The organism is Trichococcus sp. TS_SC_9 (assembly GCF_056156325.1).
The window spans coordinates 1,714,812-1,772,482 of the sequence record NZ_CM149591.1; the positions used below are offsets into that span (position 1 = coordinate 1,714,812).

The window sequence follows — 57,671 nt, forward strand, 5'->3', positions numbered from 1 at the left end:
AAAAACAAAGACAGCAATTAAAGGAATCCAAAGAAATCAAAATCAGCCAAGGTTCTTCAGAGAGCGTCTGGGAATCGTCGGCTGAACTGCGGGCTTTCGAGCAGGAGCTGATGATCCGCAACAATGAATTGCAGAACAGCAACGAGCGTGTCGCTGTATTGGAAAAAATGCAGGATGAGCCTTACTTCGGCCGTATCGATTATCACGATGATTTCGGCAATGAAACAATCTACATCGGAATCGGATCCTTGTTCGAGAAAGATGAGAACCTGATCGTCGACTGGCGTTCGCCGATCGCATCGCTTTATTATGAAGGCAGCAAAGGCGAAAAAGTGAAGCTGATGATAGCCGATCAACCGATGTCCTACGGGGTTGACCTGAAAAGGCAATTTTTGATCAGACAGGCGGAAATCATCCGCATGATGGACACGGACAATGTCATGGGCGATCCGTATTTGCTGGAAGTGTTGGAAGGACCTTCATCCTATCAGATGGGCACGGTCGTTTCCACCTTGCAGAAAGAACAGAACCAGATCGTCAGGGAAACGAAAGCTGCTGTCACGCTGATAGAAGGGGTTGCCGGATCAGGAAAAACGGTTGTCCTGATGCAGAAAATCGCCTATCTGTTGTATGCTTTCCGAGACCAATTGAAGTCGGAAGAAGTCGTCCTGTTTTCCCCAAACAAAATATTCCAGGAATACGTCTCCCAAGTGTTGCCTGCATTGGGCGAACTGAACGTTGGCAACACGACCTTCAGCGAGTTCATGGAGCGGAAAGTGACCGGATTTACTTTGCGCGCCGATCAAGAGGACAGCTTAGCCAAGGTTACGGTGCTGAAGGGCAGCTTGGCATTTTATGAAGCGTTACAGAAATACGGAATGATCCTGAAGAAACGCTATCTGAAATTCTCTGATATCCGTTTCCGTGATGATATCATCCTTTCGGAGAAGGAAATCGAGTCAGCCTTCTACAGCATCGACAGCCAAGGGTCATTGGCCAGCAAGTTGGATATTCTCAAAAGACACTTGTTGCAGCGCGTCGAGCGAATCCAACAGTCGCAAAAAGGCAAGCCTTGGGTCGAAAAAGAAATGATCGCCATGTCTGACCTGGACCTTTACCGTTACGAGAAAGAGACCCACAACCAAAAAGCGATGGAAGAGGCCATGACGGCGGATATCCTGGAGGACGCTTTCGAACCGATCGTCGCGAGGATTGAAGCGTTGGCCTTTATCCGCTATAAGAATCAATACATCCATTTCCTGCGGGCCGTTCCTAAATTGCTTTCATTGGATGCTTTCGGCTTGGATGAGGATGAATGGCGCACCCACATCGCAGTGGTTGCGGAACATATGGCAGAGAAGAGTGTGTTGCTGGAAGATCTGGATGCCTACTACAGTCTGCGTTTGTTGCTGAAGGGGCCATCCAGCGACATGAAATACCAATACATCTGTCTGGATGAGGTGCAGGATTTTTCACCATTCCAACTGCAGATGCTGCAGCATGCCTTCCCTAGCGCACGCTTCATTCTGAGCGGGGACTTGAATCAGAATATCCTGAACAGACGTCTTTCCTTTGATGATCTCCGGACCATCTTTTCCGAAAGTACATTCCGTTCATACCGTCTGCTGACCAGTTACCGATCGACGAATGAAATCGTCCGCTTCTCGGAAAGCTTCATCGAAGGCGAAAAACCGGAAGGGACCTATATCCGTTCCGGCAAGAAACCAGAAGTGCTGCTGACCGACGATGGCGGGCTCGATATGGGCTACATCAAACAGAAGGTGGATGCGAGCGTCGCTGCCGGCATGCGCGTGGCTTTCATCAGCCGCAATGCGGAAGACGCGGAACGCATCAGCCAAGAACTGTCGGCTGCCGGTATTGACTTCAAACTCGTGCAGCAGGATACCGACAACAGCCATCATCCGGTATTGATCATGCCGGCCCGTTTGGCTAAAGGTCTGGAATTCGATGTCGTTTTTGCGATTTGCCACTATCCGGCAAAAGCTGCCCAGAATGAAATGCAGATCCTCTACACAATCTGCACCCGGGCGATGCACGAGCTTTATCTGACTGTTTCCGATAAGGAAGCCGGACTGATGGAACGCGTTGATCCGGATTATTATGACGTAAGAAAAATGTGAAACCTGAATGTGAACAGCCCCGGCGGAATCTGCATGTAAACTGCAGACTCGACCGGGGCTGTTTTTTTGTTGTCATTGTGGTGGCAAATCAAACTATCTGATAGGTTCCGCGCAGTTCCTTTTCGTAAGGACCCATCTCGGCCAGATAATCCATCATCGCTTCAACCGCGTGCTTCTCCAGATTTTTGTGTTCTTTTCCGAATTTCTTCGGAACGCCCTGGTTGGTCACATAACTGACTGTGTATTCTTTATCCGGGATGACTTCTTCGCCGGCGATGAAAAGTTTTTGGACTCGGGTTCCTTTCGGATTCTCCAGTTTCAGATAAGCATGCAAGCCCATCGCGCGCTTTAGGTAGCCGCCCATCTGATCAAAGGGGTCTGCTGCGTAGGTGCTCTCGAGATTTTCTTCCAGCAGAGCCACTATTTCCGAACCGGTCAGGATAGCGGTGGAAATCGGCGGATTCATCGGGATGATCTGATACAACTCCCTCAGCGTCACCGGGCCTTTCAGAATCGGAACACCATAGCGCCAGCCGTTGGAGAAGGCCAGATCCGTTTTCGTGTGGAACAGGATTGCATCCAGGAGGAAGTTGTCCATCGTCGTTTCGACGCTCCAACCGCGGTGCAGCAATTTTTTGGTTTCGCCGACTTGGCGACCCATTTTTTCGCGGTAAGGGGCTAAAGCCTCATCGATCAAAGCTTTCATGGCGGCATCTTCCGGGATGTTCTCCGTGACCGGAATGAGTTGATGTTCGATTTTTTGGATCACGCCGTCCTCAACGGTCAATTCGAGCGCGCCAAGGAAAGAGCCATGCGAGCCAGACTGGATGACTGCCGTTTCACCTACTGTGACGATGTGTTCCTGACGGTTATGAGTGTGGCCGCTCAGACAGATCGCCACGCCTTCGACTTCGCTCATCAATTTCAGGTCCTGCGGGAAACCGAGATGGGACAGAACGATGATCAGGTCGACTGCTTTTTCCTTCAGTTCCGCCACGTAGCCGGGCAACTCCTCGCGCCCCAAAGTGAAAGAGAGGCCTTCGCTGAAATGGGGTGGCATCGTTTTGTCGATGATGTTGCAGGCGATACCGATCACACCAATCGAAATTTCCCCTACGGACAGGATTTTGTAAGGCTCGAATGCCAACTTACCGCTTTCTTTTTCGTAGGCATTGATTGCGAGAATCGGATAATCCAACTGCTGGCCTATTTTTTTCAGATTGGCCGGCCCGAAGCCAGTGTCCCAGTGGAATGTCATGGCATCAAAACCGACTTCGTTCAGCACCGGCAGCATGTGCCAGCCCTTCGAATCAATCGCTTCGTATGTTCCGTGGATCGTGTCGCCGTTATCGAAAACGAGTGTTGGATTTTTGCTGCGGAAATCTTTGATAAGGCTTTGGAGACGGGCGTAGCCGCCAGCTTTACGGAACGCCAATTTTTCCTTTTCATAGAACAGTTCGTTGTGCAACTCCAAGTAGCTGTGGGTGTCGTTGATCTGAAGGATCGTCAATTTTTCCTGCATAGGGATCCACCTTTCTGGATGAAATGTGACAGTAGCATTCGTTATATTGTTGTTTCCATTCTAACACTCTGTGCGGAGGATACCGATTGATATGCCCTGGGACGAAGCGGTCGAATCGTGAAACTGAATCGAAAACGCAATTTCAGCGCAGAACTGTGTTAGACTTTGGATATATAAATGGATGGGATAGGGGAGGCGTTCGGGTTTTGGATGTAAGGGTTGTATTTGGTAGGATGATCATGCTGGTGTTGATCATGTTTGTGGGCTATCTCGCGACAGTCATGAAGGTTTTCGACAAGCACGCAAACGCCAATTTTGCGGCATTGATCACCTATGTTACGGTGCCGGCGCTTGTCATCGCATCGGTGGAAGGTGCAGGTGAGGTGGGTACGAAATCGGACACGCTCTTCGTCTTGTTGACGGCGACGCTGATGTATCTTTTCACGGTCGGATTGGCCAAGTTCAGTCCGAAACTCTTCCGCGCGGATAAAGAAACGGAAGGAATCATCGAGTTCCTGACCATCTTCACGAACAACGGCTTCATGGGGCTGCCGGTCGTTCAGGCCATTTTCGGCACAGGCGCGCTTTTTTATGCCTCGCTGTACGGCATTCCCAACAACCTGTTGATCTATTCTTTGGGTGTCTTCCTGATTGCCAAAGGCTCGAAAAAATCACGGGCGAGCTGGAAAGCGATCCTGCTGAATCCCGGCAACCTCGCTTCGCTGTTTGCGGTTTTCGTTTTCCTGTTCGACATCAAATTGCCGGCGTTGGTGATGGACACTGCCACCAGCATCGGTAATATCACGTCCCCATTGGCGATGATCATCATCGGCGCGTCATTGGCCGACATCGATATCCTTGGCGCCTTTAAAGAATGGAAAATCTATCTGTTTGCGTTCTATCGTATGATCGTGATTCCGTTGTTCCTTTGGTGGGCCACGAAGGGTATCCTGACGAACCCGACTATGCTGGGGATCCTCGTCATCATCTCGGCCATGCCCGGCCCGGCGATGGCTGTGGCGCTGTCGATGCAGTACGGAGGCAATACGGCCTTCTCAACGCGCTACGTCTTCATATCGACGCTGCTATCGGTATTCACGATCCCGCTGTTGGCTGCACTGCTTTTTTGAGCGGCATACATGCAAGAAAGAACGCCCACTCCGCACGGTTCGCGGAATGGGCGTTCTTTCTGGTTTTGGATAATCGTTGCGCGCAGTCGTTATTTGAATTTCTTCGTGATGTAAGGGTTCAACCAGCGGTACAAGAGGGTGGACAAGAAGGCTCCGACGAGACCTTGCGCGATGTTCAACGGGAATGAAGCGATCGCGGCACCGAAGCCGAAAAGGATTGTGTCCCCGATGGCGTATCCGATCGCCATCCACACACCGGCAATCCCCGTGGCAAGCCATGGCTTTTTGTGATCCATTTTCTGGAACAACCAGCCGGCAAAGAATCCTTCCAAACCTTTTACGACAAAAGTGATCGGCGCATAGAAGGCATAACCGGCGAACAGGTCTGCCAACATGCTGCCGAGTGAGCCGACGAAGAAGCCTGCGCTGCCTCCGAAGGATAGACCGGCCAACAGGAGCACCATGTCTCCCAAATTAACGTAACCGTAAGGTATCGGGATGCGGAACAATAAGGTCATGACGACAGTAAGCGCCATAAATAAGGCCAAAACAACCAATCTGTAGGTACTGTTTTTTTCAGTTTTCATGCAATTCGCCTCCAAGCATTATTTTTAATTATAGTCCTTATGCAGAAGTTTGCACTCTTTTTCTCATCGTTTTCACAATTATTTCCAAAATGATGGAAAATTGAGAAAATCCAATGAAAAGATGATAGAATGGGAATAATTGAGTTTCTAAAGTAAAGGGGTGCAAGCATTTGAGTCAACCGAGAGTACTGCTTATCCAAGATATTTCCGCCAGTTGCCGTATTTCTATGAACGTGGCGGTTCCTGTAGTGAGCTGCCTGGACAATTGGGTGAGTATCCTGCCGACTGCACTGTTGTCCACCCATACGGGTAAAGAATTTGAAGGCTATACCTTTTTGGATCTGACCCAGGAAATGGGCGGTATCCTGCAGCATTGGCAATCATTGGGCATCAAATTCGACGGCATCCTGATCGGCTATCTGGGTTCGCACCAGCAGATCGACATCGTGCGGGGGATCATCCATACGTTTGCGGCCGAAGATGCCCACATCGTTCTCGATCCGGCGATGGGCGATCAAGGCGTGCTCTATCCGGGTTTCACGTTGGAATATGTGGATGAAATGGCGGCGCTCTGCAATGAAGCGACGGTAATCACGCCGAACGTGACGGAAGCCTGCTTTTTGACCAAACGCTCCATGTTGAAGAAGCCTTACAAGGAAGCCGAGGTTGCGGAATTATTGGCTGATTTGCGGGTGTTGAATCCGAAGAGCGTCGTGCTGACGGGCGTTTCCTTGGAACCGGAAAAGATTGGTACTGTCTGCGTCAGCCAAGACGAACCTGAAGCGCAGTATGCCTTCGCGAAATATTTTCCCGGCCATTATGACGGCGCGGGAGACTTGTTCACAAGTGTCGTTGGCGGTTTGCTTTTCCAGAACCTGTCGCTGACCGTGGCCACCGAAACTGCCGTTCGATACAACAGCATGGTGATTGAGCGTACGCTGAAAAGCGGACGCGAACTGCACTATGGCGTCCAATTCGAGACAGATCTGCCATATCTGATCGAACAGCTGCGCAAATACAAACCGGCTGAATAGAAGAAATTATGCAAGAATCTTTCGGAAAGAGGCGTGAACAAATGAAGATAGAAACTGTAGCCATCATCGGATTGGGTGCCCTGGGGATCCTTTACGGGCACCATTTCACAAAGGCCGTCGGAAAGGACCGCGTGCGCATCGTCGTCAACAAAGAACGGATGGCGCGCTACCAGGAACAAGGCTTTACTTTCAACGGCGAGGCCTGCGATTTCCAATATGTCGACGAAACGGATGCCAGCGTGGCGCCGGCGGATCTGGTCATTTTGGCCGTAAAAGGAACCCAGTTGGATGAAGCAATCGAAACCGCCCGTCACCAGGTCGGACCGGATACGACAATCATTTCGGTCCTGAACGGCATCTCCAGCGAGGAAGTCATCGGCGCGGCTTTCGGGGGTGAGAAGATCGTCCACTGCGTAGCCCAAGGGATGGACGCTCTCCGCACCGGCAATGATGTGAAGTCTGTCCATATCGGCGAACTGCGGATTGGCCTCGACGCCCCGGAAAAACAGGCGCGTTTGGATGCGGTGGCGGCTTTCTTCGAAGAAACGGCCTTGCCGCACGTGGTCGAAGCGGATATCCTGCATCGCATGTGGGCGAAATTTATGCTGAATGTCGGCGTGAACCAAGTGCTTATGGTGAAGGAAGGCACTTTCCGCGACATCCACGAAGCAGGACCAACCCGCGATCTGATGATCGCCGCCATGCGCGAAGTTTTGCCGATCGCCCAGAAGGAAGGCGTCAACCTGACCGAAACCGATCTGGAAAATGATTTGGCGATCATTGACGGACTTACGCCGTTGGGGATGCCATCGATGCGCCAGGACGGCATTGCGAAACGGCCTTCAGAAGTAGAGTTGTTTTCCGGCACCATACTGAAGAAAGCGAAAAAATACGGACTGCCTGCCCCGACGAACCAGTACCTCTACGACCAGGTCCAAGCCATCGAAGCAACTTACTGAGAGAACAGATTACCGGCCTTCGCGGGCGAAGGCATCAAGCCCTCGCATGCGGGGGCTTTAGCGTTGTTGCTGAAGGTTCATGCAGCGCCGAATGATTTTTGGCGAGCCCAACTCCGGCGGGGCCCTCCTCGCCGGAGCTAAGGCGAGCGCAAAGCCTTCACCTCCGACGAACCATCGCTCGACGGAGGACAGCCTGCGATTTCGCGCCCAGCTCCGGCCAACATTCGCTCACAGGAGCAGAGCAGATTAGCGGAATCCCAACTCCGATGAGAAGGGCGCTCACCGGAGGAAAGCCGAGGCCAAGCTCGACACCCGACATCGGCAGCATTTTTTTGTTATAATGGAAGCATTCATTTAACATTCGTCAAACACCACGAATAAAAGGAGCCACAACAATGACACAAGAACAACTGAAAAATCGCGCGGACGTCCCTGCGGCATTGACTTGGGATGTGACCGCCCTCTATAAAACCCGAGCGGACTTCGAGGCCTCTTTAGCAGGACTGAAGCAGGCGACCGCAACCTTTAGCGTGACATACGAAGGCAAACTAACGGATGCCAAAATGATACTGACCGCAATGAAGGAATACGAAAAGCTCATCGAAACCGCGACATTGGCGGATCACTATGCGATGATGCCGGAAGCGACCGACCTGACCGATCCGGACAATGTCGAATTGTCCCGCCAAACAGCGAATGCGATGGCGGACATCAGCGCCCAACTGACCTTTTTTGAATCGGAACTGATCGGCTGCGACGCAGCTGTCCTTGATCAGGTCGTTTCGGAAGAAGCGCGGTTTGCTTCCTACATCCGCCACATCAAGAAAAACAAAAATATCCAGCTGGCGCCTGAAGTCGAAAAGGCATTGGCCCAGTTGGCTCCGACTCTGGATGCGCCGAGTGCCATCTATGAACAGGCCCGACTAGGCGATATGGACTTCGGTACCTTCACGGTCGACGGGAAGGAATATCCGCTGAGCTTCGTGCTCTACGAAGATTACTACATGTACCATGACGACACGGCAATCCGTCGGGCGGCTTTCGACAAATTCTCGGCTGTCCTCAGCGATTATGAAAACGTGGTCGCAACTGCCTACTATATCCAGCTGCAGAAGGAAAAGACGATGGCGACGATGCGCGGTTTCGATTCCGTGATCGACTATCTGCTTTACGGGCAGGAAGTGACGCGCGATCTGTATGACCGCCAGATTGACACGATCATGAACGACCTAGCGCCGGTCATGCAGAAATACATCACCCATCTGAAGCAAATCCGCGGACTGGACAAGATGACTTATGCCGACTTGAAGATTGCGCTCGATCCGGAATATTCGCCGGAAGTATCGATCGAAGAGTCGCAGGTGATGGTGCAGGACGCCATAGCGGTACTGGGCCAGGATTATACTGACCGGATTATGCAGGCCTATCCGGAACGCTGGATCGATTTCGCCCAGAACATCGGTAAATCAACAGGTGGATTCTGCACCAGTCCATACGGCACCCACCCTTACATCCTGATGTCATGGGCGAACCAACTTTCGGATGTCTATACGCTGATCCATGAATTGGGCCATGCTGGGCAGATGATTCTGTCGAACGAAAACAACAGCATCCTTGGTTCGGAGCCATCGTTGTACCTGATCGAAGGTCCATCCACCTTCAACGAACTGCTGTTGACGGAGTCGTTGGCGCGCAAGAGTACGGATGCGCGCATGCAGCGCTTCGCTTTGACGAAGATGCTTTCCGACACCTATTTCCACAATTTCGTCACGCACTTGTTGGAAGCAGCCTATCAAAGGGAAGTCTACAACTTGATCGACGCAGGCAAGAGTTTCGATGCCGGAAAATTGAGCGAAATCAAACGGAACGTGCTGGAGCGCTTCTGGGGGGACGCGGTGGAAATCAACGCCGGAGCGGAGCTGACATGGATGCGCCAGATCCATTACTACATGGGGCTGTATTCCTATACCTATTCGGCCGGCCTGACGATCGCGACGCAAGCCTTTCTTCGCGTCAAAACGGAGGGTGAAGCGGCTGTCGGAAAATGGTTGGAATTCCTGGCGCTAGGGGACCAATTGGAATCCGCAGAAGCCGCAGCATTGGCCGGAGTGGACATCAAAACGGATCAGGCGCTGCAGGATACGATCCATTATTTGGATGAAGCAGTCGATCAAATCATCACACTAAGCAAAGAGCTTGCTTGAGAAAGAGGAACTTATGGACGGAAAACTCAGGAAAAACATTAAAATCGGCGCTTTGGTCGATATCGTCTTGAAGAAAGATCAACGCACCGGGAAATTGACGAGAGGGCATGTAAAACGATTGTTGACGAACAGCCCCAATCATCCGCACGGCATCAAAGTGATGCTCGCTGAAGGCGACCAGGTCGGACGCGTGCAACTGATCGTGGACGAGGCATAAATTGGAACGGAAAATGTGAAAAAGATCGAGTGATCGCTACTTTTCTCAGAAAAAGGAATCATATGAAAATCCGATGATAGTTTTTTTGTTGACAGTTCTTTTCAAATCTTATATTATGATTTCATACCACAACTGAATAAAACAAAGTCAGTGATGAAGAGAGTAGATTTGAATATTTTCTCCAGCGAGCCGGGACAGAGTGGAAGCCCAGCAGTAAAATATCAGATTGAAGCGCACTTCGGATGACGAAAAGGTGAACGTTCAGTAGCCTTTTACGCAATTTATGCGTTAATTTAATCGAGGTGGATTTGTTGTTTCACAGCAGATCAACTAGAGTGGTACCGCGGAATCAAACATTGACCCGTCTCTTGTAGCAATACAAGGGGCGGTTTTTTAGTACCCAGAGCACCACCAGTAAAAACATAAAAAAGGGGATTATATACAAATGGATTCAACTTTCTTTGAGACCTATATGCCGATCTATTTCCAAGGCGCAGGTTACACGATAGGCCTTTCGATCAGCGCGATCGTACTGGGCGTCATCTTGGGGACGGGATTGGCATTGATGAAAATGTCGCCCAACAAGTTCCTCAGCATATTAGCGAAAGGGTATATCCAAATTGTGCGGGGTACACCATTGTTGGTGCAATTATTCATCATTTATTACGGGTTGTACGTCATCAATATCGAACTGCCCGATTTCCTGTCCGGCGTCATCGCTGTATCCTTGAACTCGGCAGCCTACATCGCCGAAATCATCCGTTCCGGTATACAAGCGGTCGACAAAGGCCAAATGGAAGCCGCCCGCTCGATCGGGATGAGCAAATCAATGGCAATGCAAAAAATCATTTATCCACAAGCCATCAAGAATATCCTTCCGGCTTTGGGTAACGAATTCGTTACACTGATTAAAGAAACATCCATCGTTTCAGTGTTGGGCTTGCGCGACTTGATGTTCGCTGCTAATACGGTCCGCGGTGCGACATTCTTGCCATTCGGCCCCCTAGTGGTCGCTGCTGTGATGTACTTCATCATGACATCAATCGTCTCTAAATTAGTGGACATTCTAGAAATGAGGTTGAAACAAAGTGATTAAAACAGAAAAACTTACGAAATCTTTCGGCGACAAACAAGTACTGAAAGGCATCGATGAACAAATCAACTCGGGCGAAGTGGTCGTTATCATCGGACCATCGGGATCGGGCAAAAGTACGTTTCTGCGCTGCATGAATCTGCTGGAGGAACCGACAACCGGCAAAGTGATCTTCGAAGGACAAGAGATCAACAAAAAAGGTGTCGATATTGATTCCATCCGCACAAAAATGGGTATGGTGTTCCAAAGCTTCAATCTTTTCCCGCATCTGACGGTATTGGATAACATCATGATCGGACCGCAGCAAGTCAAAAAAATACCGAAAGACAAAGCCGAAGCAATCGCCAGAAAACTGTTGACGCGTATGGGCATGACCGAGAAAGCCGATGTTTATCCACAATCCTTATCGGGCGGACAGAAACAACGGATCGCAATCGCGCGGGCCTTGGCGATGGAGCCGGATATGATGCTGTTCGATGAACCGACATCGGCGCTTGACCCGGAAATGGTCGGCGAAGTATTGCAAGTAATGAAAAATCTTGCGTTGGAAGGCATGACGATGGTAGTCGTGACCCACGAAATGGGCTTCGCGAAAGAAGTCGGCGACCGCATCCTTTTCATGGATGACGGCCAAGTGATGGAACAAGGAACACCGGATGAGATTTTCAATCATCCTAAAAGTGAGCGGACAAAGGATTTCTTATCGAAAGTCCTATAAAATAAAAAAGAAATTTGGAGGGGTTAAGATGAAAAAAGGATTATTGAAATTAGCTTTGGGTGCAATGAGCATTCTTGCTTTGGCGGCATGTGGTAATACAAGCGAGACAGCGGACAGCTCCGCAACAGATTCAGCAGCTACAACAACGGATAAATTGCAAGAAATCAAGGACAGCGGCAAATTGGTGATGGGTACATCAGCGGATTATCCTCCATACGAATGGCACCTTGTGAAAGACGGCAAAGATACAGTAGTCGGTTTCGACATCGATATCGCGCAAGCAATCGCTGATGAATTAGGCGTTGAGTTGGAAGTCAAAGACATGGACTTTGACGGCTTGATTCCGGCTTTATCCACAGGCAAAATCGATATGATCATCGCCGGCATGAACCCGACTGAAGAAAGAAAACAAAGCGTTGACTTCACTGACATCTACTACACACAAAAAGACGTATTGGTGATCAGAACTGAAGATGCTGCAACCATCACATCTGAAGATTCATTGAAAACAGCTGCATTAGCTACGCAAAAAGCGACAATCCAAGAAGACTACCTGTTGGAAAACTTCCCGGATGCTGAAATCCAATCCGTACCAAAATGGAACACAGCAATCATGTCTCTAACAACCGGAAAAGTGGATGCTATCTTGATGGTTGAAACGGTTGCGAAGCAGTTTGTTTCCCAAAATGATACTTTGATGATCGCTGAATTTGATGTACAAAGTGACCCGAATGAATCAGCAATCGCAGTCGCTAAAGACGGTGGGGAATTCTTGACTACAGTCAATGATATTTTGACAGAAATGAAAGACAGCGGCAAAATCGAAGAATTGATCCAAATCAATACACAATTGATGGAAGACAACACAGCAGAATAACAGCAATAAAAGTGCAAGGGGTGCTCTGAAAAGGGCATCCTTTTTTTGAGACAAGTAAAGAATGCGGAGGAATCACGATTGAAAAAAGGGTTTATGAAAATGATTTTGGGAACGATGAGCCTCTTGGGTTTGGCAGCATGCGGAAACACGAGCGGAACTGCGAACAGCGCTGCGACGGATGGAAGCAGCGCCTTGCAGGAAATCAAAGACAACGGCAAATTGGTCGTCGGAACTTGTGCGGATTATCCTCCGTATGAGTGGCATCTTGTGCAGGACGGAGAAGACAAAATCATCGGTTTCGACATCGATATTGCCCAAGCCATCGCGGATGAACTGGGGGTTGAGCTGGAAGTCATGGATATGGATTTCGACGGCCTGATTCCGGCATTGTCCACAGGCAAGGTTAATATGATCATCGCCGGCATGAACCCTACGGAAGAAAGAAAACAAAGCGTCGATTTCACGGATATCTACTATACTCAAAAGGATGCCCTGGTGATCAAGTCGGAGGATGCGAAGAATATCCAATCGGAAAACGACCTGAAGAAGTCCAGCCTGGCGACGCAAACGGCGACGATCCAAGAGGAGTACTTGCTGGAGAATTTCCCGGATGCTGAAATTCAGTCCGTCCCGAAATGGAACACGGCCATCCTGTACTTGGTGACCGGCAAAGCGGATGCCGTATTGATGGTGGAGACTGTTGCGAGGCGATACGTGGAAGAGAACGAAGGCCTTGAAATCGCCGACTTCGACGTCGCCAGCACGCCGAACGAATCAGCCATCGCCGTCGCGAAAGACAGCGAAGATTTTCTGGATGCGGTGAACGACATTTTGGATGAGATGGAAGACAGCGGGGAAATCGAAGAGCTGATCCGCACGAACATTGAGATCATGGATGAGAACACCGGGATTTAGCTGGATAGCAAAAAGAAGAGAAGGAACAGTCAGCCGCGGAGGCAAGTGTCCCTTCTCTTTTTGGTTTATTTTTGGAGGCTTTATCCTTCGCAAACTCACCGATCGACAGCAGTTTCTCTTACGTTTCGTCCTGGGTGCCGTAGAAGTAGGGTTAGTAATAGATATTTGAAATTATATGAATTATTCCGGTATATGATTACTTATTCAGCAAGAATTCAGGTACAATAATAAGGAGATAACTTAAAGGGGGGAATCAAATGGCAGCATATAAACGTTTGCCTAAGCATATTGGGATTATTCCAGATGGCAATAGACGATGGGCTCAAGAACATGGTCTTGAGAAACAAGAAGGTTACAAATTTGGTATAGAACCTGGATTGGAACTGTACCATCTTTGTTTAGAGTTAGGCATTGAGGAATTGACCTTTTATGGTTTCACAGTAGATAATACCAAACGTCCAGCGGAACAAACACAAGCATTTCAAAAAGCCTGCGTAGATGCAGTTAATAAATTGAAAGATAGAGATGCAGATTTACTTGTTATTGGAAATACTGATTCCCCGCTGTTTCCAAAAGAATTACTGCCTTACACTAAAAGAACTGCATTTGGTAAGGGTTTAATTAAGATTAACTTTTTAGTAAATTACGGTTGGAATTGGGATTTGAACTATGGGATAAAACAAGCAGATTTTAACCCTAAAGATGACAGTACCAAAAAAATTGCTTCTTCAGATATCTCACGAATGGATTTAATTATTCGCTGGGGCGGCAGAAGAAGGTTAAGCGGCTTTTTACCGATTCAATCGATTTATTCTGATTTTTATGTAGCCGAAGAAATGTGGCCAGATTACAATATCGATCAAGTACATGCAGCATTGCAATGGTACCAAGATCAAGATATTACATTAGGTGGTTAACAGATCGAGCGTGAAACTTAATTAGAGAAAAATAAAGTAAGTCTAATCCACCATTAGCTGGATAATAAAAAAAGAGAAGGGAATTGCCGGTAGGTCCGGGTTTCCTTCTCTTTTTTGTCCCACAGAATTACTTTTTCTTCTTCAAATCCGCGTAGCCGTTGTACACCGTTGCGAAGATGCCGAAGAGGATGCCCACAATCGGAAAGATGATCCAGGCGCTCCCCCAAGCGTAATAAACGAAGCCGGCAATCAAATAGATTGCGGCTGCCAGCGGGAAGACGACACCCGCGACGATTCCGACCACCTTGTTTTTCTCGGCCTTATCCTTCGCAAATTCGCCGATCGCCAGCAGTTTTTCATAGGTCTCGTCCTGAATGCCATAGAAGATAAACAGGAAAACGCCGATTGCGATGAAGCTTAATAGAAATACGAGCGACAGGCCATTATCCTCCCCGAGCAAAACTACGGAAAGGAGCATGGAGACGGGCGCCAGGATGCAGAGCGCAACCCCGATTGCGACAGCGACGGCCAACCGCGGCCGGAAGGCTTTGTGCTCAGCTTTCAGGCGAGAGTAGGTCGTGGAGTCGAGCTGGACCCGTTTCTCCTCGAGCTCAAATTGCTGTTCCTTCATGCCGTAAAGGATAAACAGCGCGACGCCGGCTGCGATAAAAATAAACAATGGCACTAGTGTCAGGATGTCCAGCAATTCACTCGTACGGCCTCCCTGGCCATCTCGGTATCCAGCAAGGTACTGGCCGAGAAACAGGCTTGCCGGGCCCATGATGCAGAGGAAAACACCTGTAGCCATCGCCCAGGCGAAATGATGGCGATGATCGATGTATTCGTCCACTTGTTCGGGAGTAAGGTAGACTTCATTTTGGAAATTTTCTGCAGGTGCAGTGGGTATGTCCGAAACTGTGTAGTCATCAACATTACCATGAGCCGCTATGGCAGCGCTGATCGCCTCGTGCTCGCTTTTGCCTTCTGATTTCAGTTGTTGGTACTTGTTTTGCATGCTATTTAACATGGCATTCTTTTGGTCCAATACTTCTGGCGTCTTTGGCAGATTTGCAAAGACAGAATCTACATAATTTCTGAGCGTGTCCATAAATTTCTCTCCATTCTGGATGATGAATCTGATTCGGTTGCTGTTATGAATGGCCCAGGTGAACCTTACATAATTAAGATTGATAAGTGCTTTTGTATCATCTAAAGTGTAGCACTTTTAGATGGGACGGGGAAATGATATGAGCAGAATCAAGAGATGCAAATGGTAGTAGATAGGGAATTAAATAAATAGTTTATAAAACAATAGAAAGGGCCATGAAAATAGAGTCCAGCAAGCTAGACTCTTAATTTTTCTTTCAAAGCTTCTGTTAATGTCGCGGAAAAATTGATGCCGGCTTCTTCAGCTTTTTCAGCCAAATCGACAGGAATCGTTGTATTTTTTCTGACAACAGGCATTTTTACTTTTTTAGCGGCTGCAATAAGATCAACCATAATATAGCTCACAATCGCTTTGGGATTATCGGCTTGGACATCTGGTAAGTGAGATGCTGTTGGTAGGTTTTTTTCATCATAAAGCATCAATTCCAATGCTTCAGCGCCGTTGGCCAGTGCATCTGGAATTCCGACTCCTTCGGAAATTGCGCCCGGGACATCCGGAAAGGTTACTGTGTATGTTCCTGAATCATTTTCGCTATCGTCGAGAACTGCTGGATAAGCAACATAGTGCGTGTGCGCCATAATAATTTCCTCCTATTTAAAATATGGTAAGGCGTTTATTTGAGCCCGGCTTGCTTTAGGATGTTGTTGTAAGTGCCAGGTGTTATTTCATCTTTTAGACTACTGTAGGGAACCGTTACTTTATGTCCGTTGCCATCTTCAAACCGATGATGCGAACCTCTAAGAATCCATGCTCCTTTAATAACTTCAAAACTTGTCTGGCTGTCTGAGACATTACTGCAACTCCTGTCCATATTTTCATTATATACGCATTATGCGTATGTTTCAACGTGGTGCTTCATCGAACCAAATGTATTATGAAGATTTTTCCCATCCATCAATCCTCTAAAATATACGGGAATATATTTTAAAACCTTTTAAATTTATTCCATTTGTAACTTATTTCGGACCATGTTTCGCCAATCTAACTCTAAGGCAATTGAACAGGGCTTTAATCCAAACTCCATAGAACACGCGTTCTTGAATATGCGCCCCAATAGACGTATACTTAGGTCGTATCTTTACAGGGGTTTGGAAGGGGGGACGTCCAACATGTTCGAATTCATAAATAAAATATTCAAGAATAAAAAACTAACCGAAGAAGAAAAGATATCAATCATTGAATTGGTGAATAATGAAGAGTCTTTCATCAAACCAAGAGATCTCATCGTGGAGCAGAGGCATCAGAAAAAAGCTAAAGAGAGAGCTGAGCAGAAGGCCGCGGAAAGAGCTTGGATCAGCTACGTTTCGTCGCCCGTAAGATTGAATGACAATTTCACAAGACAGACCGAGGAAGTGATTGGTGCATTGTTTGAAAGATTATGCGCCACCATCGATGTGGAACTGAAGAAGAAGCATAAAAACATCAAACATGTGAAATATGAGCGATACTATTATCATGTATCCGTCTTTGACGAAGTCTATCGGATATCCAAAGAGGTGGTCTTTTCGTTTTACAGACAGGATACCATTCATGTGGCTGATTTTTTTTCCTATGACTTGAAGGCCATGTTGTCCAGGGACATCCAAAAAATTATTACGCATCAGGTTGATGCGTACCGGGAAAATTTACCATTCCCGGACGAGGAGACCAGAAAACAATTCGGCTTGACGCCATTCGGCACCAAAATCGTTTGGTGGGATCCATCAGGAATGCTGCGCGACAAACAATTTTTTGATGGGATCGAAATGGCGTATTTTGATCAACTAAGGAAAAGGGCGACGAGGTTTACGGAAGTCCCGGCTGTCATGGCCCATTGTTTGGGGAAATACGTGGACCTAATGCAGATTGTGTTGCAAGATCTGGAGGATGGATCCATCAAATGGAAGATCAAGCCCAATAATTATTTCAGGAAATATTTCCACTTGCCACTGGATGATGAGCGTATCTGGGCAGAAACGGTCCGCTTGCCGGCAGATCTTTATCTCCTGGCTGAAAACATGATCCGCCAGGAGGTCGAGGGTCTCCGTGTGCTGCCAGCTGAGGAAAGCATGCAAAATCTGCAAAAATATTTGCCGGATGAAACTTTCCGGAAGATTCAAGCATATCTGAGCCACGAAGTTGAGCTAGAGCTGGATTATCAGACCATAACAGCCTTGCGGGACGTGAACAAGACCGTCTGGCATGAGGCTGCCAATCTTCTCGTCAGCCAATCGTTAGAGCAGATCAGTGTGCTGCTTGAGTATGTTGCAAAAGATCCGGATCTGAAAAAGATAGCCACTAAGGTGATCAAACAAAGCAAGGATGCGGATAAGCGCATCATTTTCATACTTTTGATGGAAAGGGCAGCTTTGCCGGTATCAAAAGCGCTGCAAAAAGAACGGGATGGCTTCGTTCATTCAACCAGACAGGCCGATTATCAGCAATTGCTGCTTGATGCGAATCTTCCTATCGGGAGTTTGTCGGAGCTTTTGCAGGAATGTACGCAACCTGTACGCAGGGAAATTAAGCTGGACACAGCCTTAATCACCGCATCACATTCTGCCCTGGATACCATTATTGATATGGTTGACTCTTACCTGAGTGAGGAGAAAACCAATGAAGGGCTGGACGTGGCTGTGAACCTGAATATTTTTGCCGAGATTGAGATGTCGCTGGCTGAAGAGCAGAATGAAGCAGAAAGTGCGGTCTCTACATCGGTAGCTATTTCAACAGCTGCTGTAGAAGAGCCAGAAAATCCGCATAGTGAGCAAGAATCTGAGCATATGCGGTTCCTGAAACAGTTGGTGGTAGGCAACGGGATATCTTTGGATGATTTTAAAGTACACGCAAAAAATAAAGGGAAACTCCATCAGGCGTACCTAACAGAATTGAATGAAGTGCTGTATGAAATATTTGATGATCAAGTACTGGTGATCAGTCACCAGCAAGTCATCATTGAAGAGGATTTTATGGAAGAAATGAGGGAATGGATCTATGGCTGAAATCAAGCTGAGAAAAAAGGATGCCCAAACGATTATTGCCTCACTTGAGGCAGGTGTTGTTCCGGTAAAAGGGGTACAGCATGTGTTGGTGGGCAGAAGCAATGAAGTCAAGGAAATCATTGACACCTTGCAAAAATTGGAAGAAGGCAACAGCGATTTACGTTTTTGGGTAGGCGATTTCGGCTCGGGCAAAAGTTTTGTGTTGCGGACAATCGAAGCGTTGGCGCTGCAAAAGAATTTCGTTGTCTCCACGATCGATTTGACCCCGACGCGTCGTTTTTATGATTCATCCGGGAAAGCCTTGGCATTGTACAATGAAGTCGTCAATAAAATCGTCATCAAAAATAACCGCGATGGGAATGCCATCGAGACGATCGTCCAGCAATGGATTCAGGTTCTGCTCGAGCAGATTTCCGCGGAAAACAGCCTCACCGTTCCCGTTTTGATGGAAAAGGCCCATTGGAAATTGGTGGAGAACGCCATCCTGAAGACCACGAATTCCTTCTATTCATCGGGGCTTTCCTATGAATTCGGGCAAGCGCTGATGAAATATTTCGAAGGGATTGCCGGCGACAATATGTCCCTTCAGATTGAAGCGATTCGTTGGATCCGCGGGGATATCACGACAAAAACGGAAGCCTCCAAAGAATTGGGCATCAAGAACGTCATCAACGATGCAAACTATCTCATCGCATTGAAAAATCTGGCGGAATTATTCTTGAAGATCGGCTACAAGGGATTTGTCATAAACTTTGATGAGTCAGTCAATCTGTATAAATTACCGCGTTCCTTGACCCGTGAAAAAAATTATGAAATGATCCTCAATCTGTATAACGAAACGAAAACCAATGAAGCTAAAGGCCTGTTCATCAATTTTGGCGCAACGAAGCACACGGTTTATGACGAACGAAGAGGATTGGCCAGCTACGGCGCTTTGAAAACACGCTTCGGGAACGAATTGATGAAAAATAAAGACTATGTCAATGTGAACAGTACTGTCATCGATCTGAAGCCGCTGACCCCGGAAGAGATTTTTATCCTTTTGACCAAGCTGTTGGAAATATACAACACGGCCTATCAAACGACGCTGATGGTGAAGGACATCGAAATACAGCAATACATGGAAGACCAGTTGAACCGTCCGGGAGCTGCGGCATTTTTGACGCCGCGGTCCGTCATCAAGGATTATATCGAAATACTGTCCTTACAGCGCCAGAACCCGGATCATTCTTTCAGCCATATCCTCGCCGATCGGTTCGGCAGGAGGACTTCCGTTGTGGCGAAGGATGCAGATGACCACGATGAAATAGAGGTTTACTGATGCAGGCATTTGATAGTCTCAGCAGAGACATCCAGCAGTACATCTATGATAAAGGGTGGCCAAGCCTGACGAACATTCAAAGTGCTGCCATCAAACAGGTCGCCAACACCGATCATAATCTCATTCTGTCCGCTCCGACTGCCTCAGGGAAAACGGAAGCAGCCTTCATCCCGGCGCTGAACAGTGTGGAGGATTGGGAAACGGGGCTGAAGGTGCTGTACATTTCGCCCTTGAAAGCCCTGATCAATGATCAATTTCAGCGCATAAGGGAACTCAGTGCGTATTTGGATATACCGATCACGCCTTGGCATGGTGAAGTTTCCCAGGCCCAGAAAAAGAAAGTTGTGAACCAACCGAAAGGAATTCTGTTGATCACACCGGAATCGATTGAGGGCATGTTGGTGAATCGTCCTGGCGAAGCGCAACACCTCTTTAAAGGGGTGGAATGGATCATCATCGATGAACTGCACAGTTTTCTGGGGACGGAACGGGGTATTCACTTGCAATCGTTGCTGCAACGGATCAGCCAATTCATGCAATCGCCACGTTTCATCGCGATGAGTGCAACCTTAAACATGAAGGATTTCGGTTATGCGAAAGCCTTCTTCGGTAGCCCCCGGGACACGGATATTCTCGTGGACCGTGATAAGAATGATCTGCTCATCACGATAGACTACACGAGTGGCGAGGCAGGCCCATTCGTCGCGCGGGAATCCTTGGATGCGATCTACCAGTATTCCAAAACGGAAACGATGCTGATTTTTCCGAATTCCCGCAACAGGGTGGAAGAGATCACCCATAAATTGGATAAGATGGCAAAAAAAGAGAACGCACCTATCAGCTATTTTGCCCATCATTCTTCGGTGGACAAACTGTTGCGTGAAGAAGTGGAATTTTTTGCCAAAAACAACGAGGATCAGCTGTTCACAATCACCTGTACCTCCACCTTGGAATTGGGAATAGACATCGGATCGGTGGACAGCGTGGTGCAGTATGGTTCCCCTCCGTCCACTTCTTCGCTCAGCCAAAGATTGGGGCGCAGCGGACGGAGAACCCATCAAAGCATCCTGCACATTGTGGAGGACGATTCCTGGGAAATGCTGCAGACCTATGCCGCACTGGATTTGCTGGAGCGGGGTGAAATGGATGCGACGGAAATGATCGAGACTCCCTACAATGCTTTGGCGCATCAAGTGATGGCGATCCTTTTCCAAAAGGTCAGTATACCGATGACGCAATTGCTACAGCTGAATAAAACCTTTCCGGTCTGGAGAGCGATTTCGGATGCAGATTTGACGCTGTTGATTGATTACATGGTGGAAAAAGATTTCATAGAAATAATGGATGAAGAGGCGATTGTCGGCTTGGAGGGGGAACGTCTGCTGCGTTCCAGAGATTTCTACGCACTGTTTTTCACGACCAGTGATTTTTCTGTCCATTACCAGCACGAGCGCATCGGCAGTCTGCCGTTCACACCCGATATCCAAATCGAAAGCAAAATCCTATTGGCGGGCAGGGTGTGGATCGTCAAAGATATCGATGTCAAGGCAAAGCGCATCCTGGTGGAAATGACAAAAGAAGGAAGGCCCCCGAAATTCATCAGCGACGAAGGCTTCGTCTCCAATGAAGTACGGGAAAATATGGAAAAGCTCTTGCGAACAGGAGAGTATCTGAACCTGAACAATGATAAAATCACGCGCGATTTTGATTTTCTGAAGAGTGCACTATACTACGATGACGGGAACTATTGGTATGAGGACAACCAGACGAATATAGGTGTCGTGACTTTCAGGGGGACTAAGTTCAATATCGCGTTGTTGCTGCTCATCAAGAGCATCGCCGCTGAGGGAGAAAAATACCAACTGCACGACAAGCACTCCTTGATTACGGGTCCCGACATAAAAAGAATGGTGGAACGACTCGCTGGAGCGGATGTTTCCCTGGATAATGTCGTGGCTTATCTGGAGAAAAACGAGAAGGCCATCGAAGAGTTGACGGCCCATCAAAAATTCATGCAATTGGTTCCCACAAATTTGAAAATCAAATGGATACTGAATAACTTCTTTTCGATTTGAATGTGAAAGACGACGAAAGAGGGCATACCATCATTTTTGGTGTTGTGCTCTTTTTCGTGTCTAGGGAGACGGACTTGAAAATGGCCGAATTGAGATCCGTCCACCCAACGTAAAAAGGTGGAAAACGCCTGTTGATTTCCGACAGTATTAAGAAGAAATGATTGTCTTCACGTCATATTTTGTGTATGCTAAAAATATAGACTTTTTAGAGGTGATCTACTTAATTTGATCTTGGAAAGCTAGACATTAACGAGAGGTGCAGTGCTAAAATATGCAAAAATATGTCGTCATATCCAATGATATTCGTAATAAAATCGTAAAAGGGGAGTACGTTGCCAATCAACAGATTCCTTTCGAAAAAGATATGTGCATCCATTACAATGCAAGCAAAATGACGGTCAAAAAAGCATTGGACATTCTGGTTGCAGAAGGCCTGGTTATCAAGAGGAGAGGCTCCGGTACTTTTGTGAAGGACCTGAACTTGGAAGAAATCGAGCGTGTGACGATGGCGAATCAATTCCGCGGAACGACTGCGCTCAATGCTGGGAAGAAGGTCCACAGCAAAATACTGAATTTTTCAATCATTAAGGTGCCAGAAGAAGCCGCAAAAAAGTTGAATATTCCCCTTGGCAGCTTTGTGTATGACATCTATCGGGTACGTTATGTGGAAGATGAACCGAGTGTTATGGAAAAAATCTACATGCCGATTGATTTGATTCCTAACATTAAAGAAAAAAATATCAACGGATCCATTTATGATTTCATCGAGAAGGATCTTCATTTGAAAATACAAAGCGCGCATAGGACGGTTTCCGTTCGCAAAGCTACTGACTTTGAAGCGGATGAGCTTGGACTGGAAAAGGGTGATCCAGTGGCGGTAGCCGAGCAGGTCGGCTATCTCGATACCGGCAATGCGTTTGAGTTCTCCACCTCTGTCCATCGCTACGACAAGTTTGCCGTAGAAATTATTTTGACGCGCAATTGAGCTGAATCGTTGGAAGAGCAGTTGCGATTTGGCAAATCGGTGGCTTGAACTCCGGCTAGATTGGTGTTGGACGGAGAAGGGGATCTGAACCGATCCCGTCCTCCGGTGGGCGCTACGCCACCGGAGGAGGATACCGAAAACATCAATAACTCCGGCGAGGCCGTCGTTCACCGGAGAAGAAGATGTTATTTTTTCAATTTTAAGCAAAGAAGGGCCGCCTCAAAAAAAAATGAGGCGGCCCTTCTTTGCTTTTATCAGTTTTTCATGCCTTCGATGAAATCGATGGCGGAGTGCAGGATGCTTTTGTCGTTGTCGTAGGTGATGGCCTGCAAAGCTTCATTGAACGGCATCCAGGCGAAGTCAGTGACCTCGGCATCCTGTTTTTCGATCGTTTCGGTATGCGCGAAGGCGATGAAGTAGACGACTTCTTTTATTACATCGGGAGCCGGGGAGTAGCTGACTGATTTCCGGAAGGTGGTGCTTAGATCGGTGCTCAAGCCGGTTTCTTCCTTGATTTCTCTCAATGCCGTTTCGACTTCTGTTTCGCCGTCCTCTACATGGCCTTTCGGGAATGCCCAATGGCCACCGTTTTCATGTTTGATCAACAATACTTTTCGGTTCGTGTTATCTGGCGAGAGCACGATGGCTCCGCATGATTTTTCTGATTTCATAGTTTATGCTCCATTCATCTGTTTCATTTTACTTTTCTAAAAACGCAGGGCGTCTATCATATCTTTCCGGCAATTGAGATAAGGCGAAGACACCGACACCACCGATACCGAGATGAACGCCCAGAACCGCGCTTACCCTTAATAAGACAAAGAAAGCTTCCGGCAAGGCCTCGCTCAGCATTGCTTTGAGTGTTTGTGCGATTTCTGGATCGCCCACATGGCTGATGACAACGAGCTGATCTTGATAGGGACCGATATGGTCGACCGTTTTTTTGATGATACGTTTGTAGACACGGTTATGTCCGCGCAGGAGTTGGTCCATCACGATTTTTCCGGCCTTAACGGTCAACAAAGGCTTGATGTTCAGATTGTCACCAATGACGCTTGTTACTTTATTGATGCGGCCACCTTTCTGGAGCCAGTCCAGATTGGCGATTGTGAAGGAATAGGAAGTATACGCAACGATTTCTTGGATGGTTTGTGCAACTTCAGCATGGGGATAGCCTTTATCCAACAAGTTCAGGGCTTGGATGGCAGCCAAGCTAGCACCTCCGCAACCGCCTTGCGAGTCGATCAAGGTTAGCTTCATTTCCGGGAATTCTTCCCGATACATCTCAAATACTTGGTGGGCTACCGCATGTGTTCCAGACATTGCGCTTGAGAAAGACAAATAAATCAGATCTTCGTTGGCTTTGCGATTGCGGTCCAATATTTCCAACAGGCTGGCGATGTCAATCTGTGAAGTCTGCGGCATCTCTCCTTTGCGCATCACTTCGTAGACGCGTTCCAAATCGATTTCGATGCCGTCCTTGTAGCTTTCGCCATCGATGATGATGTTTAACGGCAGGTACTCCAGTTTGGGATGCTTGCGCATCGCTTCGTTTAGGTCACATGTTGAATCTATTATTAATTTCGTCAAAATCTCACTCCTTATTTTCAGCAATAACTACCTGATCTGATTTGAGGCGCAACCGATATGCGTTGCGCTTAGATGAACAGCGGGGCCGCCGGTTTCATGCTTGATCAGGAGAACGTTTCGGTTGCCGTTATTTCTGGAAAGAACAATAGCTCCGAATGATTTTTCTGATTTCATTGCTTATGCTCCATTCATATGTTTCGTTTAATACAGTATAACAAAAAATCAGACTACATCGCACCCATATCTGACAATGATCTATAAACCATAATTCGTCATTTTCAATACAAATACCTAGAAAATATCCAGAATGTTCGCTTTTAACGCCGATAAAGCCCGAATATGTGAAGATTCTCATAATGAAAGCCCTTATAATTCGGCATTTACACTTTACAATTGTATGTGATATCGATATAATTTTATTTATCGTTAATAAACGAATTATATTTTGTTTTGCAATCATTAATGTTCGTCATCAGGAGGAGAAGCATGGAAGAGAAAGTACATACAGGCCTGACTTACGGTGTGGAAGACAAACCGGATTTAGGCACGACAATCGTTTTAGGATTTCAGAACGTCATCACCGCTTTCGGTGGTTTAGTGGCAGTACCGCTTATCATTGCCGGAATCGCAGGTTTCGGGGTTGAGGATACTGCTTATATGGTCAGCGCGGCGCTTTTAGCTTCGGGCATCGTTTCAATCATTCAATCAAAAGGTTTCGGTCCGAAATGGTTCCGCGTCGGAGCAGGTTTGCCAACTATTATGGGAACTGACTTTGCTTTTGTGGCGCCAGCTGCTGCTGTCATCGGAGCGGGCGGCATCACTGCCTATCTTGGCGGAACGATGCTGGGTGCTTTGTTGGAAATTATTTTGAGTTATTTCGTAAAACCGTTATTAAAATTTTTCCCCCCAGTCGTTACCGGATCAGTTATCTCCTTGATGGGGATGACGCTGATGTCCGTTGCGATGGGCTGGGCAGGTGGCGGTTTTGGATCTGAAGATTTCGGTAATCCTAGGAATATCGGTATCGCAGTGCTTGTGTTCCTGATTATCGCTTTGATCAACCATTACGGACCAAGTAAAATCGCGCCAGCCGCTGTATTGATCGGTGCCGCAATCGGCTATGTCGTCTGCATTCCGTTGGGTATGGTCGACTTCGGCCAAGTCGTTGCCGCTGAATGGTTCGCCTTACCACAATTCTTCAAATTCGGAGTTCCAGATTTCAAGCTTGAATACGCGATTCCTTTCGTATCCGGTTATCTGGTAACGGTCATTGAAACAGTCGGTGTTATGCAGACGTTGGGTGCCGTTACGGAAACAAAACTTACTGATGAAAGAATCGCTGCCGGTGTCCGTGCGGATGGTTTCGGATCGTTCATCGCGCCTTTCATCGGGTCCGGTCCAGCTGCAACTTTCAGCCAAAATGCTGGATTGATTCCTTTGACCCGTAATGCTTCCCGTAAAGTAGCCATCATGGGCGGTATCATCATGATCGTGATGAGTCTTTTCCCTAAATTTGCTACGCTGATTTCAATCATGCCGCAACCTGTATTGGGTGGTGCCGGCATCTTGATGTTCGGTACGGTTGCTGCTGCCGGTGTGCAATCACTGTCACGCGTTGAATTCAACAACCGCAACATGATCATCGTCGCTTCTGCATTGGGTGTCGGTCTGGGTGTTTCCTTTGTTCCGGATACTGTGGCGCAATTGCCGGGCATCTTGAGTGGATTGTTCTCTTCCGGTATTTCTGCAGGTACAATCGTTGCGTTGGTGTTGAATATCATTTTGAAAGAAAAAGTCTAAACCTACGCTGCTTGAGCAGCTTGAATGAAAAGAAACACGTAAGCATCCGCTTGGCTGCTTGCGTGTTTCTTTTTGGATAAATAAAAGCATATTGAAAAGACGATATGCTTTCATTTAAAACATTCGAAAAATTATTTTGCGCGCTTTACTTCAATTCGATAGCCATCAGGGTCCGTCACAAAGAAATAGGTGGGTGTGCCGCCTGAAAGTCCTTTTAACTCACCTGTTTCGTAAGCAGAAGCTTTACAAACTTCATGCATTTTTTCTAAGTCACTGACAGTTACACCTAAATGACTGAAGCCATTTCCTACATTATATGGCTCGGCATCGTAATTGTAAGTGAGTTCAATTTGTACAGAAGAACCGGGAGAATTCAGATAAACTAAATCAAACTTATCTTCAGGGAATTTTCTGTGGCTGGCAACTTCAAAATCAAATAGATCAGTATAGAAGTTTAAAGTAGCATCAATATCTCTGACACGCAGGCAAATTTCAACGAGTTTTTGGTTCACAATAACATCCTCCAATAGTTTCTTATTTTCATTCTAACATGAATAGATCATATAGGCATTTTATTCGCCCCATGTTATCTTCTATATTGCTTTCTAATATATCGTTAGGAAAAAAGCACAGAGTTTAATCTGTGAATACGAGCATTCATGGACAAAATTGTCCGATAACCGGAAAGAATCGGACAACCAGAGCCCAGCTTATGATGCGGTTGTCCGATAACCCGGAAGAATCGGACAACCAACGTCCATGACCAAGATATTGAATGCACGGTTATGTCCGTTTGTGGACGCATTCGCCCTGGACCCACACCTCGCGGATGTTTTCCGGACGGCTCAAGAAGAGGATTTTGTGCAACAGATCTTCCATGGAAATCCCTTCATCGAACAAAGGCAATTTGGCGTTCGGCGCGTTGACGTCGATCACTTGGACATCCCAGATGTAGTTTTCTTCCAAGCGCCCGATCGGCAGGCTCAAACTCTGCCCTCCGCCGGCAGTCGCATAGTAGAACGCTTCGTTGGCGGAAATGCGCGATTGTGGCAGGCCGCGTTCCGGAGCCGCTAGCGACGGATCTACGCCTTCCTCCAGCATTCTCGAGAAGATGACTGCCTGGCGGATGTTGTCGAAAAGACTAGGGGAGAAGCCGCCGGAGACGTCCGTGCCCAAACCGATGTCTATCTCTTTCCGAGTGAAACGGGCCGCGGGAAGGACACCATTTGAGAAGCAGACATTCGAAATCGGACAATGCGCAATCGCGGTGCCGGTTTCGGCAAACAAATCGGCATCCTCATCCGAAAGGAAGACGGCGTGTGCCATGACCGCTTTATCCTGAAGAAGGCCCATCTCATGGAGCGCAAACGTGTCGCTCTTGTGCATCCGTTCGTGGACATAATTGTGCTCCCAATCGCTTTCGCTGCAATGCGATTGGATGTGCGTGCCATATTTTTTCGCCAACTCGCCGAGACCCGCCAATGCTTCGTCCGTGCAGCTCGGGATAAAGCGGGGAGTCACGACCGGGTAGACGCCTTGTTTGGTCGTCTTGTTCAATTCCTGGACTAGCTGGATGAAACTTTCCGTGTCCGCCAAAGCGGCTTCCGTGCTTTCATCCCGGTAATACGCTGGATTCTCTTCCTTATCGTCCATGACCACTTTCCCGACCAACCCGCGTTGACCCTTGTCGGCGCAAATCTGGGCCAACAGATAACTGGATTCTTTGTGGACGGTCGCAAAATAGAGTGCAGTCGTCGTTCCATTCGCCAACAATGTAGCGACAAGATCTTGGTAGACTTTGCGGGCGAAATCCAGATCGGAGAATTTCGATTCCAGCGGGAAGGTATAGGTGTCCAGCCAATCATGCAAAGGGATATCCATGGCTGTCCCGGCCTGCGCCCATTGCGGAGCATGGATGTGCAGATCGATGAACCCTGGCAGAAAATATTTCCCCTCAGCAAGCTCGTGGAATTTTTCTGTTCCGCTGTAGGCAGCCATGACCGTTCCGTAATCAGGTTCTTGCGGCTTCAGGATGCGCCGGATCACGCCTTCCTCATCCAGACAAAACAAACAATCATCCAATGCGCTCACTTCCTGGGGCGACCTGCTCGTGAAAGCCGCCCCCCGAAACACTTTAGCATATGCGTAATCCATCCTGATTCCCCCTAATCCTGTTTCCTTTCCTCCATTATATCACTCAAGACGAAAGAGCAGATCACGAAAGCAATCATATCTAAGCGCCGATTATTCAGGTATACTAAAAGAAAGAGAGTCATCAGGAAGGAATGAAGCAAGTGCCCGCCAAGATCATGGAACCCATTCTGCCAAAAGATTTACTTGAAGTAAATTTCGCCGACTGTTTCGATCCGGATGAACCATACATAGAGCATGCCCTTTTCAAAGATACTGCCATCGACCTTGGCGACAGACGAGGAGTGGAGTTCACCGAAGTCAGATTTCAGAACGTTACTTTCAGCGAAGCGACAGTCCCGCAATTGTACTTGCGGGATGTCATCTTCGAAAGCTGCGATTTCGCCAATGTGCAGCTGGATGAAGTGACGATGAAACGTGTCCGCTTCGTGAATTGCCGCCTTATCGGCACCTCGATGACCGAAGGGGTTTTTGAGGATGTGCTCTTCCGGGAATGCAATCTGCAGATGGCGGCCTTGGGATTCAGCAAGCAGAAGAATGTCCGTTACGAAAACTGTCGCCTGAATGAAGCCGATTTTTATACCTGCAAACTAAAGAAAGTCGATTTTTCGGAGTGCGAGCTTTCCGGAATCAATTTCACGGGAACGCCTTTGAAGGCAATCGATATCAGCAGTTGCCGATTTGAACGCATCAGCGTCACGCTTGAGGATTTGAAAGGTGCGATCGTCAGCGAAGAACAGGCATTGGCCTTCGTGGTGATGCTGGGGCTGGTCATCAAAAAGTAAAAAAAATGAAAGAATGCGAAAGACAGAACAAGGAGGCAGATATGGAAAAAAAAGTGTTGGCAAGTGAACTTGCCTTGGCGATGGGCGTAATGTGCAACGCCATTGCCGTTTCATTGATGATCAAAAGCGAATTAGGGGTGTCGACGATCTCGTCCGTGCCTGTGGTGTTGAACGAAATGTTTGCGCACGTGACGATCGGCAGCTGGAACTTTTACTTTCAGGTAGTTCTTGTGCTGGTGATGGCTCTCATCACGCGGAAGTTTTTGGGATATGTCTTTTCGATTGCACTGGCGTTGCTGTTCGGCTACTTGTTGGATTTCTTCGAATTGCTTTTTTCGGGCATCGTCGCAAATATCCCGCTGCGAATCGTGTTCTTTTTCACTGGATTTTTTATGTTGTCGCTTGGGATTAGCCTAATGCTGAATTGCCGTTTGCCAGCCCTTCCGTTCGACTTATTTGTGCGCGAGATGTCCGAGCATTTCGGACTAACAGTCAAGCAGATGAAGACTGGATTCGACGCCACTTGCGTAGGGTTGAGCGTAGTCTTTTCATTGTTGTTCTTGGAAGGAATCGCTGGAGTCGGGCTCGGGACCGTGTTCGCCATGCTGTTCACCGGTACGGTCACGCAGCATTTCGCGAACCAATTGAACAACCGCTATATTTTCCGTAAAATGATGACAACAAAAGAGAGCGCCTAATCCAGATGCTGCCTCCATAGCGGGGCAGCATCTTTCATCAGAAGTCAGAATGTAGGCCAAATAGATGAATAAAAACAAAGAATCCATCTTTTTGATGCGGCGTACGGCCAAAAAGATGAATAACTAAACAGAATTCATCTTTTCGGCGCGAAACGTGATCAAAAACATGAATAAACGCAAATAATCCATCTTTTTTATCGCAGAATGCTGCTCCGCAACACACTAGTCATAAAACGAATAACATTCGTTTTCAAAAAAATGCTGTTCCACCAATGCAACAAATGAAAACAAGTTTTTTTATAGAAAGGGCTTGCATGTTTTTCTTGGAAGTGCTAACATGTTGTTCATAGGATTGTTACTGGTTGTGCAGGCAAAACCTAAATTGATACGAGATGATGTGCACATCATTTGGTGTTAGTTTAGGTTTTTTTTAATGGAAGGGGGAATGGGGATAATCGATGAAGATTGAAAAAGTCTACAATAACAACGTGGTCCTGGCGAAAGCCGGCGACTCATCCGAAGTCATTGTGATGGGAAAAGGGATCGGTTTCCAGAAAAGATCAGGGGACGTTTTCGACAAGTCTTTGATCGAGAAAACCTTCGTCATCCAGGAAAATGATTCAGCAGATCAATTAAAGGCCATTTATCAAGATTTACCGCAAGAAGAATCAGATGCCATTTTTAAGATCATCCAAGAAGCCGAGACAAGGCTGAATCATATCTTCCAAGCAAACGTCTACCTGACGCTTGCCGACCATATCCATTACGCCATCCAGCGGACAAAGGAAGGGATCGTTTTGACCAACCCTTTGGCCTTCGAAGTGAAGAAGTTCTATAGAAGGGAATATGAGCTCGGCAAAATCGGGCTAGAACTCATCGCGGAGCATACCGGTGTCATGATGGCACCTGACGAAGCGACATCCATCGCTCTTCATTTCGTGAATGCGCAGAAGGAAGGGCAACTGATCGAAGAGACGATGAAAGTGACCCGGATCGTTCAGGACATCCTGAACATCGTCCGTTTGCATTTCGGAGTCGCCTTCGATGAAGAATCGATTTCCTATAATCGTTTCTACACTCATCTGCAGTACTTTGCGCAGCGGGTTGTCATGGGAGAAGTTTTCCAGACGGCTCCGGACACCTTCTTGGTGGAGCAAGTGAAGGCAAACTATCCGGCTGCCTATACCTGTGCCAACAAAATATCGACCTATGTCGGAGCTGCCCACCATTTCCAAGTCGGGACCGACGAACTTGTTTACCTCACGATCCATATCCATCGGGTCGTGCAGCAAAAGTGAATACCTAAAGTGCTCTCAAGAGGATTGTTACTGGTAAAGCAGGCAAAACCTAAGTAGACAGCAACGGAAGAAATTCCTATGCTCTCTATTTAGGTTTTTTTTATAAAAAATAATAGAAAAAGAGGGATATAACATGAAGTATGAAGAATTAGCAAAAGACATTTTGGCTCATGTGGGCGGCAAAGAAAACGTCCGCAGTTTGGCTCACTGCATCACGCGTCTGCGTTTCAAATTGGTTGACGAAAGCAAAGCGGACACGGAATACCTGAAAAAACTCGAAGGCATCGTTACAGTCATCCAAAGCGGCGGCCAGTATCAAGTCGTCATCGGCAACCACGTACCGGATGTCTACGCAGCAGTCAACGCAGTCGGCGGATTGAACGGCGGCGGCGAAGTTGAAGCGGAGGACGAAGGTCCAAAGGGCAGCCTGTTCAATCAGTTCATCGATATGATTTCGAAAATTTTCCAACCGATCCTGGGACCTTTGGCAGCTACAGGGATGCTGAAAGGTGTGGCTGCAATTATGGTGGCTGCGGGCATGTCGACTACTGATGGGGCCTATGTCCTGATTCAAGCAGCCGGTGACGGATTCTTCAACTTCCTGCCGATCTTCCTTGCCTTCACCGCCAGCAAACATTTCAAAATGAACAGCTTTACGGCTATGGCAGTCGCAACCGCAATGGTCTATCCAGGCTTGGTCAATCCTGCAGGAATCGATCCATTGTACACTTTATTCGCTGGTTCCATTTTTGAATCGCCGATCTACATGACTTTCTTGGGCTTGCCGGTCATCATGATGAGTTATGCCTCATCGGTTGTACCGATTCTGTTGGCCGTCTTCCTGGGTTCCAAAGTCGAAAATGTCTTGAAGAAGATCGTTCCGGATGTCGTGAAATTATTCTTGGTCCCTTTCTTGACCTTGTTGATCGTCGTTCCCTTGACCGTCTTGTTTGTCGGACCGATCGCCACATGGGCAGCTACGTTGCTCGGCGCTGGTGTTTCCTGGATTTATAACTCGAGCCCAATCGTTGCAGGCGCTGTATTGGGTGGCGGTTGGCAAGTATTCGTCATGTTCGGTTTGCATTGGGGCTTGGTTCCGATCGCAATCAACAACTTGGCGACTCAAGGTTATGATCAATTGTTGTCCACTGTATTAGGTGTTTCTTTCGCTCAGACAGGTGCAATATTGGCTATTATGTTGAAAACGAAAGAAGCAAAAGTAAAACAATTGAGTATTCCGGCTTTCATTTCCGGTTTGTTCGGGGTAACTGAGCCTGCTATCTACGGGATCACTTTACCGATGAAACGTCCGTTCCAATTGAGCTGTATTGCTGGTGCCATCTCCGGTATCGTGGCTGGTATCTTCAAATTGACAAGCTACCGTATGGGCGGTATGGGTGTCTTCTCATTCCCTAGCTACTTGGAAGCAAACGGAACAATGACCTTCAACTTCTGGGCTTCCATCATCGTATGTGCAGTAGGTTTTGTTGCCGGCTTCATCCTTGTATTCTTCTCAAAAATCCCGGTTCTTTACGGAGAAACTGAAACTGCAGCAACTGCAGCAACTGCAGCAACTGCAACAAATACAGCAACAACACTGAACACAAACTCTGTAGTCGTTGAAGCAATGAAAAAAGACTTGAGCGCAGCTGCTGAAAAAGATTTGGTCGCTAGCCCAATGATCGGCGAAATGGTTCTATTGTCAGATGTGCCGGATGAAGCTTTTGCAACTGGCGCACTTGGTAAAGGGATCGCGATCCGCCCGACTGTCGGCGAAGTTTACGCTCCAGCAAACGCAACTGTAACACTTTTGTTCCCAACACAACATGCAATCGGTTTGACGACCGAAAACGGAACGGAAATCCTTATCCACGTCGGAATGGATACGGTCCAATTGGATGGCAAAGGCTTCACGAGCCATGTACAACAAGACGATAAAGTCGTAGCTGGCCAATTGCTGTTGGAATTCGATATCGACTTTATCCAAAAAGCAGGCTATGAAATCATCACACCGATCATCGTAACAAACAGCAATGACTATTTGGATGTCATCACTACGAAAGAAGCAACATTGACTGACGGCGACTATTTGCTGACGGTCATCGCATAAACGAAAAGTATTCGGGAAATCAATCTCAACCGCAAGCAATATTCCCGGATAAAAACCAGATATCCGGGGAAAAAACCTAGACCGCAAGCCAGCTTCTCGAATAAAAACCAGATATTCGGGAATTTGATTTGTGGTCTCAGGCGCCCGAACCCATTTGGGATGAGTTCTCATAATTCAGGGATGTCCCGCAATTATTCAGACCCGTGTATAAAATAGAACAAGAGAAAGAATAGGAGCGATCACATGCAAACAGTATTTCCAAAAGGATTTTTATGGGGCGGCGCAACAGCCGCTAACCAATACGAAGGTGCTTATAATGTTGACGGAAAGGGGCTTTCCGTTCAGGACGTAACCCCTCAAGGAGGATTCGGGCCGATCACTGATGGTCCTACACCGGACAACATGAAATTGGAAGGAATCGACTTCTACCACCGTTATAAAGAAGATATCGCCTTGTTTGCGGAAATGGGCTTCAAAACATACCGTACATCCATCGCTTGGACGCGCATTTTCCCGAACGGCGACGAAACGGAACCGAACGAAGCCGGCTTGCAGTTCTACGATGATCTGTTTGACGAATTGGCAAAATACGGCATCGAGCCGCTGATCACTTTGTCCCACTACGAAACACCGCTGCACCTTGCCCGCGAATACGATGGCTGGGTTAACCGCAAAATGATCGGTTTCTACGAAAACTATGTGCGCACGGTCTTCACGCGCTACAAAGACAAAGTCAAATACTGGTTGACGTTCAATGAAATCAACTCGATCATCCACGCGCCATTCATGAGCGGCGGAATCGCGACAGCTCCTGAAAAATTATCTAAATCTGATCTTTACCAAGCTTGCCACCACGAATTGGTAGCAAGTGCGTTGGCTACAAAAATCGGCCACGAAATCAATCCGGACTTCAAAATCGGCTGCATGGTCATCGCGATGCCGACTTATCCGTTGACTTCCCATCCTGACGATATAATCGCGGTGATGGAAGCGGACCGCCAAAACTTCTTCTTCTCGGATGTGCATGTACGCGGAACATATCCTGGTTACATGAAACGTTATTTCCGTGAAAACGGCATCGAGCTGAACATCACGCCGGAAGACGAAGAAATCCTGAAGAACACTGTTGATTTCGTTTCCTTCAGCTATTACATGAGTTCTACGGAAACGGCTGATCCTGCCAAGAGAGCAGCAGGCGAAGGCAATATTTTGGGTGGTATTCATAATCCATACTTGGAGGCTTCCGAGTGGGGCTGGCAGATCGATCCCAAAGGGTTGCGTGTTATCCTGAACACTTTTTGGGATCGTTACCAAAAACCGTTGTTCATCGTCGAAAATGGTTTGGGTGCTGTCGACCAGTTGGTTGAAGGCGAAGACGGCCAAATGACTGTCAACGACGATTATCGCATCAACTATTTGAACGACCACTTGGTGCAGGTTGGTGAAGCAATCGCAGATGGTGTCGATCTTATGGGCTACACAACTTGGGGCTGCATCGATTTGGTCAGCGCTTCGACTGCAGAATTGAAGAAACGTTATGGCTTCATCTATGTCGACCGCCACGACGACGGGTCCGGCACACTGAATCGTTACAAGAAAAAATCATTCAACTGGTACAAAGAAGTCATCGCAACAAATGGCGCCTCTTTGGTACGGAAATAGGAGGAATAGCCATGTCTGCAGATAAAAGATTTCCAGAAGGTTTCTTCTGGGGCGGCGCTACAGCTGCCAATCAATTTGAAGGAGGTTGGGACGCTGATGGGAAAGGCCCGTCGGTAATCGACCAACTGACCTGCTCGCGCGATTTTGCCGAACGCTTTGCCGGAGTCGGCGATTACTATCCTTCGCACATCGGCATCGATTTCTATAACCGCTATAAGGAAGATATCGCTTTGTTCGCCGAGATGGGCTTCCGGATGTTCCGGATGTCGATCGCTTGGTCGCGGATTTTCCCGAATGGCGATGAACTGGAACCGAACGAAGCGGGCTTGGCATTTTACGATGATGTCTTCGATGAATTGGCGAAATACGGCATCGAACCATTGGTGACGATCTCCCATTTCGAAATGCCGCAATATCTGGTCGACCACTACGGCGGTTGGAAAAACCGCAAGCTGATCGGCTTCTTTGAAAGATATGCGACTACTTTGTTTGAACGCTATCAAGGAAAAGTCAACTATTGGCTGACCTTCAATGAAATCAACATGGCGACGTTCCTGCCGCAGATTTCGATCGGTTCGAAAGCTGAAGCGGGAGAAAGCCAGGAAGAAATCATGTATCAAGCCTTGCATCACCAATTCGTCGCCAGCGCTTTGGCGACGAAGGCTGCACGGGCAATCGATCCCGACAACCGCATCGGCTGCATGATCGCCTACGCACCAGTCTATCCGTTGTCGGCAAAACCGGAAGACGTTTGGTCTGCGCAACGGAAAGAAGAAGAGAAACTGTTCTTCTCAGATGTCCATGCCCGCGGTTACTACCCGCCGAGCAAACTGGCTTACTTCGCCTCTAAAGGCATCAACGTTGCGTTCGAACAAGGCGACGAGGAAATCTTGGCTGCACATACTGTCGATTTCATTTCCTTCAGCTACTATGCTTCCAGCGCTGCCAGCTTTGCGCAATCCGGCGTGCCGGGTGAAGGCAATGCCTTGATGGGTGAGAAGAACCCATACTTGGCGGAATCGGAATGGGGTTGGCAAGTCGATCCATTGGGTCTGCGCGTTTCTCTTAACACCTTCCATTCCCGTTACCAACTGCCGCTGATGGTAGTCGAAAACGGCTTGGGCGCTGTGGATGAAATCGTCGACGGCAAAATCCATGATGATTACCGCATCTCCTACCTCCGTGACCATGTCAAAGCGATGCGGGATGCGATCGTGCTGGACGGCGTCGATCTTGTTGCCTACACTTCTTGGGGCTGTATCGACCTGGTTTCAGCCGGTACGGGCGAGATGTCGAAACGCTACGGTTACATCTATGTTGACCGCAACAACGACGGTTCAGGCAGTTTGGATCGCCTGAAGAAGGATTCCTTCTACTGGTACCAAAAAGCCATCGCCAGCAATGGTGAAGATCTGGACTAAACAAATACAAAATCCCCTGCTTACGCATATAAGTGCGTGAGCAGGGGATTTTATTTATTGTGAAAATAAGCGATAAAATCTTAAGCTCCGGTGAACGACGGCTTCGCCGGAGGTCGGGCATTCCTATGTGGCGTTTACTCCGGAGAAGAGATGCTTACCGGAGTTGGATTGCTTCAGAATGCTCTCTCCTCCGGCCAGGGGATGGTGGCCGGAGGAGGGACAAGATTTGGGCAGAGAAACACATTATTTACCGGGCTGTATTAAGTTTGGTCTGTATCTCAGTCAATTTTTCCCAAAAAGTACTCGAATACCGACAGATCGTCCGTCAATTCCGGATGGAAGGCAGTGACCAGAATCTGGTCGTTTTCGGCCGCTACGATCTTGCCTTCGAAGCTGGCCAGCACCCGTACGCCTTTGTTGACGGAGCGGATGTAAGGGGCACGGATGAAGACGGCTTCCACCGGTTCTGCGATGCCTTCAAAAGGCAGCAGGGCTTCGAAACTGTCGACTTGGCGCCCGAAGCCGTTCCGTTCTACTTCGATGTCGATGAAGCCGAGCCGCAATTCTTCAGGTGCATGGCTGTTGTCCGTGCTGCAAAGAATCAATCCGGCACAGGTCCCGAAAATCGCTTTGCCAGCTGCGAAAAATGCTCGCAATGGTTCCTCCAAATGTTGTTCGCGGATCAAACGGCCGATGGCGGTCGATTCGCCTCCTGGGATGATCAGCCCATCCAGCTCCGCTAGATCGCCAGGCAGTTTCACGGCAGCCGCGGTGACGCCCAATTTAGCCAGTGCCTGCAGGTGCTCTGTGACGGCACCCTGCAAGGCCAATACGCCGATTTTTTTCGTCATGTTTACCAGCCTCTTTCTTGCATGCGTTCGGAGGCGTGGAGTGTGCTGATGTCGATTCCTTTCATCGGTTCGCCCAAGCCTTTGGAAAGTTCGGCTAACAAGGCATAATCTTCGTAATTGGTTGTCGCACGGACGATGGCACGGGCGAATTTTTCGGGATTTTCGGCTTTGAAGATGCCGGATCCGACGAAGACGCCGTCTGCACCCAAGCTCATCATCAAGGCAGCATCAGCTGGAGTTGCGACGCCACCGGCAGCAAAGTTCACGACAGGCAATTTCCCGAGCAGTTTGATTTCCTTGACCAATTCGTAAGGAGCTCCGATTTCCTTGGCGAACGTCATCAGTTCATCGTCTGATTTCGTGATCAACTGACGGATTTGGCCGTTGACTTTGCGCATATGGCGGACGGCTTCCACGATATTGCCGGTCCCCGGCTCGCCTTTCGTACGCAACATCGAAGCCCCTTCACCAATTCGGCGCAAGGCTTCACCCAAATCGCGGCAACCGCAGACGAAAGGAACGGTATAGTCCGATTTCAAAAGATGGAATTCCTCATCGGCAGGGGTCAGCACTTCGCTCTCATCGATATAGTCGACGCCCATCGCTTCCAGGATGCGCGCTTCCGTGATGTGGCCGATGCGGGCTTTCGCCATGACGGGAATGCTCACGGCGTTCATCACTGCCTCGACGATGGTGGGATCCGCCATCCGGGCAACACCTCCAGCGGCGCGGATATCCGAAGGCACGCGCTCCAAAGCCATGACCGCTACGGCTCCAGCTGCTTCGGCGATCCGCGCCTGTTCTGCGTTCACGACATCCATGATGACGCCCCCTTTTTGCATTTGGGCCATCCCGCGTTTTACTTTTTCTGAACCGATGATTTTTGTTGTCATTAATAATCCTCCTTGGTTTAAATGATAAAATGATTAAAGAATGGTTAAATCATAATCCAATTACCTTGGAACACCTACATCCAATTGGACTGTTTCCGAACCAACCAATTTGGTGTATAATGATTAAAAACCAAGGAGAGTGAAGGAATGGCGGAGTGGAGACTGGATCTGGATAGGGGCATGCCGCTCTATCAACAGCTTATGCAGCTGATCGAAGAGAAGATAAAAGACGGTGATTTGGTCCCCGGTCGAGCCTTGCCGGCGGAACGCAAGATGGCGGAGGAACTGCAGGTCAACCGGTCGACTGTCATCCGGGCATTGGAAGAGCTGACGACGCAGGGGATCCTCATCCGCAAAAGGGGCAGCGGGACGTTCGTGAATCCGAATAAATGGGGGATGCAGACAAGGCCCACCATCAATTGGCGTACTTCCTTGACACCGGATAATCTTTCGGTGGACACCCCTTATCAAAGGAACGTGAAAAAGCTGTTGGCGCAGCATAAGTCGCGCGAAATTCTGGATTTGGGGAACGGGGATCTGCCGAAGGACCTCTTGCCGGAACTGAAGATCCCGGATATTTCGCTGGGGGAAATGTTGCATGGGGAAGCTACTTTCATCAGGGAGAACCGCGGGATCAAAGCGACAAGGGAAAGCGTCCAAAAGCATTTGCAGACCGCGTACGGGATGACTGTCCCGCTGGAGGAAATCTTCATCACTTCGGGAACCCAACAATCACTGTTTCTGATCACGCAAGGGCTGTTGAAACCGGGCGATGCGATCGGCATCGAGGCTCCATCTTATTTCTATTCTTTGCGGCTTTTTCAGGCTGCCGGTCTGCGGATTATTCCGATTCCGATGGATGGCGAGGGAATGACCGTCAAAGGGCTCCAGGAAGCTTCCTTGCAGTATCCCCTGAAGATGATTTTTTTGAATCCGATTTTCCAGAATCCGACAGGTACGGTCATGAGTCCGGAGCGGAAACAGGCCATCCTTGATTATTGTTTGCTGAAGCGTATCCCGATTGTGGAGGATGATGCATACGGCAGCTTTGTCTTTGATGCAACGGTCGATAACCGTCCGTTGAAAAGCTTGGACAAACGGCAACAGGTGCTTTATCTGGGTTCCTTATCCAAATTTGCCGGTCAGCATATCCGGATTGGTTGGATGGTTGGACCAGCCGCCATTATCCGGGAATTGGCCGACATTCGGGATCAGATCGACTCCGGATTGAGTTTCTTGCCGCAACTGTTGGCTGACCATTATTTGGCGAGCGAAATCACAGACCATCTCCCAATCATCATTACGGCTTTGAAAGAGCGCGCTGGCAAATTGCAGACGTGGCTCAGAAACAGATATGGACCGGAAATAAGTTTTGAACCGGCAAAAGGCGGCTACCATCTATATTGTCACTTCGCCAATAAAACCGATGCCGAGATGGATGAATTGCTTCAGGAATTGTTGAAGGAAAAAGTGGTGGTGAAGGAAGGCAACCAATTCGGCGACCAAAAAAATGCAGTCCGTTTCAGTTTCGGTCATTTTGTGGAGCGAAATGGAAATTCATGAGTCCGTTTTGGAACGGACATCCTTACATTTCCGCTCCTGTTTGCTGGGCAATATTCTTTAAATGAAATGAAAATGAAAAATAAATCGAGATTCATGTCAGGAAACCTTCCGTAAAGATAACGGGAGGTTTTTTTGCTTGGAATCCTTTATGTATCGAAGATTTTCCTTGTTATTGCAACCATGTTCTCAAAACGATGTGAATGAAGCTGACATCGGATAACAGAAAATGTCCTATACAGTGTCAACAAATGTTTTTTGTTTGCCTGGTAAATCTATATAATCAAACCATCGAAGTTACAAAAGATATGACAAGTATGCATGAAAAGGGGAGCGAGCGTTATGACAGGAACAACATCACTTACAGAAACAGAATTGAGATATCAATTGCCGGAAATCATCACTGCGGCATTGCCGGGGGAAAAGGCAGCAGCCATACTGGCACGGAGATCTGAAGCGATCCCTCCTTCTTTGACATGCGTCTACCCGGTTGCGATCGCGAAGGCAGAGGGCGCCATCATCGAGGACGTTGACGGCAACCGCTTTTTGGATTGGGTCGGAGGCGTAGGCGTTCTGAATATCGGCCACCGCCACCCGAAAGTGGTCGAAGCGGTCAAGCAGCAGGAAAATGATTATTTTCATGCGATGATCAATATCCTTACGAGCGAAAAGTATATCGAATTGGCTGAAAAAATGAACGACATCGTACCGGTGAAGGGTTTCAAGAAGCGGACATTCTTTGCGAACAGCGGTGCGGAAGCAATCGAAAACGGCGTAAAGGTGGCGAGAGCCTACACGAAACGTCCGAATGTCATCGTATTCTCTGGTGCATTCCACGGGCGTACGCTGCTGACGACGCACATGACGGCGAAAAAAGCCAACTCGATTGGCTTAGGGCCATTCCCGGATGGGATATTCCGCGTGGATTATCCGAACCTTTACCGCAAACCGGCCTATTACACGGATGAAGAGGCAGTCGCCTATTACATCGAACGCATCAAACGCGCCTTTGAGGAGTTGACGCCGGCAAGCCAAGTTGCAGCCATTGTATTCGAACCGGTGCAGGGCGAGGGTGGTTTCATCCCGGCTCCGATCGAGTGGGTCAAAGCTGTCCGCCAGATCTGTGATGATAATGGCATCATGATGGTGACGGACGAAGTGCAGACCGGATTCGGGCGCACAGGCAAACTGTTCGCATCTTCCTACTACGAAGAAGCCGGCTGTGCACCGGATATCCTTTGTACGGCAAAATCAATCGCAGGCGGGTTCCCGCTCAGCGCCATCGTTGCCCGTGACGAAATCGTCAAAGGGATTGGGGGCGGATTGATCGGAGGCACCTTCGGAGGCAATTCGGTATCCTGTGCTGCGGCACTTGCGACGATTCAAGTCATCGAAGACGAAAATCTCTGCGAACGTTCATTGGAACTGGGTGCAGCCTACACTGCCCGCGTTGAGGAATGGCAACAGCAATACAAAGAAATCGGCGATGTGCGCGGATTGGGCGGCATGATCGGCGTCGAATTCATCAAAGATCGACTGACGAAGGAACCCGCTCCGGAATTGGTGAACGCACTGATCCAACAATGTGTACAGACCGGCCTGATAATCGAAAATGCAGGCACCTACGGGAATGTGGTCCGTTTCCTGGCTCCGTTGGTCATGACGGATGAACAGTTGGAGGCCGGCCTTGCCATCTTTGAAAATGCGATCGACGCCTTGTGCACAAAGTTAGCATAACTATCTGAAACCAATGGGGGAATATTATGTCACCGTCAGCTGAAATCATGGATTTTGAATTTTATAACCCTGTCCGGATCGCATTCGGACGGGATCAGGTCAAAAAAATCGACAAGTTTGTGCCTAAAGATGCAAACGTATTGATCACCTACGGAGGCGGCAGCGCCAAACGCTCAGGCACTTTCGACCGTGTCGTGGAGGCTCTGGGAGACAGGGAATGGGGGGAGTTCGGCGGCATTCCGGCGAATCCGGTTTTTGAATACCTGATGGATGCTGTAGAGAAAATCAAAACGGAAGGATACACCTTCCTGATCGCGGTAGGCGGCGGCTCGGTCATCGACGGCACGAAATTCATCGCCGCAGCCAGCCTGTTTGAAGGCAATCCGATTGATATCTTCGCAAGCGGAGTCGGCAAAGGGCTGCCGGTTGAAAAGGCCATGCCTTTCGGGACGGTTTTGACGATTCCTGCCACCTCCTCGGAAATGAACCCGATCACCGTCGTCAGCTTCGAGGAATTGCAGGCAAAGGTGAGCATCAAAAATGAGAACCTCTTTCCGGCATTTTCGATTCTAGAGCCCGAGTTGACGTACACGTTGCCGAAAAGGCAATTGGCGAACGGACTCTCCGATTCCTTTGTCCATGTCATGGAGAACTATCTGACCTATCCGGTCGGCGCGAAACTGCAGGATCGTTGGTCTGAAGGCATTCTGCATACTTTCATCGAAATAGGCCAGGAAGTCCTGGCGGATGAAGAAATAGACTACAACACGCGCGCGAATTTCATGTGGACAGTGACGAATGGCTTCAACGGCTTCACAGCTTCAGGGGTGCCGGGGGACTGGTCCAGCCATGCGTTGGGCTACGAAATTACCGCTTTGAACGGAACCGATCATGCCCGTACGCTTTCGGTCATCCTGCCTGCCACCATGAAGGTACGCAAAAAGGAAAAATGGGATAAATTGCTCCAGTATGCAGAACGCGTATGGGGTGCTACGGAAGGTGACGATGAGGCGCGGATCGATTTCGGCATCCGCAAAACCGAGGAATTCTTCCGTTCGTTGGAAATGCCGACCCGATTCAGTGAAATCGGCATCGAAGAGACGGACATCGACTATATGGTGGAGCAACTGGAAGTCCACAAACGCGATCGCCTTTCGGAACGCGCTGACCAGACACTGGACATCAGCAGAAAAATCTACGAAATGGCACTGTGATTTTATAGGGGAATTGAATTTATGCTAAAATAACCCGCCAAAACCATTTTGACGGGGAAAATCAGTTCAAATCACAGTCAGAAAACCCGCCAAAAGTACTTTGGCGGGGAACAACGTACGCGGACAACACATGATTCCCCTCCAAACCCATTTTGGCGGGGAAACTTGCCATGAACTCGAACCGCAGAACAGAAAAATATACCGCCAAACCACAAAGACTGATTAAAATTGGGACACTTATCCCAATTTTAATCAGTCTTTTCGCATTTTATCAGTGGCCTTCCCATTCGGAATGGAAGTCCTTCAGGAACTGTTCCATCCGAGTGTGGCGGGCGATCGCCTTTTGTTTGCCGGCTTCCGTGTGCATGCCGTCCTTCAGCAGGAGCAGTTTTTCGTGGAAGTGGCCGATCGTATCACTGTTCGGATCCCCACCGTGCTCGGGATCATAAAGCGGCCGGTCTTTGTGCCCGCCGTATGCAAATGCGCGCGCGATGCCGATTGCGCCGATCGCATCCAAGCGGTCGGCATCCTGCACGATCCGGCCTTCGATTGTTTCCAAAACATGCTTGTTTTTCCCTTGCTTGAAGGAAAGATTGTTCACGATGTAGATGACCTGCTCGATGACGGAGTCGCTCAGCTCGAAAGGCCTGAGGATGTCGGTGATGATGGCTTCGCGGTCGGCATCAGTGTAGCCGAATTTGTGGTCGGCGACATCATGCAAAAGGGCCGCCAAGCCGATGATGAGGCGATCGCCGTTTCCTTCCGCTTCGGCAATGTCCATGGACGTGTTGTAGACCCGGAGCGTATGCCACCAATCATGCCCCGTAGCTTCGTTCCTCAGCTTTTCTGCGATGACATGTTTCACATCTTCGATAATGATTTCATTGCGCATCTTGATGCACCTCTTCCTTGGTTCGGTTAGGTTTCTTGCAACTTGGAAATGAGCAGTTTCCGGAATGCATGCCGATCAGCGTCCGTGAATGGCTTCGGGCCTTTTGTGCGTTTGCCGCTTTTGCGGACCATGGCGCTCATGTAGCGGTCCTCAAGCAGTCGTTCCATATTGCTGTTGTCGTAGGCAAAACCTTTGTGATGGAGAACGGTCAGTCCTTTCGGCAAAGCCAGGGAGGCCAAACCATAGTCCTGTGTGACCAACAGATCGCCTCTTTTTGCGAGCTGGATGATTTTGAAATCAGCTGCATCCGCGCCCGAATCGACGTAGACCGTCTTTACTCCGGGCGGTTGGGGTGCATTGGAAAAGTGCGCAAAACTGGTGACGATTGTGACCGGTATTTCGCGTTTGATGGCTTCTTCTATGATGATGTCTTTTACGGGACAAGCATCCCCGTCGATCAATATATTCATGTAGCGCCTCGATTCTGTTTCTTTCTGACTCTATTTTACCAAAAAACGGGGCGGATTTCTCGATGATGTGTGTGCCTGGATGAAGAAACGAAAGGAATATTACCGGCAACTCCGGCCAAGCGCGGTTGGCAGGAGTTGCGAGTGAAATCCAGCCGCTACCTCCGGTGAGGAGAAATTGGCTGGAGGAGAGCATATCTAGGCATCCTCAGCTCCGTCGACGACTGTTTTCACCGGAGGACAGAACGAAACACAATCCGAAACACAAAAAAAACGGCAGCCCGGAAATATTCCGGACCGCCGGCTAGGCGTTTAAACATTCTTGAATCAGTTCAAGCCCAGGATGGACTCGACGCTCTTCTGCATGTCATCGGAAGCGATAACGGTGTTGTGGCGAACTTCTGCATGCAATAATTCTTCGATTGCTTCAGGGAAGGCGACGCCGCTCAATTCTCTTAGGCGGTCCAACATTTCTTCAATTGAATCATCCGAAAACTCGGGATCAATGGCATTCAGGACAGCTTGCGGGAATTTATAAGGGCTGGCAGTCGACGCGATGATGATCGGAGTGTGATCATCGGTTTCAGCTACATACGTGTTGGCAACATGCGCCGCCACAGCTGTGTGTGGGTCGATGACATAGCCTTCAGCATGATAAAGCGCAGCAATCTGAGCACTGACTTCTTCCTCTGTCGCGTAATCGGCATAGAAATCTTTCGCTTTTTCCTTCATTGCTTCCGTCACTTCGTAGCGGCCGATGTCCTTCAATTGGTCCATGAAAGTTTGGACAGCTTGCGCGCTCTCATTGGCCAACAGGAACAACAAACGTTCCAAGTTGCTGGAAACCAGGATATCCATGGATGGAGAAGTCGTCAAAATGAAGTCGCGGTTGCGGTCATAAGCGCCGGTTTCGAAGAAATCGACCAAGACTTTGTTTTCGTTTGAAGCGATGATCAGTTTTTGGATTGGCAAGCCCATTTGTTTCGCGAAGTAGGCAGCCAAGATATTCCCGAAGTTGCCGGTAGGGACAACGACGTTCATTGGTTCGCCGGCAGCGATGGCGCCTTGTTTCACCATTTGGCCGTAAGCGTAAACGTAATAGACCACTTGCGGAATCAGTCGTCCGATGTTGATGGAGTTGGCTGAGGAGAATTGGAAGCCTGCTTCATCCAAACGTGCCGCCAAGTCTGCGTTTCCGAACATGTTTTTGACGTTCGTCTGTGCGTCATCGAAGTTTCCATCGATGGCAACTACGGAAGTATTATCGCCTTTTTGCGTCACCATCTGTTTTTCCTGGATGGCGCTGACTCCGTTCTTAGGATAGAAGACGATGATGCGTGTGTTCGGCACATCCGCGAATCCGACCAAAGCCGCTTTTCCGGTATCGCCGGAAGTAGCTGTCAGGATCACGATTTCTTTTGTGCTGCCGTTCTTTTTGGCTGAAGTCGTCAATAGGTGTGGCAAGATAGAAAGAGCCATGTCCTTGAACGCAATGGTCGGGCCATGGAACAATTCCAAGTAGTGGTTTCCGCCGGCTTTCACCAATGGGACGATGCTGGAGTCGTCAAATTTGTCATCATAAGCTGCGTTGACGCAATGTTTTAATTCTTCTTCAGTGAAGTCGTCAAAAAAGTTTTTCATTACTTCGTAAGCTAATTCTTGGTAAGTCATGTCGGCTAGGCGATCCAATGCAATGTCCAAAGCCGGAATGTGATCGGGTACGTACAATCCGCCGTCTGGCGCTATCCCTTGTAATATTGCTTGTGAAGCCGTCAGTGTTTTTTCTGCATTTCGTGTGCTATGATAGGTCGTCACGGATTCAGTCTCCTCTACATTATTCTCATTTTTAAATTAAAAATTTCTCATAAAGAGTATGCCACATTTTCGTTGAAAACTCAATAACATATCGAAATGCGCGCTGTTCTTATGCACATTTTTATGGAAAAAATCCCCCGTTCAAGCAAATGACGGGGGAGGGAACGGGTGTGGTCAAAAACAGGTTCAAGGGCGCTCAACGATCATGGCAATGCCCATTCCGCCACCGATGCAAAGGGAGGCGAGACCGATCTTCGTATCAGTCCGTTCCAGTGCATGCAGCAAGGTTACCAAAATCCGGGATCCGGATGCGCCGATGGGATGGCCCAAGGCAATGGCGCCGCCGCTGATGTTGACTTTTTCCTCGGGCAAGCCCAAATCCCTGACTACGGCGATGCTCTGGGAGGCGAACGCTTCATTCAATTCGAAGAGGTCGATGTCCTCCGCACGCAGCCCGGTCTTCTCCAGTACTTGTTTGATGGCGTAGTAAGGCGCATAGCCCATGATGGCAGGGTCAATACCGGTTTCGGCATAGCCTTTGATTGTTGCCAGATAAGGGATGCCTTTCGCTTCGGCTTCCGATTTCGGCATCAGCACCAAAGCGGCCGCTCCGTCATTGATTCCGGATGCGTTCCCGGCAGTCACCGTGCCGTTCATTTGGAAAGCCGGCCTCAATTTGCCCAAGCTCTCCATCGTGACATCTTTGCGGATATATTCGTCCTCGGCCACGACCGTCCGCTGATTCTTGCGGTCAGTGAGGATGACAGGCGCGATTTCTTCTTTGAAGTAGCCAGCTTCTTGGGCGGCAGCAGCCTTCTGTTGCGAACGCAGCGCGAAAGTATCCTGCTCTTCGCGGCTCACTTGGAATCTTTCCGCCACCGTTTCGGCCGTGATGCCCATATGTTGCTGATCGAACGCATCCATCAGGCCGTCGTGCACAAGGCTATCGATGGCGTTGATGTCGCCGATTTTGCTGCCCCAGCGTTGGTTCGGCAAGAGATAGGGAGCCTGCGACATGCTTTCAGTACCACCGACTAATAAAGTTCCCGCATCGCCAAGACGGATGGCTTGGCTCGCCAAGATGATCGCTTTCAATCCGGAGCCGCAGACTTCATTGATCGTCATGGCTGTTTTTTCATAAGGGATTCCGGCAGCAACTGCAATCTGCCGCGCCGTATTCTGGCCGATGCCTGCCTGCAGGACGTTTCCGAAAATGACGGAATCGACTTCTTCAGGGGAAAGGCCGGCACGATTCAATGCAGCTTCAGTGGCCGTTTTACCCAGATCAACTGCGGTACAATTTTTGAGGCTGCCTCCGAATGAACCGATTGGGGTTCTGGCAGCACTGACAATTACGACTTCTTCCATTAAATGTCTCCTTTTTTGTGTTCTTTTGGGTAGAATTATTTTCATCGACCTTTGATACTTCCTATTTTACGTGACTAAGCGCTCATAATGATATAAGAATTGGTAAAGAATTTCAAATTATATACAATTTTTCGATAAGGGTTTTGTAAGATATCATTAATTTGGGGGCCTGAGGTTGTTTTTTTGAGCGGTCTGGTCTATCATTTGGGATGAGAGGCATCAAATAAGTTATATATGAAAAGTAAGGGGTAGTTGTCGTGAAGATTGGGATAGATAAGATTGGCTTTTATGCGCCGCACTTCTTTGTGGATATGGAAAAATTGGCGGAGGCTCGGGGAGTGGAGCCGGCCAAGTATACGATCGGCATCGGGCAAGAAAAAATGGCTGTCGCGCCCATAACGCAGGACGCTGTTACGTTAGCCGCGAATGCCGCTTTACGCATCATCGATGCAGAGGATCTGGAGAAAATCGATCTGGTCATTTTTGGAACAGAATCCGGCATCGATAATTCGAAATCAGGAGCTGTCTATGTACACGACCTGCTTGGGATCCAGGAACATGCCCGTTGCATCGAATTGAAACAGGCGTGTTACGGAGCGACTGCCGGCATTCAATTGGCTAAAGGCCATGTCGCATTGAATCCGGAAAGCCGAGTATTGGTGCTCGGTTCGGACATTTCCCGCTATGGAATTGGCACGACCGGTGAAGTGACCCAAGGTGCCGGTGCAGTGGCTATGATCATCAGTGCGGAACCGCGCATCCTGGTACTGGAGAATGAGAGCAGCTATCTGACCGCTGATGTGATGGATTTTTGGAGACCCATCTACTCGGAAATGGCTTTTGTCGACGGTAAATATTCAAATGAGCAGTACATCTCATTCTTCTTGAACACTTGGGAAGAATTCAAAGCGAAATACGGCGCCACGTTGGCTGATTTCGAAGCGATCTGTTTCCATCTGCCTTACACGAAGATGGGGATGAAAGCTCTGCGCGAAGTGCTGGACGAAGGTTCCGAAGCGGACCGCGAACGTCTGTCGACGCATTACCAAACCAGCACGGTCTACAATAAAATCGTCGGCAATATCTATACGGGTTCCCTGTATCTGAGCCTGCTGTCCTTGTTGGAACTTTCCGACGACCTAAAAGCCGGCGACAAAATCGGTCTCTTCAGTTACGGATCGGGAGCGGTCGGCGAGTTCTTCGCAGCCACACTACAGGACGGATTCAAAGAGGTTTTGGCCGTTGCTGAGCACGGGAAATTGTTCGCCGGCCGCAAAGAAGTGACCGTCAAAGAATATGAAGAAATCTTTTCGCACGTGCTACCTGTCGATGGTTCAAACATCGAATTGGATGTGGCTGCAGATCCTGCGACCATCTGCATCGAAGGAATGGAAGACAACAAGCGCATCTATCTTAATAAAACCAGATGATCGCATGAATGAAGTGAACGAAGACAGCACGCCGTCAGCCAGATTACTGGTGATGGCGTGCTGTTTTTGATTTTTTTTTGATTTTGGATGGTTCGGGGGGCCAACTCCTCCGGCCAAGCCGGCCTTGGCCGGAGGAGAAATAAATTTGGGGCCTGTACTCCAGCGAAGCCGCCGCGACCGGAGAAGGAATTAAATCCGACACCTTTCCTCCGGTGAGGCTTGCCTCGCCGGAGGAAAAACTGGAATCCGGTAAGGGAGCTCGCTCTGCGAATCTCCACCAATAGCGGCGTTACGCCTCAATCGAGTGCGTCCGCAACGCGGATTTGCGCCAAAAGTTCCTGCGCAGTCGCCAGATTCATATTTTTTTCGCACTTAAGCAACTCCGATAGCTGTTCGATTTCGTTCCCGACAGCTCCGGCGCTGATCGCCAGTGAACGCGAATGCAGGCCCATATGTCCCTTTTGGATGCCTTCCGTCACCAGCGCTTTGATGGCGGAGAAATTTTGCGCCAACCCGACTGAGGCGATGATGGACTCCAGTTCGGATGCGGAACGGTAGCCGAGGATTTCTTTCGTCATTTTGGCGGCAGGATGGAAATTGATGGACCCGCCCACAGCTCCAATCGGCAGTGGCAAAGTCAGACTTCCGAGCAGATCCCCGTTTTCTGCTTTTTTCCAGGTTGTCAGCGAACGGTACTGTCCGCTGCGTGAGGCATAGGCATGCGCCCCAGCGGAAATGGCGCGCCAATCGTTTCCGGATGCCAACACGATGGCATCGATGCCGTTCATGATGCCTTTGTTGTTGGTAACGGCGCGATAAGGATCAACGTAGGCGAACTGATAAGCCTCAATCAGCCGGTCGCGTACTTCTTCACCGGAAAATGCACCTTTGGTCAAAAGTGCAGCCGGTATCCGGCATTCGGCGGTCGCCAAGCAGTCGGTCGCGTAATTGGTCAGGATTCCCATCAAAGCTTCGCCGCCGGTCAAACTCTCCAGATAAGGGATGACGCCTTCCATCATCGTATTGATGATGTTGGCCCCCATCGCCTCCAACGTCTCGACATGGAGATGGACGACAAGAAATGCCGGTATCCCTTCAACATCATCTGCAGGAAGAATCCTAACGCTTACGCGACGGGCACCACCGCCACGCTTCACGATGGAAGGGTGGGCAGCATTGGCCACTTGCAGGATCTCTTCCTGATGCGAGCCGATCAGCTGTTCAGCAACACTGCTGTCAGGGACATTTTTCAAGGCTACCTGGCCGATCATGATCCGTTCTTGGATCTTCGTGCGGAACCCGCCCGCCTTGGCGATGATTTTCGCGCCGGCACTGGCCGCAGCGATGACGGAAGGCTCCTCGATTGCCATCGGGACGACATAGTCTTTTCCGTCTATTAAAAAGTTCAAGGCGACACCGTAGGGCAAATCGTACGTGCTCAATTGATTCTCGATCATATTGTCGGCGATTTCCTGCGGCAACTGTAAACCTTCCTGAAGCTTGGCAGTCGCTTCTTGATTCAGGATGCCGGCCGACTGCAAGGCAGTGATCCTTTCGGCTGGGGTTTTATTATAAAATTTCTGAAGATGATTGAATTCCATTTTATGCTCCTTAATTATGGCTGAAATATATAGTAATTGTTAATGTTAGAAATGCATCACAACAGGTATCTCACATATTTGCAATATGCTCTGCGTCCCAAAAGATGTCTAGCGGTCCAAGCCTGCCTCTCGGAAATTAGATAAATCTGTCCCATTGCGCTCAGCGATGCTCATTCAGGGTCAGATTTCCTAAATTTCTTTCGAGGCAGAGCGGGCTTGTCCCGCTTTTCCCGAGTGTTTTGACGTGTAATCAGTGTCTGTTTCCTATATCATTTTATCATAGTACTACCCTGATGGCATCCGCCATCAGTTGCTTTGCGCAGAGGACGAAAGAATCCGACCAATGCCCGATGACGGGCAGGCGCACAGGCGTGTATACTGAATACATTAAGAGAAAGCGAGGGAGCGCATTGGATACGATCAGCTATTATATTAAAGAAATCATCAACGCAACTGGAAAAGGGTTGAAGGGGTACCTTATATCAGCCATCAAATTGGCTGCCATCAGTTTTATCCTGTTATGCATCGGGTTCCTGTACTTTGGCGTTGATTTTTGGTTCTTGAAAGCTTTGGGCATCGCGGTTTTCGATCTGATTCCGATTCTGGGGAGCGGGATGGTGATGATCCCTTGGGCGGTGATCCACCTGCTGCTGGGGAACACGACGCTGGCTTGGCAAATTGGACTGCTGTACATCATTCTGGTGGTCGTCCGTCAGATCGCGGAGCCTTTCATTACCGGTAAGGAACTCGGAATCCGACCGCTGTACACGTTTCTCGCTACCGTCATCTGCATCCTGATTTTCGGGCCGCTTGGAGCCGTTCTGGGTGCAGTGGTTGCTGTTGTGATAAAGGCGTTTTTGGAAGTATCGAGTGTCAGCCGCAACAATTATGACGAACATCGTCGCTGAAAAGAGACAATATTTCACAAGCACGGGAGAAAAGACTTCTTCCGTGCCTTTTTATTTTGCCGCGCTTGTTTCTAAAGTATTCAGCCACTCATTTCTGATGAAAAAATAAGTAAAAACGCACGAATTGTCTTGACCTGAAGGAGTCTATGCCTTAAGCTATGACTTAATGAGAATGGTTCTCAATTAGTGTTGGGAAATTATTATTGCTGAAGGAATGGAGGGGACGATTTTGACGAATGTAAGGGACTTGCCAATTGGTGTCACTGCAATTGTGAACAAGATAACAGGACAGGGCGCTACCCGAAGAAGACTCATGGACATGGGGATCACGAAGGGCACTGGCATTTATGTCAGAAAAGTTGCTCCATTAGGCGATCCGATCCAAGTGATGGTGCGCGGATATGAATTATCGATACGCAAAAAAGATGCCGAGATGATCGAAGTTACGTTCGGGGAGGAAAAATGATGGGGAAAACCATAGCGCTGGTCGGAAATCCCAATAGTGGGAAAACGACTTTATTCAATCATTTGACAGGTTCCACCCAACGCGTCGGCAACTGGCCGGGGGTGACGGTTGAACAGAAAGCCGGCACATTGCTGCATGACGGCGAAACGCAGGTCATCGATCTGCCGGGCATCTATTCGCTTTCCCCTTACACGATTGAGGAAATCGTCACGCGCGATTATTTGACCCTGGATGCACCGGATTTGATCATCAATATAGTCGATGCCTCCAACTTGGAACGGAATCTTTACCTGACTACCCAATTGATGGAATTGCATCTGCCAATCGTGGTCGTCCTGAACATGATGGACATCGTCGAAAAACGGGGAGATCAGCTGGACGTCGCCGGATTGTCGCGCGCATTCGGATTGCCGTTCGTAACGATTTCGGCTCTGAAGGAAAGCGGTTTGGAAGAGTTGTACAAGGCCATCGCTGAACCGACAGCTGTGGCCGAACCAATTGCGTACAGCATCGTCGTGGAAAGCATCCTTGATACAATCGAAGACATCATTGCTCCATTGGTTCCGAAAAAATTGCGTTGCTACTACAGCATCAAGCTTTTCGAAAGGGACGGACAAACTTCCGGGAAACTTGCGATTCCCGAGGATGGCCAGACTGTCATGGAAGGCCTGATCAGCCGTTATGAAAAGGAGTTGGACGACGACTCCGAGGCGATCCTGATCAACGAACGTTATAAATTCGTGACGAAGATTACACGCCAAGTGCTCGTTAAAAATAGCGACAAAGCTTCTTTCTCGGTCATGATCGATCACATCGTAACCAATCGTTGGCTTGGGCTGCCGATTTTTGTCCTGATCATGTACGCCGTCTACTACTTCGCCATCACGACTGTCGGGACGTGGGGGACTGATTGGGTCAACGATGTTTTGTTCGGAAGCATCGTGCCAGGTATCGTGCAAAGTTTCTTTGACAGCATCGACATCCATCCTGCAGTCAGCAGCCTTGTGGTTGACGGTGCCATCGGAGGCGTCGGTGCAGTTCTGGGCTTCCTGCCGCAGATGGCTGCATTGTTCCTCTGCTTGACCTTACTGGAGGACAGCGGCTATATGGCCCGCGTCGCTTTCGTGATGGATAGGGTTTTCCGTGGCTTCGGCCTTTCGGGTAAATCCTTCATTCCGTTGTTGATCGGTTCCGGCTGCTCGGTCCCGGGCATCCAGGCTTCCCGCACAATCGAAAACCTGCAGGATCGCCGTATGACGATTCTGACCACTTCCTTCATCCCATGCGGTGCGAAACTGCCGGTCATCGCCCTGATTGCCAATGCCATTTTCGGTGGCGCATCCTGGGTGGCCTTGTCGATGTACCTGTTGGGAATTGCGACGGTTATCTTTTCCGGCGTACTGCTGCGTAAGACAGCCATCTTTTCCGGGGAAGCTTCGCCATTCGTCATGGAATTGCCGATGTATCACTGGCCGCAGTGGAAAAGCATTTTCCGTGCAGTATGGGCCCGTTGTTTGGCCTTCGTCAAAAATGCGGGAACGGTCATTTTCCTGAGTGCGAGCTTGATCTGGTTCCTTTCTTCCTTCAACTGGCAAATGCAGATGACGGTTGAAGGCGACCAAAGTATCTTGGCTCAGATCGGCGGTGGAGTTGCGGTATTCTTCGCACCATTGGGCTTCGGCTCTTGGCAAGCGACAGTGGCGACCATCCAAGGACTGATTGCAAAGGAAAATGTTGTCGGCACATTTGGTGTACTGATGGGGACAACCGGCTCGGAGGCGGAGGTAGCTGCCGCATTCAGCACGCTGTTCAACCCGGTTAGCGCAGTATCATTCCTCGTGTTCAATATGATCTGTATGCCGTGTTTCGCGGCTGTCGGAGCGATGCGAACCGAATTTGGCAGCGCTAAATGGACGCTATTCGGCGTCTTGTATCAAACTACTTTGGCTTATGTCTTGGCCTTCATCATCAATCAGCTCGGATCCGTAATCGTGTTGGGCATGCCTTTCGGGTTGGGAGCCAGCATAGCTGCTGCAACAGCGGCAATATTGCTGTTCCTGGTCGTCAGACCCGCGCCTAAAAAAGCTTCCCCGATGTGGGGCAGCTTAGCGAAACCGATGGTCAAATAGGAAGAGGAGGAATAACTTATGAATGTTCAATCTTGGATTGTTTTATTGTTGTTTATGAGCCTGATGGGGTACATCTTATTCCGTCAAATCCGTTTGATCGCGAGCGGCAGGAAGAAATGCAATGCCTGCACCGTAACGGTTTGTCCGATGAATGAGCCTGCTCCGGTAGAGGCTGAGGCCAACTGTATTGCCGGCACCGCACAGATGGTCCATCTTGGTGTTGCGCAAGTGAACACGTCGGCAGAAAAGCACTGCCCTACCTCCCAAATCATCAAATAATAAAAATGAACAGCAAAAAAAGTCGGTGCCTCAATCAAAAACGATTGAGGCGCCGACTTTTTAACTGGGGATAAGGCCGGCTTTTACGGTGAAGAGGGCGTTCATCGGAGAACACGACGAAAGTTGGCCCTCTCCTCCCGTTGGAACGCGCTTATCGGAGGACTTGACTGAAATCCGGCCGGCTTCTCCGGCAATAAGAAAACATTCATCCGGAAGCTCAGCCGGCCGCAACAGCCTTCATTCGGAAAGATGCCGTTTTGCCCCTGTCAGGTCCCGGATGGATTTGGCCTGCTGCACGTATTCCAGGACGCCCATATAAGTGCCGTTCTCATCGCGAAGCGCGCAATAATTCACGACGATGAACTTCCCGTTTTCCTCATACCACATAGTTTCCTGGTCTTTCTTTCCCGATTTCAGGTCCGAAACCAGTTGCCTCATGAGCGCGACGCTCTTTGGAGGATGGCAGTTATCTACTTGCCTTCCCAGTGCGGATTTCGTGCGCATGAAAATTTTCTCGTCTGGTCCGTCATTGTAATATTTCACGATGCCATCCGCATCGATGAAGGTGAGCTCCAACGGTAATCTGTTCAACATCATTTCCAGCTCCTTCACCGTCAGAAAGCCGGTACCAAAGGCGATGTTGCCCTCTGGAATGGAACCCATTGCTACTTCTGTTTCAAAAGCGGCGCGTTCAGGCAGCCATTGCGATTCCGGGTGGATGATACAATAACCAATCTCATCCGACTCAGCCGCAATCTTCAGCCAATCGTCTTCAGTGAAAGAGTCGGATACCATCGGCAAAAGGATGTCTTCCTCTTTGATGAACATCTCCTTCATTTCCTGCTGAAGCGTTTCGAAGGTCACTTTGAGGGAATCCAGCTGTCTTTCTTCCAACAACCATTTAAATTTCTTGTACTGTCCTCGGATCTCGTCGTCCACCCCCCACATCACTTTCGGTGGAGCGGTCATGCCGTAGCGCTCCATGATCGGGAAAATGGCATATTCTTTACGCGCGTAATGCTTATCGAAGCCCCAGAGGATATCCAGTTGCCTGAGCAGCCCGGTTTCCAGAGCTGAATCATGGTCAGCCAGATAACTTTCCAAGAGGCGCGCAATCCGATCGAGAGTCGCTTCTATGGCCACATTTTCTTCCTTCAGCACCCGGATCGGATGCCCTGGTTTCTCGCTATCCGGAGAGGGGGCTTGCCCATAGGTCACTGCATCGGCAAATAAATCGGCGTGGATCGAGCAAAGCCGCTGGATCTCCTCGACTGCGATGCCTTGTTCGATCAGCCTACGCTCCAACATCGAAATTTCCAGAGCGCTGACCGTCGCGAAATGTTCCTGGAATTCCTTCTTGATCTGTTCGTAGTCATCGCCTGCATGGAGACGAAGAATCAGATCCTTCAAAATTGCTTGGCGATGCTCCGATTCTTCTTCCCGGGTGCTTTTTTTTTTATCTTCTTCCATTGTGATCCCCTCGCTTGACTTTATTCATCCCGAAGCAGAAGGCAGTTGAATTCAGGGTCCAAAAACAGTCTAAATATACACAAGGATTCATTTCCATTGTTAATCCCATTTTAGTGCGATTACTGACGCAAGACAAACGATACGGTTATGAAGTAGGAAATATTTTTAGACCTAGAGGAAAGAAAGACACTGCCGGCATGCTATAATATTTCATATTGTTCTAGGAGTGAATAATCAACGCCGACTCCTTTTTGGAGATTGGGGTATGACTCTGGATGAAGCGAACGGAATCATAATCGGAAAGGGAGTACAAAATAGATGAATTATTGCATGGAATGCGGAACAGAACTGGAAGGGAAATTTCTGGAGAACGAAGGGAATATTCCTTATTGCAATAGTTGTGAGGGGTATCGATTCCCTGTGTTCAACACGGCTGTCAGCATGGTCATCCTGAATAAGGAACAAAATAAAATTTTGTTGATCAAACAGTACGGCGGGGAGGATTATATTCTCTGTGCGGGATACGTCAATAAAGGCGAGGATGCGGAACAGGCAGCGGCCCGTGAAATCGCCGAAGAGCTCGGGCTGCAAACGGTTGGAGTGCGCTACAATAAAAGTGAATATTTTGAAAAAAACAACACATTGATGCTGAATTTTTCCTGCATCGTCGCGAACGAGCACCTTGATGGCATGACGGATGAAGTTGATCAGGCGGAATGGTTTTCCATCGAAACGGCGCAGACAAACATCAAAAAAGGCAGTTTGGCTCAGCGCTTCCTGGAAAACTATTTGGAAAAAAGCCACGGGCTGGAGCCATTTACTGTTGTGAAGGATTCCTAAGCAGTATAGTTCAGGAATTAATTTGGTGCAAACAAAAAAAGTTTCGGTTTTGACGTTCAAAACCGAAACTTTTTTTGTAGGTAAGCCTAAACTTGATGAAACCTGTAAGTGTGCCGATCAAGTTTTTACGCTTATCTGATTTAAAGATTATTCAGTGACTTTTTCAGCTTCTTCGGCTGGAGCTTCTTCTTCTTCAACCTCTTCGGCTACTGGAGCAGAAACGACAACAACCGCTTCCTCTAGGTCGGTAAGGATTGAAATGTCTGCATCCACTTTGATATCGGCAACTGTTAAAGTATCACCGATGGTCATTTCATTAACAGCGATTTGGAATTCGGTAGGGACATTGGTAGCTTCCGTTTCGATTTCCAATTCGTTCAATGTTTGAGTCAAGACACCTTCTTTGACGTCTTCACTACCGACCAAGTGAATCGGAACAGTCATCGTCAATTTTTGGCCTTTTGTGATTACTTGCAATTCGACGTTTTGGATTTCATTCTTCAGGGCAGCCTGTTGGATGTCCTTAAGGATGACTTGCAACGTTTTTCCGCCGGATATGCTGACTTCAAAAATCGCATTTTTACCTAATTGCTTGAGCACTTCGTCAAAATCTTTTGCATCAAGTAATACTGGAGTTGCTTCAACATCTTTACCATAGATGACTGCAGTCAGTTTCTTGTCCAATCTTGCACGCTTTGCTGCAGATGAGCCAACTTTTTCGCGTTTCTCTACTTGTAATTTCATATGTTTTCCTCCTGGAAGTATACCTGTACTGGCTTGGATTTGAGCTGGATATAGAAAATATAACGTCAGCAAATAGATAGTACCTCTATAGCATACCGCATCTCAGGCCAGATAGCTAACGATAAGCCTTTTGCTTCCTCTGGTTTCAAGCTTTTGACGCAAGGGTTTACCCTGATAAAGCGTTGCTGTATAGCGAAAGCTTGGGGTCCGAAAAAACATTCCGAATGACCAAGCTTTCGTCATGTGTTTTTGTTTATTGTGCATATAAGTAAGTCATCACATCTGAGCCGATTGCCTCGAATACCGGTGCGGCTTCATCGGTCGCGTTTTGCCAACCATCCGTCAAGACGGCTACGATATAATTCTGGCCGTCCATCGACAGGATCCCGGCATCGTGAGATACGTCATCCAACAAGCCGGTTTTGTGAGCAAAGCTTACTTTATCAGTGAGGCCGGTGTTCAGGGCATAAACGAGTTCCTGGTTGCCCAATAGTCGGAGAAAGTACGCTGTGCAGGATTCTGAAAGCAATTCGCCCTCCAACAGGCGTTCCAATAAGAAAGCCACTTCGGCTGGGGTTGTTTCCAGATCGCCATTGTAATAGACGCCGTCGGATTCCAGATAAGGGTTAAAACTCGTGGAAACAAAAC

General features: G+C 48.5%; 50 protein-coding genes and 1 other annotated feature (2 of these 51 cut by a window edge). Of the genes, 31 read left to right on the top strand and 19 right to left on the bottom strand.

All coding sequences use genetic code 11. From position 1 onward, the window contains the following. Positions 1 to 2,141, top strand: partial view of an RNA polymerase recycling motor HelD gene (gene helD / locus AC0J5I_RS08365; RefSeq protein ID WP_475299397.1) — the 3' portion only. The gene continues 103 nt to the left of window position 1, outside the view; the window shows 2,141 of its 2,244 coding nt (coding positions 104-2,244); the start codon falls outside the window, past its left edge; the stop codon is at positions 2,139 to 2,141. An 88-nt stretch (positions 2,142 to 2,229) separates the two neighbouring features. Here helD and AC0J5I_RS08370 read toward each other — a convergent pair whose 3' ends face one another. Further along, positions 2,230 to 3,663, bottom strand: a complete 1,434-nt coding sequence (locus AC0J5I_RS08370) for a bifunctional metallophosphatase/5'-nucleotidase (protein WP_475299398.1) — start codon at positions 3,661 to 3,663, stop codon at positions 2,230 to 2,232. 233 nt (positions 3,664 to 3,896) lie between these two features. Between AC0J5I_RS08370 and AC0J5I_RS08375 the strand changes: the two genes are divergently transcribed. Then, positions 3,897 to 4,793: an AEC family transporter gene (locus tag AC0J5I_RS08375; protein WP_107994963.1), complete on the top strand. Its 897-nt coding sequence runs from the start codon at positions 3,897 to 3,899 to the stop codon at positions 4,791 to 4,793. An 89-nt stretch (positions 4,794 to 4,882) separates the two neighbouring features. On the opposite strand, the gene AC0J5I_RS08380 is transcribed toward AC0J5I_RS08375, so the two are convergent. Continuing rightward, a complete protein-coding gene (locus tag AC0J5I_RS08380; protein WP_475299399.1) occupies positions 4,883 to 5,380 on the bottom strand; it encodes an ECF transporter S component in 498 nt (165 codons plus the stop codon). Between the two features lie 170 nt (positions 5,381 to 5,550). Between AC0J5I_RS08380 and AC0J5I_RS08385 the strand changes: the two genes are divergently transcribed. The 9 genes from AC0J5I_RS08385 (at position 5,551) to AC0J5I_RS08425 (ending at position 14,314) form a co-directional block, all read left to right on the top strand. Next, entirely contained in the window at positions 5,551 to 6,414 is an 864-nt protein-coding gene (locus tag AC0J5I_RS08385; RefSeq protein WP_475299400.1) for a pyridoxamine kinase, read from the top strand. A gap of 41 nt (positions 6,415 to 6,455) precedes the next feature. After that, positions 6,456 to 7,373: a ketopantoate reductase family protein gene (locus AC0J5I_RS08390; protein WP_475299401.1), complete on the top strand. Its 918-nt coding sequence runs from the start codon at positions 6,456 to 6,458 to the stop codon at positions 7,371 to 7,373. Between the two features lie 395 nt (positions 7,374 to 7,768). Continuing rightward, complete coding sequence (gene pepF, locus AC0J5I_RS08395; protein WP_475299402.1) at positions 7,769 to 9,577, top strand: oligoendopeptidase F; 1,809 nt, start codon at positions 7,769 to 7,771, stop codon at positions 9,575 to 9,577. A 13-nt stretch (positions 9,578 to 9,590) separates the two neighbouring features. Beyond that, on the top strand, positions 9,591 to 9,794 hold the full coding sequence (locus tag AC0J5I_RS08400; RefSeq protein WP_475299403.1) for a YwbE family protein: 204 nt from the start codon (positions 9,591 to 9,593) through the stop codon (positions 9,792 to 9,794). 141 nt (positions 9,795 to 9,935) lie between these two features. Beyond that, positions 9,936 to 10,166, top strand: a binding site (T-box leader). Between the two features lie 73 nt (positions 10,167 to 10,239). Continuing rightward, the gene (locus AC0J5I_RS08405) at positions 10,240 to 10,890 is read left to right on the top strand and encodes an amino acid ABC transporter permease (RefSeq protein WP_086987378.1); all 651 of its coding nucleotides are present in this window, start codon (positions 10,240 to 10,242) and stop codon (positions 10,888 to 10,890) included. After that, positions 10,883 to 11,605 carry an amino acid ABC transporter ATP-binding protein gene (locus AC0J5I_RS08410; RefSeq protein ID WP_107994969.1) on the top strand — a complete coding sequence of 241 codons (723 nt, stop codon included), beginning with the start codon at positions 10,883 to 10,885 and terminating at the stop codon, positions 11,603 to 11,605. Before AC0J5I_RS08405 ends, AC0J5I_RS08410 begins: the two co-directional genes overlap by 8 nt. 28 nt (positions 11,606 to 11,633) lie before the next feature. Next, positions 11,634 to 12,482 (top strand): transporter substrate-binding domain-containing protein, encoded by an 849-nt coding sequence (locus tag AC0J5I_RS08415; RefSeq protein WP_475299404.1) that lies wholly within the window; start codon positions 11,634 to 11,636, stop codon positions 12,480 to 12,482. 78 nt (positions 12,483 to 12,560) lie between these two features. After that, positions 12,561 to 13,397: a transporter substrate-binding domain-containing protein gene (locus tag AC0J5I_RS08420; protein ID WP_475299405.1), complete on the top strand. Its 837-nt coding sequence runs from the start codon at positions 12,561 to 12,563 to the stop codon at positions 13,395 to 13,397. A 257-nt stretch (positions 13,398 to 13,654) separates the two neighbouring features. Then, positions 13,655 to 14,314: an undecaprenyl diphosphate synthase family protein gene (locus tag AC0J5I_RS08425; protein ID WP_107994972.1), complete on the top strand. Its 660-nt coding sequence runs from the start codon at positions 13,655 to 13,657 to the stop codon at positions 14,312 to 14,314. A gap of 127 nt (positions 14,315 to 14,441) precedes the next feature. Here AC0J5I_RS08425 and AC0J5I_RS08430 read toward each other — a convergent pair whose 3' ends face one another. The 3 genes from AC0J5I_RS08430 to AC0J5I_RS08440 all read right to left on the bottom strand — a co-directional run bounded on the left by AC0J5I_RS08430 (position 14,442) and on the right by AC0J5I_RS08440 (position 16,293). Next, the gene (locus AC0J5I_RS08430) at positions 14,442 to 15,422 is read right to left on the bottom strand and encodes a permease prefix domain 1-containing protein (protein WP_475299406.1); all 981 of its coding nucleotides are present in this window, start codon (positions 15,420 to 15,422) and stop codon (positions 14,442 to 14,444) included. Between the two features lie 236 nt (positions 15,423 to 15,658). Beyond that, a complete protein-coding gene (locus AC0J5I_RS08435) occupies positions 15,659 to 16,060 on the bottom strand; it encodes a type II toxin-antitoxin system HicB family antitoxin (RefSeq protein WP_475299407.1) in 402 nt (133 codons plus the stop codon). Between the two features lie 35 nt (positions 16,061 to 16,095). Next, complete coding sequence (locus AC0J5I_RS08440; protein ID WP_475299408.1) at positions 16,096 to 16,293, bottom strand: type II toxin-antitoxin system HicA family toxin; 198 nt, start codon at positions 16,291 to 16,293, stop codon at positions 16,096 to 16,098. 298 nt (positions 16,294 to 16,591) lie between these two features. Between AC0J5I_RS08440 and AC0J5I_RS08445 the strand changes: the two genes are divergently transcribed. The 4 genes from AC0J5I_RS08445 (at position 16,592) to AC0J5I_RS08460 (ending at position 22,844) form a co-directional block, all read left to right on the top strand. Then, the gene (locus tag AC0J5I_RS08445; protein WP_475299409.1) at positions 16,592 to 18,463 is read left to right on the top strand and encodes a tellurite resistance TerB C-terminal domain-containing protein; all 1,872 of its coding nucleotides are present in this window, start codon (positions 16,592 to 16,594) and stop codon (positions 18,461 to 18,463) included. After that, positions 18,456 to 19,784, top strand: coding sequence for a BREX system ATP-binding domain-containing protein (locus AC0J5I_RS08450; RefSeq protein WP_475299410.1), 1,329 nt, complete (start codon positions 18,456 to 18,458; stop codon positions 19,782 to 19,784). Before AC0J5I_RS08445 ends, AC0J5I_RS08450 begins: the two co-directional genes overlap by 8 nt. Continuing rightward, the gene (locus tag AC0J5I_RS08455; protein ID WP_475299411.1) at positions 19,784 to 21,859 is read left to right on the top strand and encodes a DEAD/DEAH box helicase; all 2,076 of its coding nucleotides are present in this window, start codon (positions 19,784 to 19,786) and stop codon (positions 21,857 to 21,859) included. Before AC0J5I_RS08450 ends, AC0J5I_RS08455 begins: the two co-directional genes overlap by 1 nt. A 271-nt stretch (positions 21,860 to 22,130) precedes the next feature. Continuing rightward, on the top strand, positions 22,131 to 22,844 hold the full coding sequence (locus AC0J5I_RS08460) for a GntR family transcriptional regulator (protein WP_475299412.1): 714 nt from the start codon (positions 22,131 to 22,133) through the stop codon (positions 22,842 to 22,844). 254 nt (positions 22,845 to 23,098) lie between these two features. On the opposite strand, the gene AC0J5I_RS08465 is transcribed toward AC0J5I_RS08460, so the two are convergent. Both AC0J5I_RS08465 and AC0J5I_RS08470 read right to left on the bottom strand, forming a co-directional pair. Continuing rightward, positions 23,099 to 23,515, bottom strand: coding sequence for a bis(5'-nucleosyl)-tetraphosphatase (locus AC0J5I_RS08465; RefSeq protein ID WP_475299413.1), 417 nt, complete (start codon positions 23,513 to 23,515; stop codon positions 23,099 to 23,101). 28 nt (positions 23,516 to 23,543) lie between these two features. After that, positions 23,544 to 24,434 (bottom strand): DegV family protein, encoded by an 891-nt coding sequence (locus AC0J5I_RS08470; RefSeq protein ID WP_475299414.1) that lies wholly within the window; start codon positions 24,432 to 24,434, stop codon positions 23,544 to 23,546. 486 nt (positions 24,435 to 24,920) lie between these two features. Here AC0J5I_RS08470 and AC0J5I_RS08475 point away from each other — a divergent pair, with 486 nt between their 5' ends. After that, positions 24,921 to 26,234: a uracil-xanthine permease family protein gene (locus tag AC0J5I_RS08475; protein WP_107994988.1), complete on the top strand. Its 1,314-nt coding sequence runs from the start codon at positions 24,921 to 24,923 to the stop codon at positions 26,232 to 26,234. A gap of 131 nt (positions 26,235 to 26,365) precedes the next feature. On the opposite strand, the gene gloA is transcribed toward AC0J5I_RS08475, so the two are convergent. Continuing rightward, the gene (gene gloA / locus AC0J5I_RS08480; RefSeq protein ID WP_106448868.1) at positions 26,366 to 26,746 is read right to left on the bottom strand and encodes a lactoylglutathione lyase; all 381 of its coding nucleotides are present in this window, start codon (positions 26,744 to 26,746) and stop codon (positions 26,366 to 26,368) included. Between the two features lie 271 nt (positions 26,747 to 27,017). Continuing rightward, on the bottom strand, positions 27,018 to 28,388 hold the full coding sequence (gene guaD, locus AC0J5I_RS08485; RefSeq protein ID WP_475299415.1) for a guanine deaminase: 1,371 nt from the start codon (positions 28,386 to 28,388) through the stop codon (positions 27,018 to 27,020). A 131-nt stretch (positions 28,389 to 28,519) separates the two neighbouring features. Between guaD and AC0J5I_RS08490 the strand changes: the two genes are divergently transcribed. The 6 genes from AC0J5I_RS08490 (at position 28,520) to AC0J5I_RS08515 (ending at position 36,359) form a co-directional block, all read left to right on the top strand. Then, positions 28,520 to 29,170 carry a pentapeptide repeat-containing protein gene (locus AC0J5I_RS08490; RefSeq protein ID WP_475299416.1) on the top strand — a complete coding sequence of 217 codons (651 nt, stop codon included), beginning with the start codon at positions 28,520 to 28,522 and terminating at the stop codon, positions 29,168 to 29,170. Between the two features lie 41 nt (positions 29,171 to 29,211). Continuing rightward, positions 29,212 to 29,868, top strand: a complete 657-nt coding sequence (locus AC0J5I_RS08495) for a YczE/YyaS/YitT family protein (protein WP_475299417.1) — start codon at positions 29,212 to 29,214, stop codon at positions 29,866 to 29,868. A 458-nt stretch (positions 29,869 to 30,326) separates the two neighbouring features. Continuing rightward, positions 30,327 to 31,166, top strand: coding sequence for a BglG family transcription antiterminator LicT (gene licT, locus AC0J5I_RS08500; protein ID WP_475299418.1), 840 nt, complete (start codon positions 30,327 to 30,329; stop codon positions 31,164 to 31,166). Positions 31,167 to 31,299: 133 nt separating this feature from the next. Further along, a complete protein-coding gene (locus AC0J5I_RS08505) occupies positions 31,300 to 33,276 on the top strand; it encodes a beta-glucoside-specific PTS transporter subunit IIABC (RefSeq protein ID WP_475299419.1) in 1,977 nt (658 codons plus the stop codon). 243 nt (positions 33,277 to 33,519) lie between these two features. Next, positions 33,520 to 34,938 carry a glycoside hydrolase family 1 protein gene (locus AC0J5I_RS08510; protein ID WP_475299420.1) on the top strand — a complete coding sequence of 473 codons (1,419 nt, stop codon included), beginning with the start codon at positions 33,520 to 33,522 and terminating at the stop codon, positions 34,936 to 34,938. Positions 34,939 to 34,949: 11 nt separating this feature from the next. After that, positions 34,950 to 36,359 carry a 6-phospho-beta-glucosidase gene (locus AC0J5I_RS08515; protein WP_107994995.1) on the top strand — a complete coding sequence of 470 codons (1,410 nt, stop codon included), beginning with the start codon at positions 34,950 to 34,952 and terminating at the stop codon, positions 36,357 to 36,359. A gap of 278 nt (positions 36,360 to 36,637) precedes the next feature. On the opposite strand, the gene pdxT is transcribed toward AC0J5I_RS08515, so the two are convergent. Then, positions 36,638 to 37,210, bottom strand: a complete 573-nt coding sequence (gene pdxT, locus AC0J5I_RS08520) for a pyridoxal 5'-phosphate synthase glutaminase subunit PdxT (RefSeq protein ID WP_475299421.1) — start codon at positions 37,208 to 37,210, stop codon at positions 36,638 to 36,640. Between the two features lie 2 nt (positions 37,211 to 37,212). Continuing rightward, positions 37,213 to 38,103: a pyridoxal 5'-phosphate synthase lyase subunit PdxS gene (gene pdxS / locus AC0J5I_RS08525; RefSeq protein ID WP_107994997.1), complete on the bottom strand. Its 891-nt coding sequence runs from the start codon at positions 38,101 to 38,103 to the stop codon at positions 37,213 to 37,215. Positions 38,104 to 38,250: 147 nt separating this feature from the next. Here pdxS and AC0J5I_RS08530 point away from each other — a divergent pair, with 147 nt between their 5' ends. From AC0J5I_RS08530 to AC0J5I_RS08540, 3 genes are all read left to right on the top strand, one after another. Next, entirely contained in the window at positions 38,251 to 39,666 is a 1,416-nt protein-coding gene (locus tag AC0J5I_RS08530) for an aminotransferase-like domain-containing protein (RefSeq protein ID WP_475299422.1), read from the top strand. A gap of 339 nt (positions 39,667 to 40,005) precedes the next feature. Continuing rightward, the gene (locus AC0J5I_RS08535) at positions 40,006 to 41,400 is read left to right on the top strand and encodes an aspartate aminotransferase family protein (protein ID WP_475299423.1); all 1,395 of its coding nucleotides are present in this window, start codon (positions 40,006 to 40,008) and stop codon (positions 41,398 to 41,400) included. A 26-nt stretch (positions 41,401 to 41,426) separates the two neighbouring features. Continuing rightward, positions 41,427 to 42,614, top strand: coding sequence for an iron-containing alcohol dehydrogenase (locus AC0J5I_RS08540; RefSeq protein WP_107995000.1), 1,188 nt, complete (start codon positions 41,427 to 41,429; stop codon positions 42,612 to 42,614). Between the two features lie 271 nt (positions 42,615 to 42,885). Here AC0J5I_RS08540 and AC0J5I_RS08545 read toward each other — a convergent pair whose 3' ends face one another. The 4 genes from AC0J5I_RS08545 to AC0J5I_RS08560 form a co-directional block, all read right to left on the bottom strand. Further along, complete coding sequence (locus AC0J5I_RS08545) at positions 42,886 to 43,506, bottom strand: HD domain-containing protein (RefSeq protein ID WP_475299424.1); 621 nt, start codon at positions 43,504 to 43,506, stop codon at positions 42,886 to 42,888. 26 nt (positions 43,507 to 43,532) lie between these two features. Continuing rightward, positions 43,533 to 43,976: a YaiI/YqxD family protein gene (locus AC0J5I_RS08550; protein ID WP_475299425.1), complete on the bottom strand. Its 444-nt coding sequence runs from the start codon at positions 43,974 to 43,976 to the stop codon at positions 43,533 to 43,535. A 324-nt stretch (positions 43,977 to 44,300) separates the two neighbouring features. After that, positions 44,301 to 45,788, bottom strand: a complete 1,488-nt coding sequence (thrC, locus tag AC0J5I_RS08555; protein ID WP_475299426.1) for a threonine synthase — start codon at positions 45,786 to 45,788, stop codon at positions 44,301 to 44,303. Between the two features lie 186 nt (positions 45,789 to 45,974). Then, complete coding sequence (locus AC0J5I_RS08560) at positions 45,975 to 47,156, bottom strand: acetyl-CoA C-acetyltransferase (RefSeq protein WP_475299427.1); 1,182 nt, start codon at positions 47,154 to 47,156, stop codon at positions 45,975 to 45,977. Positions 47,157 to 47,413: 257 nt separating this feature from the next. Here AC0J5I_RS08560 and AC0J5I_RS08565 point away from each other — a divergent pair, with 257 nt between their 5' ends. After that, positions 47,414 to 48,586, top strand: coding sequence for a hydroxymethylglutaryl-CoA synthase (locus tag AC0J5I_RS08565; protein ID WP_475299428.1), 1,173 nt, complete (start codon positions 47,414 to 47,416; stop codon positions 48,584 to 48,586). Positions 48,587 to 48,882: 296 nt separating this feature from the next. Here the strand turns inward: AC0J5I_RS08565 and AC0J5I_RS08570 are convergent, their stop codons facing one another. Beyond that, positions 48,883 to 50,187 (bottom strand): hydroxymethylglutaryl-CoA reductase, degradative, encoded by a 1,305-nt coding sequence (locus tag AC0J5I_RS08570; RefSeq protein ID WP_475299429.1) that lies wholly within the window; start codon positions 50,185 to 50,187, stop codon positions 48,883 to 48,885. A 410-nt stretch (positions 50,188 to 50,597) separates the two neighbouring features. Here AC0J5I_RS08570 and AC0J5I_RS08575 point away from each other — a divergent pair, with 410 nt between their 5' ends. The 4 genes from AC0J5I_RS08575 to AC0J5I_RS08590 all read left to right on the top strand — a co-directional run bounded on the left by AC0J5I_RS08575 (position 50,598) and on the right by AC0J5I_RS08590 (position 53,969). Continuing rightward, positions 50,598 to 51,095 (top strand): AI-2E family transporter, encoded by a 498-nt coding sequence (locus AC0J5I_RS08575; protein ID WP_475299430.1) that lies wholly within the window; start codon positions 50,598 to 50,600, stop codon positions 51,093 to 51,095. A 229-nt stretch (positions 51,096 to 51,324) separates the two neighbouring features. Next, a complete protein-coding gene (locus tag AC0J5I_RS08580; protein WP_199902962.1) occupies positions 51,325 to 51,561 on the top strand; it encodes a FeoA family protein in 237 nt (78 codons plus the stop codon). Next, complete coding sequence (feoB, locus tag AC0J5I_RS08585; RefSeq protein WP_475299431.1) at positions 51,561 to 53,690, top strand: ferrous iron transport protein B; 2,130 nt, start codon at positions 51,561 to 51,563, stop codon at positions 53,688 to 53,690. Before AC0J5I_RS08580 ends, feoB begins: the two co-directional genes overlap by 1 nt. An 18-nt stretch (positions 53,691 to 53,708) precedes the next feature. Continuing rightward, the gene (locus AC0J5I_RS08590; RefSeq protein WP_475299433.1) at positions 53,709 to 53,969 is read left to right on the top strand and encodes a hypothetical protein; all 261 of its coding nucleotides are present in this window, start codon (positions 53,709 to 53,711) and stop codon (positions 53,967 to 53,969) included. A 237-nt stretch (positions 53,970 to 54,206) separates the two neighbouring features. Here AC0J5I_RS08590 and AC0J5I_RS08595 read toward each other — a convergent pair whose 3' ends face one another. Further along, positions 54,207 to 55,439 (bottom strand): DUF438 domain-containing protein, encoded by a 1,233-nt coding sequence (locus AC0J5I_RS08595; RefSeq protein ID WP_475299434.1) that lies wholly within the window; start codon positions 55,437 to 55,439, stop codon positions 54,207 to 54,209. Between the two features lie 318 nt (positions 55,440 to 55,757). Here AC0J5I_RS08595 and AC0J5I_RS08600 point away from each other — a divergent pair, with 318 nt between their 5' ends. Beyond that, entirely contained in the window at positions 55,758 to 56,279 is a 522-nt protein-coding gene (locus tag AC0J5I_RS08600) for an NAD(+) diphosphatase (protein WP_475299435.1), read from the top strand. A gap of 147 nt (positions 56,280 to 56,426) precedes the next feature. Here the strand turns inward: AC0J5I_RS08600 and AC0J5I_RS08605 are convergent, their stop codons facing one another. Next, positions 56,427 to 57,023: a 50S ribosomal protein L25 gene (locus tag AC0J5I_RS08605; protein WP_107995012.1), complete on the bottom strand. Its 597-nt coding sequence runs from the start codon at positions 57,021 to 57,023 to the stop codon at positions 56,427 to 56,429. A gap of 253 nt (positions 57,024 to 57,276) precedes the next feature. Then, positions 57,277 to 57,671, bottom strand: partial view of a serine hydrolase gene (locus AC0J5I_RS08610; protein WP_475299436.1) — the final stretch only. It continues 586 nt past the right edge of the window; only the last 395 of its 981 coding nucleotides appear in the window; its start codon lies off the right edge, out of view — the gene reads right to left on this strand; its stop codon occupies positions 57,277 to 57,279.

Bases quoted from the DNA above. Each gene is read 5' to 3' on its own strand.
- AC0J5I_RS08460 (WP_475299412.1), top strand. From the start codon at position 22,131: ATGCAAAAATATGTCGTCATATCCAATGATATTCGTAATAAAATCGTA.
- AC0J5I_RS08425 (WP_107994972.1), top strand. From the start codon at position 13,655: ATGGCAGCATATAAACGTTTGCCTAAGCATATTGGGATTATTCCAGAT.
- feoB (WP_475299431.1), top strand. From the start codon at position 51,561: ATGGGGAAAACCATAGCGCTGGTCGGAAATCCCAATAGTGGGAAAACG.
- AC0J5I_RS08530 (WP_475299422.1), top strand. From the start codon at position 38,251: ATGGCGGAGTGGAGACTGGATCTGGATAGGGGCATGCCGCTCTATCAA.
- AC0J5I_RS08510 (WP_475299420.1), top strand. From the start codon at position 33,520: ATGCAAACAGTATTTCCAAAAGGATTTTTATGGGGCGGCGCAACAGCC.
- AC0J5I_RS08390 (WP_475299401.1), top strand. From the start codon at position 6,456: ATGAAGATAGAAACTGTAGCCATCATCGGATTGGGTGCCCTGGGGATC.
- AC0J5I_RS08590 (WP_475299433.1), top strand. From the start codon at position 53,709: ATGAATGTTCAATCTTGGATTGTTTTATTGTTGTTTATGAGCCTGATG.
- AC0J5I_RS08415 (WP_475299404.1), top strand. From the start codon at position 11,634: ATGAAAAAAGGATTATTGAAATTAGCTTTGGGTGCAATGAGCATTCTT.
- AC0J5I_RS08570 (WP_475299429.1), bottom strand. From the start codon at position 50,187: ATGGAATTCAATCATCTTCAGAAATTTTATAATAAAACCCCAGCCGAA.
- AC0J5I_RS08545 (WP_475299424.1), bottom strand. From the start codon at position 43,506: ATGCGCAATGAAATCATTATCGAAGATGTGAAACATGTCATCGCAGAA.
- AC0J5I_RS08445 (WP_475299409.1), top strand. From the start codon at position 16,592: ATGTTCGAATTCATAAATAAAATATTCAAGAATAAAAAACTAACCGAA.
- AC0J5I_RS08440 (WP_475299408.1), bottom strand. From the start codon at position 16,293: ATGGACAGGAGTTGCAGTAATGTCTCAGACAGCCAGACAAGTTTTGAA.
- AC0J5I_RS08465 (WP_475299413.1), bottom strand. From the start codon at position 23,515: ATGAAATCAGAAAAATCATGCGGAGCCATCGTGCTCTCGCCAGATAAC.
- AC0J5I_RS08435 (WP_475299407.1), bottom strand. From the start codon at position 16,060: ATGGCGCACACGCACTATGTTGCTTATCCAGCAGTTCTCGACGATAGC.
- AC0J5I_RS08600 (WP_475299435.1), top strand. From the start codon at position 55,758: ATGAATTATTGCATGGAATGCGGAACAGAACTGGAAGGGAAATTTCTG.
- licT (WP_475299418.1), top strand. From the start codon at position 30,327: ATGAAGATTGAAAAAGTCTACAATAACAACGTGGTCCTGGCGAAAGCC.
- AC0J5I_RS08380 (WP_475299399.1), bottom strand. From the start codon at position 5,380: ATGAAAACTGAAAAAAACAGTACCTACAGATTGGTTGTTTTGGCCTTA.
- pdxT (WP_475299421.1), bottom strand. From the start codon at position 37,210: ATGACGAAAAAAATCGGCGTATTGGCCTTGCAGGGTGCCGTCACAGAG.
- guaD (WP_475299415.1), bottom strand. From the start codon at position 28,388: ATGGATTACGCATATGCTAAAGTGTTTCGGGGGGCGGCTTTCACGAGC.
- AC0J5I_RS08455 (WP_475299411.1), top strand. From the start codon at position 19,784: ATGCAGGCATTTGATAGTCTCAGCAGAGACATCCAGCAGTACATCTAT.
- pdxS (WP_107994997.1), bottom strand. From the start codon at position 38,103: ATGACAACAAAAATCATCGGTTCAGAAAAAGTAAAACGCGGGATGGCC.
- AC0J5I_RS08400 (WP_475299403.1), top strand. From the start codon at position 9,591: ATGGACGGAAAACTCAGGAAAAACATTAAAATCGGCGCTTTGGTCGAT.
- AC0J5I_RS08475 (WP_107994988.1), top strand. From the start codon at position 24,921: ATGGAAGAGAAAGTACATACAGGCCTGACTTACGGTGTGGAAGACAAA.
- AC0J5I_RS08535 (WP_475299423.1), top strand. From the start codon at position 40,006: ATGACAGGAACAACATCACTTACAGAAACAGAATTGAGATATCAATTG.
- AC0J5I_RS08495 (WP_475299417.1), top strand. From the start codon at position 29,212: ATGGAAAAAAAAGTGTTGGCAAGTGAACTTGCCTTGGCGATGGGCGTA.
- AC0J5I_RS08375 (WP_107994963.1), top strand. From the start codon at position 3,897: ATGATCATGCTGGTGTTGATCATGTTTGTGGGCTATCTCGCGACAGTC.
- AC0J5I_RS08490 (WP_475299416.1), top strand. From the start codon at position 28,520: ATGAAGCAAGTGCCCGCCAAGATCATGGAACCCATTCTGCCAAAAGAT.
- AC0J5I_RS08430 (WP_475299406.1), bottom strand. From the start codon at position 15,422: ATGGACACGCTCAGAAATTATGTAGATTCTGTCTTTGCAAATCTGCCA.
- AC0J5I_RS08450 (WP_475299410.1), top strand. From the start codon at position 18,456: ATGGCTGAAATCAAGCTGAGAAAAAAGGATGCCCAAACGATTATTGCC.
- AC0J5I_RS08560 (WP_475299427.1), bottom strand. From the start codon at position 47,156: ATGGAAGAAGTCGTAATTGTCAGTGCTGCCAGAACCCCAATCGGTTCA.
- pepF (WP_475299402.1), top strand. From the start codon at position 7,769: ATGACACAAGAACAACTGAAAAATCGCGCGGACGTCCCTGCGGCATTG.
- AC0J5I_RS08505 (WP_475299419.1), top strand. From the start codon at position 31,300: ATGAAGTATGAAGAATTAGCAAAAGACATTTTGGCTCATGTGGGCGGC.
- AC0J5I_RS08550 (WP_475299425.1), bottom strand. From the start codon at position 43,976: ATGAATATATTGATCGACGGGGATGCTTGTCCCGTAAAAGACATCATC.
- AC0J5I_RS08605 (WP_107995012.1), bottom strand. From the start codon at position 57,023: ATGAAATTACAAGTAGAGAAACGCGAAAAAGTTGGCTCATCTGCAGCA.
- AC0J5I_RS08370 (WP_475299398.1), bottom strand. From the start codon at position 3,663: ATGCAGGAAAAATTGACGATCCTTCAGATCAACGACACCCACAGCTAC.
- AC0J5I_RS08540 (WP_107995000.1), top strand. From the start codon at position 41,427: ATGTCACCGTCAGCTGAAATCATGGATTTTGAATTTTATAACCCTGTC.
- AC0J5I_RS08405 (WP_086987378.1), top strand. From the start codon at position 10,240: ATGGATTCAACTTTCTTTGAGACCTATATGCCGATCTATTTCCAAGGC.
- AC0J5I_RS08595 (WP_475299434.1), bottom strand. From the start codon at position 55,439: ATGGAAGAAGATAAAAAAAAAAGCACCCGGGAAGAAGAATCGGAGCAT.
- AC0J5I_RS08515 (WP_107994995.1), top strand. From the start codon at position 34,950: ATGTCTGCAGATAAAAGATTTCCAGAAGGTTTCTTCTGGGGCGGCGCT.